The sequence below is a fragment of the Trichocoleus sp. FACHB-90 genome, assembly GCF_014695505.1.
In the GTDB taxonomy this organism is placed as follows: Bacteria; Cyanobacteriota; Cyanobacteriia; order Cyanobacteriales; family FACHB-T130; genus Funiculus; species Funiculus sociatus.
Genome location: NZ_JACJOK010000081.1, coordinates 57,672 through 114,506 on the forward strand (window position 1 = coordinate 57,672; position 56,835 = coordinate 114,506).

The 56,835-nt window shown below is 45.1% G+C and carries 60 protein-coding genes and 1 pseudogene (2 of these 61 running past the window's edge); 35 read left to right on the forward strand and 26 right to left on the reverse strand.

The genetic code is table 11. From position 1 onward, the window contains the following. The 14 genes and pseudogenes from H6F74_RS23910 to H6F74_RS23975 form a co-directional block, all read left to right on the forward strand. Positions 1–632 carry the 3' portion of a hypothetical protein gene (locus H6F74_RS23910; RefSeq protein WP_199301579.1) on the forward strand. Its footprint begins 7 nt before the window's first position, so the window shows 632 of its 639 coding nt (coding positions 8–639); its start codon lies off the left edge, out of view; its stop codon occupies positions 630–632. A 98-nt stretch (positions 633–730) separates the two neighbouring features. Beyond that, positions 731–886: pseudogene (locus H6F74_RS23915) on the forward strand (HD domain-containing protein); the annotation flags it as partial. Between the two features lie 406 nt (positions 887–1,292). Beyond that, positions 1,293–1,541 carry a hypothetical protein gene (locus H6F74_RS23920; RefSeq protein ID WP_190444638.1) on the forward strand — a complete coding sequence of 83 codons (249 nt, stop codon included), beginning with the start codon at positions 1,293–1,295 and terminating at the stop codon, positions 1,539–1,541. Between the two features lie 261 nt (positions 1,542–1,802). Further along, positions 1,803–2,174 carry a DUF2267 domain-containing protein gene (locus H6F74_RS23925; protein WP_190444639.1) on the forward strand — a complete coding sequence of 124 codons (372 nt, stop codon included), beginning with the start codon at positions 1,803–1,805 and terminating at the stop codon, positions 2,172–2,174. 116 nt (positions 2,175–2,290) lie between these two features. After that, the gene (locus tag H6F74_RS23930) at positions 2,291–3,391 is read left to right on the forward strand and encodes a DJ-1/PfpI/YhbO family deglycase/protease (protein WP_190444640.1); all 1,101 of its coding nucleotides are present in this window, start codon (positions 2,291–2,293) and stop codon (positions 3,389–3,391) included. Positions 3,392–3,620: 229 nt separating this feature from the next. Beyond that, positions 3,621–4,337, forward strand: a complete 717-nt coding sequence (locus tag H6F74_RS23935; RefSeq protein ID WP_190444641.1) for an SRPBCC family protein — start codon at positions 3,621–3,623, stop codon at positions 4,335–4,337. A gap of 81 nt (positions 4,338–4,418) precedes the next feature. Then, the gene (locus H6F74_RS23940; protein WP_190444642.1) at positions 4,419–4,823 is read left to right on the forward strand and encodes a hypothetical protein; all 405 of its coding nucleotides are present in this window, start codon (positions 4,419–4,421) and stop codon (positions 4,821–4,823) included. 389 nt (positions 4,824–5,212) lie between these two features. After that, positions 5,213–6,382: a zinc-dependent alcohol dehydrogenase gene (locus H6F74_RS23945; RefSeq protein ID WP_190444643.1), complete on the forward strand. Its 1,170-nt coding sequence runs from the start codon at positions 5,213–5,215 to the stop codon at positions 6,380–6,382. A gap of 72 nt (positions 6,383–6,454) precedes the next feature. Then, the gene (locus H6F74_RS23950) at positions 6,455–6,883 is read left to right on the forward strand and encodes a hypothetical protein (protein WP_190444644.1); all 429 of its coding nucleotides are present in this window, start codon (positions 6,455–6,457) and stop codon (positions 6,881–6,883) included. Between the two features lie 185 nt (positions 6,884–7,068). Continuing rightward, a complete protein-coding gene (locus H6F74_RS23955; RefSeq protein WP_190444645.1) occupies positions 7,069–8,238 on the forward strand; it encodes a zinc-dependent alcohol dehydrogenase in 1,170 nt (389 codons plus the stop codon). A 9-nt stretch (positions 8,239–8,247) separates the two neighbouring features. Next, the gene (locus tag H6F74_RS23960; protein WP_190444646.1) at positions 8,248–8,427 is read left to right on the forward strand and encodes a hypothetical protein; all 180 of its coding nucleotides are present in this window, start codon (positions 8,248–8,250) and stop codon (positions 8,425–8,427) included. 152 nt (positions 8,428–8,579) lie between these two features. After that, positions 8,580–8,921, forward strand: a complete 342-nt coding sequence (locus tag H6F74_RS23965; protein WP_190444647.1) for a cupin domain-containing protein — start codon at positions 8,580–8,582, stop codon at positions 8,919–8,921. 337 nt (positions 8,922–9,258) lie between these two features. Continuing rightward, positions 9,259–10,134, forward strand: coding sequence for a manganese catalase family protein (locus tag H6F74_RS23970; protein ID WP_190444648.1), 876 nt, complete (start codon positions 9,259–9,261; stop codon positions 10,132–10,134). A gap of 366 nt (positions 10,135–10,500) precedes the next feature. Continuing rightward, entirely contained in the window at positions 10,501–10,707 is a 207-nt protein-coding gene (locus tag H6F74_RS23975) for a hypothetical protein (RefSeq protein WP_190444649.1), read from the forward strand. Between the two features lie 6 nt (positions 10,708–10,713). On the opposite strand, the gene H6F74_RS23980 is transcribed toward H6F74_RS23975, so the two are convergent. From H6F74_RS23980 to H6F74_RS23995, 4 genes are all read right to left on the reverse strand, one after another. Continuing rightward, entirely contained in the window at positions 10,714–10,866 is a 153-nt protein-coding gene (locus H6F74_RS23980; RefSeq protein ID WP_190444650.1) for a hypothetical protein, read from the reverse strand. Then, positions 10,860–12,074 carry a DNA methyltransferase gene (locus tag H6F74_RS23985; protein WP_190444651.1) on the reverse strand — a complete coding sequence of 405 codons (1,215 nt, stop codon included), beginning with the start codon at positions 12,072–12,074 and terminating at the stop codon, positions 10,860–10,862. Before H6F74_RS23985 ends, H6F74_RS23980 begins: the two co-directional genes overlap by 7 nt. A 5-nt stretch (positions 12,075–12,079) precedes the next feature. After that, positions 12,080–12,883 carry a hypothetical protein gene (locus tag H6F74_RS23990; RefSeq protein WP_190444652.1) on the reverse strand — a complete coding sequence of 268 codons (804 nt, stop codon included), beginning with the start codon at positions 12,881–12,883 and terminating at the stop codon, positions 12,080–12,082. A 196-nt stretch (positions 12,884–13,079) separates the two neighbouring features. Beyond that, positions 13,080–13,340 (reverse strand): helix-turn-helix transcriptional regulator, encoded by a 261-nt coding sequence (locus tag H6F74_RS23995; RefSeq protein ID WP_190444653.1) that lies wholly within the window; start codon positions 13,338–13,340, stop codon positions 13,080–13,082. 195 nt (positions 13,341–13,535) lie between these two features. Between H6F74_RS23995 and H6F74_RS24000 the strand changes: the two genes are divergently transcribed. From H6F74_RS24000 to H6F74_RS24015, 4 genes are all read left to right on the forward strand, one after another. Then, on the forward strand, positions 13,536–13,766 hold the full coding sequence (locus H6F74_RS24000; RefSeq protein WP_190444654.1) for a hypothetical protein: 231 nt from the start codon (positions 13,536–13,538) through the stop codon (positions 13,764–13,766). A 7-nt stretch (positions 13,767–13,773) separates the two neighbouring features. Continuing rightward, positions 13,774–14,136, forward strand: coding sequence for a hypothetical protein (locus tag H6F74_RS24005; RefSeq protein WP_199301583.1), 363 nt, complete (start codon positions 13,774–13,776; stop codon positions 14,134–14,136). A 369-nt stretch (positions 14,137–14,505) separates the two neighbouring features. Beyond that, positions 14,506–14,910 carry a hypothetical protein gene (locus tag H6F74_RS24010; protein WP_190444655.1) on the forward strand — a complete coding sequence of 135 codons (405 nt, stop codon included), beginning with the start codon at positions 14,506–14,508 and terminating at the stop codon, positions 14,908–14,910. Between the two features lie 98 nt (positions 14,911–15,008). Next, on the forward strand, positions 15,009–15,677 hold the full coding sequence (locus H6F74_RS24015; protein ID WP_190444656.1) for an HAD family hydrolase: 669 nt from the start codon (positions 15,009–15,011) through the stop codon (positions 15,675–15,677). A gap of 118 nt (positions 15,678–15,795) precedes the next feature. Here the strand turns inward: H6F74_RS24015 and H6F74_RS24020 are convergent, their stop codons facing one another. From H6F74_RS24020 to pdxH, 3 genes are all read right to left on the reverse strand, one after another. After that, entirely contained in the window at positions 15,796–16,218 is a 423-nt protein-coding gene (locus tag H6F74_RS24020; protein WP_190444657.1) for a translation initiation factor, read from the reverse strand. A 147-nt stretch (positions 16,219–16,365) separates the two neighbouring features. Continuing rightward, a complete protein-coding gene (locus H6F74_RS24025) occupies positions 16,366–16,878 on the reverse strand; it encodes a hypothetical protein (RefSeq protein ID WP_190444658.1) in 513 nt (170 codons plus the stop codon). A 658-nt stretch (positions 16,879–17,536) separates the two neighbouring features. Beyond that, entirely contained in the window at positions 17,537–18,181 is a 645-nt protein-coding gene (pdxH, locus tag H6F74_RS24030; protein ID WP_190444659.1) for a pyridoxamine 5'-phosphate oxidase, read from the reverse strand. A gap of 202 nt (positions 18,182–18,383) precedes the next feature. Here pdxH and H6F74_RS24035 point away from each other — a divergent pair, with 202 nt between their 5' ends. Next, complete coding sequence (locus tag H6F74_RS24035; RefSeq protein ID WP_190444660.1) at positions 18,384–19,466, forward strand: AI-2E family transporter; 1,083 nt, start codon at positions 18,384–18,386, stop codon at positions 19,464–19,466. A 276-nt stretch (positions 19,467–19,742) separates the two neighbouring features. On the opposite strand, the gene H6F74_RS24040 is transcribed toward H6F74_RS24035, so the two are convergent. The 3 genes from H6F74_RS24040 to H6F74_RS24050 all read right to left on the reverse strand — a co-directional run bounded on the left by H6F74_RS24040 (position 19,743) and on the right by H6F74_RS24050 (position 23,917). Further along, positions 19,743–21,992 (reverse strand): fused MFS/spermidine synthase, encoded by a 2,250-nt coding sequence (locus H6F74_RS24040; RefSeq protein ID WP_199301585.1) that lies wholly within the window; start codon positions 21,990–21,992, stop codon positions 19,743–19,745. Positions 21,993–22,144: 152 nt separating this feature from the next. Next, positions 22,145–22,534 (reverse strand): hypothetical protein, encoded by a 390-nt coding sequence (locus H6F74_RS24045; RefSeq protein ID WP_190444662.1) that lies wholly within the window; start codon positions 22,532–22,534, stop codon positions 22,145–22,147. A gap of 633 nt (positions 22,535–23,167) precedes the next feature. Continuing rightward, a complete protein-coding gene (locus H6F74_RS24050; protein WP_190444663.1) occupies positions 23,168–23,917 on the reverse strand; it encodes a hypothetical protein in 750 nt (249 codons plus the stop codon). 364 nt (positions 23,918–24,281) lie between these two features. On the opposite strand from H6F74_RS24050, the gene H6F74_RS24055 reads away from it, so the two are divergent. Continuing rightward, entirely contained in the window at positions 24,282–25,520 is a 1,239-nt protein-coding gene (locus H6F74_RS24055; RefSeq protein WP_190444664.1) for an HhoA/HhoB/HtrA family serine endopeptidase, read from the forward strand. Between the two features lie 184 nt (positions 25,521–25,704). Then, positions 25,705–26,712: a hydroxyacid dehydrogenase gene (locus H6F74_RS24060; RefSeq protein WP_190444665.1), complete on the forward strand. Its 1,008-nt coding sequence runs from the start codon at positions 25,705–25,707 to the stop codon at positions 26,710–26,712. 132 nt (positions 26,713–26,844) lie between these two features. Here H6F74_RS24060 and H6F74_RS24065 read toward each other — a convergent pair whose 3' ends face one another. Beyond that, positions 26,845–27,102, reverse strand: a complete 258-nt coding sequence (locus tag H6F74_RS24065) for a hypothetical protein (protein WP_190444666.1) — start codon at positions 27,100–27,102, stop codon at positions 26,845–26,847. An 86-nt stretch (positions 27,103–27,188) separates the two neighbouring features. Further along, positions 27,189–27,368, reverse strand: coding sequence for a hypothetical protein (locus tag H6F74_RS24070; RefSeq protein WP_190444667.1), 180 nt, complete (start codon positions 27,366–27,368; stop codon positions 27,189–27,191). Positions 27,369–27,599: 231 nt separating this feature from the next. On the opposite strand from H6F74_RS24070, the gene H6F74_RS24075 reads away from it, so the two are divergent. Continuing rightward, positions 27,600–28,418, forward strand: a complete 819-nt coding sequence (locus tag H6F74_RS24075; protein WP_190444668.1) for a methyltransferase domain-containing protein — start codon at positions 27,600–27,602, stop codon at positions 28,416–28,418. Positions 28,419–28,496: 78 nt separating this feature from the next. Here the strand turns inward: H6F74_RS24075 and H6F74_RS24080 are convergent, their stop codons facing one another. Beyond that, positions 28,497–29,333 (reverse strand): prephenate/arogenate dehydrogenase, encoded by an 837-nt coding sequence (locus H6F74_RS24080; protein ID WP_190444669.1) that lies wholly within the window; start codon positions 29,331–29,333, stop codon positions 28,497–28,499. A gap of 290 nt (positions 29,334–29,623) precedes the next feature. Between H6F74_RS24080 and H6F74_RS24085 the strand changes: the two genes are divergently transcribed. Both H6F74_RS24085 and H6F74_RS24090 read left to right on the forward strand, forming a co-directional pair. Next, the gene (locus H6F74_RS24085) at positions 29,624–31,198 is read left to right on the forward strand and encodes a pentapeptide repeat-containing protein (protein ID WP_190444670.1); all 1,575 of its coding nucleotides are present in this window, start codon (positions 29,624–29,626) and stop codon (positions 31,196–31,198) included. Positions 31,199–31,285: 87 nt separating this feature from the next. Continuing rightward, complete coding sequence (locus H6F74_RS24090; RefSeq protein WP_190444671.1) at positions 31,286–32,905, forward strand: ATP-dependent DNA helicase; 1,620 nt, start codon at positions 31,286–31,288, stop codon at positions 32,903–32,905. On the opposite strand, the gene H6F74_RS24095 is transcribed toward H6F74_RS24090, so the two are convergent. Further along, positions 32,889–33,041 carry a hypothetical protein gene (locus H6F74_RS24095; RefSeq protein WP_190444672.1) on the reverse strand — a complete coding sequence of 51 codons (153 nt, stop codon included), beginning with the start codon at positions 33,039–33,041 and terminating at the stop codon, positions 32,889–32,891. The genes H6F74_RS24090 and H6F74_RS24095 overlap by 17 nt on opposite strands. A gap of 78 nt (positions 33,042–33,119) precedes the next feature. Here H6F74_RS24095 and H6F74_RS24100 point away from each other — a divergent pair, with 78 nt between their 5' ends. The 5 genes from H6F74_RS24100 (at position 33,120) to H6F74_RS24120 (ending at position 37,844) form a co-directional block, all read left to right on the forward strand. After that, positions 33,120–33,332, forward strand: a complete 213-nt coding sequence (locus tag H6F74_RS24100; RefSeq protein WP_190444673.1) for a DUF2839 domain-containing protein — start codon at positions 33,120–33,122, stop codon at positions 33,330–33,332. A 501-nt stretch (positions 33,333–33,833) separates the two neighbouring features. Next, positions 33,834–34,178, forward strand: coding sequence for a DUF1815 family protein (locus H6F74_RS24105; RefSeq protein ID WP_190444674.1), 345 nt, complete (start codon positions 33,834–33,836; stop codon positions 34,176–34,178). A 114-nt stretch (positions 34,179–34,292) separates the two neighbouring features. Further along, on the forward strand, positions 34,293–35,183 hold the full coding sequence (locus H6F74_RS24110) for an alpha/beta hydrolase (RefSeq protein ID WP_190444675.1): 891 nt from the start codon (positions 34,293–34,295) through the stop codon (positions 35,181–35,183). A gap of 321 nt (positions 35,184–35,504) precedes the next feature. After that, a complete protein-coding gene (locus H6F74_RS24115; protein ID WP_190422775.1) occupies positions 35,505–36,377 on the forward strand; it encodes an Npun_R2479 family HD domain-containing metalloprotein in 873 nt (290 codons plus the stop codon). A gap of 321 nt (positions 36,378–36,698) precedes the next feature. Next, on the forward strand, positions 36,699–37,844 hold the full coding sequence (locus H6F74_RS24120) for an ABC transporter permease (RefSeq protein ID WP_190444676.1): 1,146 nt from the start codon (positions 36,699–36,701) through the stop codon (positions 37,842–37,844). Positions 37,845–37,917: 73 nt separating this feature from the next. Here H6F74_RS24120 and tsaB read toward each other — a convergent pair whose 3' ends face one another. The 3 genes from tsaB to H6F74_RS24135 are packed head-to-tail and all read right to left on the reverse strand — an operon-like array spanning position 37,918 to position 39,934. Continuing rightward, positions 37,918–38,595: a tRNA (adenosine(37)-N6)-threonylcarbamoyltransferase complex dimerization subunit type 1 TsaB gene (tsaB, locus tag H6F74_RS24125; RefSeq protein WP_190444677.1), complete on the reverse strand. Its 678-nt coding sequence runs from the start codon at positions 38,593–38,595 to the stop codon at positions 37,918–37,920. 36 nt (positions 38,596–38,631) lie between these two features. After that, a complete protein-coding gene (locus tag H6F74_RS24130) occupies positions 38,632–39,381 on the reverse strand; it encodes a hypothetical protein (protein WP_190444678.1) in 750 nt (249 codons plus the stop codon). Next, positions 39,374–39,934 carry an Npun_F5560 family protein gene (locus tag H6F74_RS24135; RefSeq protein WP_190422768.1) on the reverse strand — a complete coding sequence of 187 codons (561 nt, stop codon included), beginning with the start codon at positions 39,932–39,934 and terminating at the stop codon, positions 39,374–39,376. Before H6F74_RS24135 ends, H6F74_RS24130 begins: the two co-directional genes overlap by 8 nt. Positions 39,935–39,982: 48 nt before the next feature. On the opposite strand from H6F74_RS24135, the gene H6F74_RS24140 reads away from it, so the two are divergent. The 3 genes from H6F74_RS24140 to H6F74_RS24150 all read left to right on the forward strand — a co-directional run bounded on the left by H6F74_RS24140 (position 39,983) and on the right by H6F74_RS24150 (position 42,083). Beyond that, positions 39,983–40,195, forward strand: a complete 213-nt coding sequence (locus H6F74_RS24140; RefSeq protein WP_190444679.1) for a hypothetical protein — start codon at positions 39,983–39,985, stop codon at positions 40,193–40,195. 32 nt (positions 40,196–40,227) lie between these two features. Then, positions 40,228–41,667, forward strand: coding sequence for a phosphoglucomutase/phosphomannomutase family protein (locus H6F74_RS24145; protein WP_190444680.1), 1,440 nt, complete (start codon positions 40,228–40,230; stop codon positions 41,665–41,667). Positions 41,668–41,828: 161 nt separating this feature from the next. Further along, complete coding sequence (locus tag H6F74_RS24150) at positions 41,829–42,083, forward strand: LapA family protein (RefSeq protein ID WP_190422764.1); 255 nt, start codon at positions 41,829–41,831, stop codon at positions 42,081–42,083. Positions 42,084–42,225: 142 nt separating this feature from the next. On the opposite strand, the gene H6F74_RS24155 is transcribed toward H6F74_RS24150, so the two are convergent. The 3 genes from H6F74_RS24155 to polA all read right to left on the reverse strand — a co-directional run bounded on the left by H6F74_RS24155 (position 42,226) and on the right by polA (position 46,936). After that, positions 42,226–42,798 carry a thermonuclease family protein gene (locus tag H6F74_RS24155; protein ID WP_190444751.1) on the reverse strand — a complete coding sequence of 191 codons (573 nt, stop codon included), beginning with the start codon at positions 42,796–42,798 and terminating at the stop codon, positions 42,226–42,228. 202 nt (positions 42,799–43,000) lie between these two features. Next, positions 43,001–43,945, reverse strand: a complete 945-nt coding sequence (locus tag H6F74_RS24160; RefSeq protein WP_190444752.1) for a DUF4351 domain-containing protein — start codon at positions 43,943–43,945, stop codon at positions 43,001–43,003. Between the two features lie 27 nt (positions 43,946–43,972). Continuing rightward, on the reverse strand, positions 43,973–46,936 hold the full coding sequence (gene polA / locus H6F74_RS24165) for a DNA polymerase I (protein WP_190444681.1): 2,964 nt from the start codon (positions 46,934–46,936) through the stop codon (positions 43,973–43,975). A 79-nt stretch (positions 46,937–47,015) separates the two neighbouring features. Here polA and H6F74_RS24170 point away from each other — a divergent pair, with 79 nt between their 5' ends. Then, entirely contained in the window at positions 47,016–47,195 is a 180-nt protein-coding gene (locus H6F74_RS24170; RefSeq protein WP_190444682.1) for a hypothetical protein, read from the forward strand. A gap of 190 nt (positions 47,196–47,385) precedes the next feature. On the opposite strand, the gene H6F74_RS24175 is transcribed toward H6F74_RS24170, so the two are convergent. Further along, positions 47,386–48,237: a DUF4114 domain-containing protein gene (locus H6F74_RS24175; RefSeq protein ID WP_190444683.1), complete on the reverse strand. Its 852-nt coding sequence runs from the start codon at positions 48,235–48,237 to the stop codon at positions 47,386–47,388. Between the two features lie 622 nt (positions 48,238–48,859). Then, positions 48,860–49,831, reverse strand: a complete 972-nt coding sequence (locus H6F74_RS24180) for a cation diffusion facilitator family transporter (RefSeq protein WP_190444684.1) — start codon at positions 49,829–49,831, stop codon at positions 48,860–48,862. 85 nt (positions 49,832–49,916) lie between these two features. Between H6F74_RS24180 and H6F74_RS24185 the strand changes: the two genes are divergently transcribed. Beyond that, positions 49,917–50,792: a Cof-type HAD-IIB family hydrolase gene (locus H6F74_RS24185; protein WP_190444685.1), complete on the forward strand. Its 876-nt coding sequence runs from the start codon at positions 49,917–49,919 to the stop codon at positions 50,790–50,792. Positions 50,793–51,134: 342 nt separating this feature from the next. On the opposite strand, the gene H6F74_RS31190 is transcribed toward H6F74_RS24185, so the two are convergent. Next, positions 51,135–52,043, reverse strand: coding sequence for a DALR anticodon-binding domain-containing protein (locus H6F74_RS31190; RefSeq protein ID WP_190444686.1), 909 nt, complete (start codon positions 52,041–52,043; stop codon positions 51,135–51,137). Between the two features lie 172 nt (positions 52,044–52,215). On the opposite strand from H6F74_RS31190, the gene H6F74_RS24195 reads away from it, so the two are divergent. Beyond that, positions 52,216–52,917 carry a Crp/Fnr family transcriptional regulator gene (locus tag H6F74_RS24195; protein ID WP_190444687.1) on the forward strand — a complete coding sequence of 234 codons (702 nt, stop codon included), beginning with the start codon at positions 52,216–52,218 and terminating at the stop codon, positions 52,915–52,917. Positions 52,918–53,185: 268 nt separating this feature from the next. Here the strand turns inward: H6F74_RS24195 and H6F74_RS24200 are convergent, their stop codons facing one another. From H6F74_RS24200 to H6F74_RS24210, 3 genes are all read right to left on the reverse strand, one after another. Continuing rightward, on the reverse strand, positions 53,186–54,277 hold the full coding sequence (locus H6F74_RS24200; protein ID WP_190444688.1) for a PstS family phosphate ABC transporter substrate-binding protein: 1,092 nt from the start codon (positions 54,275–54,277) through the stop codon (positions 53,186–53,188). Between the two features lie 66 nt (positions 54,278–54,343). Beyond that, positions 54,344–55,378, reverse strand: a complete 1,035-nt coding sequence (locus H6F74_RS24205; RefSeq protein WP_190444689.1) for a PstS family phosphate ABC transporter substrate-binding protein — start codon at positions 55,376–55,378, stop codon at positions 54,344–54,346. 54 nt (positions 55,379–55,432) lie between these two features. Then, positions 55,433–56,835: the 3' portion of an ABC transporter substrate-binding protein gene (locus tag H6F74_RS24210; protein WP_190444690.1), read on the reverse strand. It continues 28 nt past the right edge of the window; the window shows 1,403 of its 1,431 coding nt (coding positions 29–1,431); the start codon falls outside the window, past its right edge; it ends in the stop codon at positions 55,433–55,435.

Consider the following 56,835-nt stretch of genomic DNA (forward strand, 5'->3'; position numbering starts at 1 on the left):
AAAGGTTTCACCGCATAATTTTGATGAATGCGTGTATAGCTGCCAGTTTTCTTCTGGCTAAACCAACACACGCATCGCCGTTCTCGGCACCATTGCCAGAATTATTTCTCAGCATCGAGCCTTCTAATGTACCTGCTCGGATTTTAGAAACTGTACCACCTGGGTTAAGACTTGAGCCGAGCCTAGAGGAATTTGACTTCGATATATGTAAAGATATTCCCTTGGGTGTTGGCATACCAGGATTTCAACCAGGAGTACATAATAGCGTTGTCCAAAACATTCTAGGCGCTCCTAGCGGAAATCTCCGAGGCTACTGGCCCAATACTCGTGCCATATTCTATCAATTAGTACCAGACGAAGTTAGCCTGGGTTTTCTACTTGACAAAGTTTCAGGAATGGTACGTCAAACTGAGGCAGCTTTCGCCCAAGAGGTAGACCATCAGGTGATGTTGGTGACATTGAATAGTATGTTGGGTTGCCAAATCAACGATCAAATCAAGCAGGGGTTACAACAAGTAAAGCTGCGTAAGTCTCGCAAGTATTCTTTTTCTGTTAAATCCCTTAAAGGTGTGATTGAGAGAGATAGGAGCGATCGCGTTTACATTGGAATTTGGCAGGCAGGATTACACTGAAAATGGGGATTGGGGATTGGGGATTGGGGATTGGGAATTGGGGAAAAAGTCTTACCTAGTCCCTAGTCCCCAGTCCCCATCACCCTATTACACAAATTATGATTTCAGAACGCTTTACCGAAGCCCTAACCTTTACTACTCGTCTGCACGCGAACCAAACTCGCAAAGGTTCAGGTGTGCCATATATTGCTCATTTACTTGGAGTTGCCAGTATTGTGCTAGAGCATGGTGGTAATGAAGAGGAAGCGATCGCATACAAAAATGCGCCCGCTGATGTAGACTCCTCGTTTTTCCCGAATACCAATCCCATAGGATTCGGTAATTTCCTGCGGTAGAGCCATAATTTTTTATACAAAATATCTCGCCTGGAGATTCTTGTGAATCCTCAAATAGGAGAAAAAAGTGGCGCGTTTAGATAAATGCCTAAGTAATTACTACTAAAACTTTAATTTTTTGAAGATTTTAGGGAAATTTCAAGTTATTAAATGTAAGGATAGCTATTTCTAGTGAAAAATACGTATTACTTTGGAGCGAATTTGCAACCTTGCATATCTATCACTTAGGAGCGAAGCAGACTCTTAGAGTGAATACATAGGCTTAAAGGCAAGACGCAGCCCTATGGGCTGGATTGTCAGTGCTTATTGATTGGAGGGAAGAAATATGTCTGATCGCGATAATGAACAATACACTGGAACCGCAGACGAACACTATAACCTGATCAGCGTACTATACCACGCTCTAGAGGGTGCCAGCACCTACGAAATCTACGTCCAAGACGCTGAGGAAGCTGGAGATGATGAACTGATAGAGTTTTTCCAACAACTGCAAGACGAAGAGTACCAACGCGCTGAACGAGCCAAAGAATTGCTGGCGAAGCGGATTGCAGCACCGCAGCCTGTAGGTAGATAGTTATTGATTGAGATAGCTGCACCTGACGGTGTGGCTCAAACTTGCTGAGAGGGGATAATGCTTCTTTTAGGAAAAAATCCTTTCTTTGGGCGAGTGAGTGTGCAAAGCGTGAAAGCGGAAATTAGTTAAGAAATATCAAGCGATCGCACTCACAAATAAAGTATAAAAATTCGTTTTTGCCCTTTGTTTGAGACGCAATAAGTTGGTGTCTCTAGACAACTCCCCCTCAGCCCTCAGTCTGATTTTTGTAGGAGGTTGCAAGTGAATTACAACCAATTTATTAAACAGGTTCAGAGTGTTGCTCAGCTAAACTATAGCCAGGAAGAGGAACGTGCCACTCGTGCCACACTGGAATTGAGAGAACGTATCGTGGGAGACGAGGCAAAAAATTTGGCTTCACAGCTGCCAGTGGAGTTAAAAGATTGTTTGCACGGACGAGAAGGTCAAAACGGTCAATACTTTTCTTTAAAAGAGTTTTATCAGCGTGTCGGTGAAAGAGAAGGTGTAAGTTATACCAACGCTGCAATTCATGCGCGAGCAGTATTTACCGTGTTGCAAGCAGCTGTAACACCTGGTGAACTTGAAGATATCCGCCCTAATTTTTCGGACGATTACCAGGAGGTATTCGTATAATGCAAAGAATAAAAAGTTCTAATTGAAAGTTAGGTAAAATTGGAACTTTTCCTTGTTTTGTTTCTGGGAATTACCCAAAATTTCTCAAGATAAATAAAGATATTGGAGGAAAAAGCATGACAGTTAGCAATAATAACACTACCAAGAAAAAAGTAGCCATCCTCATCGAAAACGGTGTGGAAGATTCTGAGTTTCAAGTGCCTTACAAAGCGCTACAAATGGCGGGAATGGAAGTGGTTGTACTCGGTTCTCGGATGAACGAGAACTATATGGGTAAACAAGGCAAATTGTCAATGAAACCGGATGGAACGACAACAGAAGCGATCGCGCTTGATTTCGATGCTGTGATTATCCCCGGTGGCATGGCTCCCGACACAATGCGGACAAACCCGAATACAGTCCGCTTCGTACAAGACGCAATGGAAGCCGGAAAACTGGTGGCTGCCGTTTGTCACGGGCCGCAAGTTTTAATTGAAGGCGACTTGCTGAAAGGTAAACAAGCTACTGGTTTCTTTTCCATCCGCAAAGACATAATCAATGCGGGCGCAAATTATGTAGATGAACCAGTGGTAATTGATGGCAACTTAATTACTTCTCGTCAACCTGGAGATTTGCCAATTTTCACCACAGCAATTCTCAGCCGTCTTGGTTACGGTGGTAAAGAAGCGGCTTTACCAAATGAGAACGATATAACTGCGGAATGGTGGAAACTAGCCGATTCTTGGGGTGGCTCTACAAAAGGCGATATTGTTAAAGGTTTGAATACAGCTTTGACGGGTGAGCGTTATTCGCAAGAAACATTTGAGCAGTATGCGGAAAAAACTTCAGATCCGGAGTTGCGCTCGCTTCTGCAAGACATGATTCAAAATAAGCAGGGTCACATCCAGATGCTGGAATCTCGCATCAAAGAACTGGGCGAAAACCTCTCGATCCCGGCGCAAGCTGCTGATAAATATGCGAAATTGAAAACTTCCCTCCAAGGTAGTGACGATATCGATTTGTTGCGTCGGACAATGGGCGATCTCCAAACTGGTGTTGTGGATGTCAATAACCTGCGGGTGAAATTTACCGATCCAGTTACAACCGCAATTTTGACGCAGATTGAAGTGGAACTTTCAAAGTATGAGCAGTGTTTAGCATCCCTCTATAAAGCACGCATGGCAAGTGGAGAAGTGATGCCTGCCAAGCCGACAAGCGCTCCTGCTGTCAAGATGTAAGCTTGGAGTTTGTAGGGTGGATAATACCTACCCTACAACCCTAATTTTTAGTATTTTTTTCTCCTTTTCAAGGGGATGTTTGAGGGGATATTTTCTAGGTACTTAGCGTTTTACTCCCTCCAACCCCCTTTTCAAAGGGGGGTAAGAAAAAGAGAAACAAGGGGACTAGGTAAGATTCTTCCCAATCCCCAATCCCCACTTTTCTATTACCAATTGAGGAAATTAAGAAATGGCATCAAGTCAAGATATCGTACCCAGTAATCAGCCGGAAGATAGTGGCAGTAGCAATGTGTCAGATGTCGAACGTTGGGGTTCGCTAATTAGCGGCGGCGCAATGGTGCTAATGGGTTTAAGGAAACGTTCTCTGAGGGGAGCCTTGATGGCGATCGCAGGCGGAAGTTTAGTTTATCACGGCGCAAAAGCAGATAAAAGCATTCAAGACACCATACAGGAAAAAGCGGGCATGAGTGACAGCATTAAAGTTGAAAAAACTGTAACCATAAACAAACCAGCAGACGAACTTTATCGCTTTTGGCATAACTTTGAGAACCTGCCAAACTTTATGAAGCATCTCAAGTCTGTGACAGTTTACAATGAGACGCGATCGCACTGGATAGCTAATGCACCCCTCGGCGCAAGTGTGGAGTGGGATGCAGACATAATTAACGAGAAAGAAAACGAGTTTATTGCGTGGGCTTCTGCTGAAGACGCAGATATTGATAACTCTGGGTTTGTTCGTTTTACCCCTGCACCAAACAATCGCGGTACAGAAGTAAAAGTCGTCATTGAGTATAACCCGCCCGGTGGTGCAGTTGGGGCAGCGATCACTAAACTTTTCGGTGAAGCACCACAACAGCAAATCGGAGACGATCTCCACCGCTTCAAAATGCTCATGGAAGCTGGCGAAATTGCCACCACAGAAGGTCAACCTTCCGGAAGAAGTTAAGAATTTTATCCTATGGGATTCTTAAAAAAGGGCAACTGAATTATTGCCTTCAAACTTTAAAACTCGTAATGGAGAAACCAAATGAATCAAACAATTAAGCGACTACAGAATATTGGCTTACGCCTGGTTACAGTTTTTCTGGCAGCGATCGCATTTTTAGTCATTCCGGCTTTTAGCAACAGCGTGTCGGTGCAAGCGCAAGCAGCAGAAACCCGCTTTGATCCCGCCGATCCTTACGCAATCGACAGCGAAACGATTGAGAAAGTCAAAGACATGGCTGAAGACCATGTAGGCGACAGAGGAAGTATTGGCAATACTGGCTTGAAGAACATCAAAAAGCTAGGAGAAAATATTTCCGAAACAACTGACGTTATCCGCAGCCAAAGGTTTGATAACGATCGAGGCGCTGATATGGGCGATCCTCGTGTTGTTGAAGACAAAAATTACGAGGGAATATCCGTAACTAAAGATCGCGCACCCAGGTAATTTGACTTCTACAACACTGGTTGTGAAATTAACTGAGAACTGACCTAATACACTTCATTTAGGGCTAAAAAGCTAAAGCCCTCGTAGGTTGGGTCTTTGGAGTAAACCTCAATCGTGAGCAGCATTTGTTGAGGTTCCCATAGAATTCAACCCAACCTACAATTATCCCTTAAGTGAACTGTATTCAGAGCTGACAGAAGACGCTTCGGTTAGACAATCAGAAGAAAGAAACCGGATTTCAAGGTAATAAATGGGCAACTGAGTTATCAGGAAAACTAAGAAACCGGATTTCTTCCTTAAAAGTGCTGAGTGTTTCGGCTAAGGGTGCTGAGTAGTTAGAAGCAGATCGAAACGTTTGCACAATCCAAAATCTCAAATCCAAATAAGATATGAAAGCTGTTTGTTGGCACGGTGCAAATGATGTGCGGGTCGAAAACGTACCCGATCCGAAAATTCTCAACCCACGCGATGCCATCCTCAAAATTACATCAGCAACCATCTGCGGTTCTGACTTGCACATTTACGATGGCTACATCCCGACGATGAAACAGGGTGACATTCTAGGTCACGAATTTATGGGGGAAGTCGTCGAAATTGGCAGTCAAGTCAAAACCTTGAAAAAAGGCGATCGCGTAGTCGTCTCTTCCATCATCGGCTGCGGTCAATGCAACTATTGCAATCAGCAAAAGTGGTCATTGTGCGACAACTCTAACCCCAACGCTTGGATGCAAGAGAAAGTATTCGGCTTTGGCACATCCGGAATCTTCGGCTACTCCCACTTATTCGGCGGCTACGCAGGTGCCTTTGCTGAATACGTGCGCGTTCCCTTCGCCGATCATGGCGCAGTCAAAGTTCCTCAAGACATTCCCGATGAAAAAATCCTGCCCATCTCCGACGCTTTTCCCACAGGCTACATGGGTGCAGAATTCTGCAACATTCAGCCCGGAGATATTGTAGCAATCTGGGGTTGCGGCCCGGTTGGATTATTCGCCATGCGAAGCGCCTATATGCTTGGTGCCGAGAGAGTTATCGCCATCGACCGCGTTCCCGAACGCCTCCAAATGGCTAGAGACTTCGGCAAAGCCGAGACTATCAACTACGAGGAAGTTGATGCTGGCGAAGCACTTAAAGAAATGACTGGAGGACGCGGCCCGGACTCCTGTCTTGATGCTGTGGGACTAGAAGCACACGGCATGGGTCTTGAGGGATTCTTCGACGAAGCCAAACAGTCAGTACGCCTGGAAACCGACCGCCCCTCAGTGCTGCGGCAAATGATGGTGGCTTGTCGCAAAGGCGGCACCCTGTCAATTATGGGCGTTTATAGTGGCTTTGTGGACAAAATGCCGATGGGTGCAGCCTTTAACAAAGGCTTGACCTTCAGAATGGGGCAAATGTTCGGTCAGAAGTATATGCCGATGTTGTTGGATCGAGTTATGAATGGCGAAATCGATCCATCTGCCGTATTTACCCATCGCTTACCTCTTGAAGAAACGAAGCAAGGCTTTGAAATTTTCAAGCACAAAAAAGACAACTGTATCAAAGTGCTGCTAAAGCCTTGAAATAGCTAAGAGTAATCCACAATTAGCACTTAGTCATTAGCAGCATTCACATTATCAAATGGAGTTTTTTCGATGAACAAAGTAATTTCTTTTCTGCAAAATGTTCGCCTGCGCCAGATTGTAAGTGCTTTTCTGCTTGCAGTAGCACTTTTGGTTGGCAGCGCTTTCGGCTACGGCAACCAAATTCAAGCGCAAGCTAATTCCACTACATTGACACCAGAGGCTGATTCTTACAAAGTTAAAGGTGCTGATAGTTCGCTACGTACTGACATTGGAAATGCCACCAGCCAGGCTGAAGATACGGGCAACAGCATAGTTGATAAAATTGAAGATGTTGCTGAAAATATCAAAGAGAAACTGAATCTTGACGAACCGCTTCCCCCCAGCACCAAGAAGTTTATCAATCAAGTTGAAGACGCTACCGGAGTAGGTGAAGGCGTACAGGAAGGTATCAATGATGCTGCTAATAACGTTACCAGCAGCCAACCTTATTACAAGTAATTCGCAGTAATTAGCCAGAACTATAGCAATCCTAATCGATTTTTAAAATCTTCTTTTTCTCTTGGCTTGGTGTAATAACTGCTTAGGCGCAAAGGCACGAGAGACAAGAAAGCATTCTAAAAATCATTTAGGGCTGCTATATCTAGCTAATAACTAATAACTAATGATTTAAGGAGAAAAGTTTAATGAAAGCAGTTTGCTGGCATGGTGCAAATGATGTGCGGGTGGATACAGTACCCGATCCAAAAATTCTCAACCCACGTGATGCAATTATTAAAATTACATCTACAGCGATTTGCGGTTCCGATTTACACCTTTACGACGGCTACATCCCTACGATGCAGGCTGGAGATATTCTCGGTCACGAGTTCATGGGGGAAGTCGTTGAACTTGGGAGTGCGGTAAAAAATGTGAAAGTAGGCGATCGCGTAGTCGTCCCCTTCACTATCGCCTGCGGCAGCTGCTTCTTCTGCAACCGGGACTTGTGGTCTTTGTGTGACAACTCTAACCCCAACGCTTGGATGGCAGAACAAATGATGGGTCACTCCCCATCAGGACTCTTCGGCTACTCCCACTTATTCGGCGGCTACGCTGGAGGTCAGGCAGAATATGCGCGGGTGCCATTTGCCGATGTCGGCTTGTTCAAAATTCCCGACGGCTTGACCGACGATCAGGTGCTGTTCCTCACTGACATCTTCCCCACCGGATACATGGCGGCGGAAAATTGCAATATTCAACCCGGTGATACTGTAGCCGTCTGGGGTTGCGGCCCTGTAGGACAGTTTGCCATCAAAAGTGCCTTTATGCTAGGTGCAGAGCGCGTCATCGCTATTGACCGCATTCCCGAACGCCTACAAATGGCGAAAGAGCAATGCGGGGCGGAAGTTCTCAACTATGAAGAAATTGAGGTTGGCGACGCACTTAAAGAAATGACAGGCGGACGCGGGCCAGATTCTTGTCTGGATGCAGTTGGGATGGAGGCTCACGGTACAGGGCCTATGGCATTATACGACCAGGTAAAGCAAGCTGTGCGTCTGGAAACCGACCGACCCACCGCCCTGCGCCAAGTAATGCTTGCTTGCAGCAAAGGCGGCCATGTATCGCTGGCGGGTGTTTACGGTGGCTTCCTTGATAAAATCCCAATGGGTGCAGCTTTTAACAAAGGCTTGACGTTTAAAATGGGGCAAACCCATGTCCATAGATACTTAAAGCCGTTGCTGGAACGTGTGCAGAACGGCGACATTGATCCGTCTTTCGTAATCACACATCGTTTGCCCTTAGATGAAGCAAAGCACGGCTACGAGATTTTTAAGCATAAAAAAGACAATTGCATCAAGGTTGTACTAAAACCGTGAGGTGAGAGGGTGGATATCGACCAAGGCATAAAGCTTGAAAAAAAGGTGATGCTCGAAAAATCGCTCCTTGAAATTTATCGCTTTATCGAAGAACTAGAACAGCAAGCAAAAGCCAATCAGCAAAAGTTTAAAGAAGCGATACAAGCAGCCGAAATTCTCACTACTGGAAGTCAATCAGGGATTAAGTAAGCTGCTAATATCCTTTACTTTGCACGTTGGGGCGGGCATTTTGTCCTCTCCACAATATTTTTTTTATTTGGTTCAGGCTGTAAAGCTGATGGTGGCGATTTACACCGCCCAATTTGGCAAAAAATCAAACTTTAAATAAGGAGCAACGAAACATGAGCGATACAACTGTAATGAAAGTAGACTCTACTAATTCCCCTAAAGGTGAGATGGGACAAAAATATCTCGCATCAGGCAAAACTGTCTCAATGCGCCTTTGGGAAGATGAGCAACCAGATGAACCCAAAGAACCAGCCGCACGCGATTATGAAACTGTCGGCTACGTCATTAAAGGTCGGGCTGAGTTGCACCTTGAGAGTCAGATGGTGTTACTTGAATCGGGCGATTCTTGGGTAGTTCCCAAAGGTACATCCCACACCTACCGGATTCTCGAACCCTTTACAGCAGTTGAAGCAACCAGTCCACCCGCTCAAGTTCACGGACGCGACGAGAATTAAGCCGACGCTTGTATATAAGCTCACTTGAAAAATTAACCATAAAAAACCCGGTTTCTTCCAGAAGACGGGTTTTTTATGGTCATTGAGAATTTAGTCTTTAGTATAGTTAAATATTTAAATAATTCAACAATAAATATATAGATATTGATGAAAAAAATAAAAAAATATTAGTTTAAAGTAGTCTTCCTACAGGCTGATGTACAGCGATAAAATCGATAGTTAACTAAAAGCATAAAGGACACAATTTTTGAGTTTCGAGCGATGACATATCTTGGGAAATGACTAATTTGTAACCTTAGATATTGTCCTAACGCTCAGTTTAACTAGGGAGATTTGAATGTTTTATCACAAGAAGCAACTACAGTATTTCAAACCACCGGAAAAGCCGGATGCACTTTACGCAAAGAAGATCCAAGAACTCATCGGCGGCACCTTTGGCGAGATGACCGTGATGATGCAATATCTGTTTCAGGGTTGGAACTGCCGAGGGCCTGCTAAGTACCGCGATTTGCTGCTTGACACCGGTACCGAGGAAATCGGTCACGTAGAGATGCTAGCTACAATGATCGCCCACCTGTTAGATAAAGCGCCTCTATCAGTCCAAGAAGAAGGTGCCGCAGATCGGTTAGTGGGTGCGGTTATGGGCGGTAGTAACGTCCGCGATGAGATTATGGCGGCGGCGATGAATCCACAACACTCCATTGTTTCCGGTTTAGGTGCATTGCCCTCTGACAGCGTTGGTTTCCCTTGGAACGGTCGCTTTATCGTTTCCAGCGGCAACCTGTTGGCAGATTTCCGCTCAAATCTTCATGCGGAGTCACAGGGACGCTTGCAGGCGGTACGGATGTATGAAATGTCAGACGATCCGGGCGTAAAAGATACGCTCTCGTTTATGATCGCTCGCGATACGATGCACCAAAATCAGTGGATAGCGGCAATTAAGGATCTCGAAGAGTCTGGACTTGAAACTTCACCTGTTCCAAGTTCCTTCCCTCTGGAATTGGAGAAGCGGGAATATGCCTATCAGTTCTGGAGCCACTCTGACGGCACCGAAAGTGCTGAAGGACGCTGGGCGAAGGGTGAATCGATGGACGGCAAAGGGCAGTTTGAGTACATTGCGAATCCGCAACCGTTAGGGCCAGAACCTACACCTCCACCCGCTGAACCTAAGTTGCACGGGACACCAGGTTTTGAAAAGGCAAAACACACATAGATGAGACTTGAGAATTAGCGATTAGCTTGTCAGAGTGTCAGCTAATTCTCAACACAAATCTAACGAATGTTATCGATGCTAAGAGTTCCTAACACACCTGTATTTTTGCAGGTGTGTATTTTTTTTTGTCAGGTGATTTCCTTGCTGAGTTGCTAGGCGATCGCTCTAAACAGAAAAACGAGCAAAAAGCGCGATCGCATTGTGAATACTCTTAGCTGATGGCTTCCTCCCGTGTGGTATAGGATTAGGCGCAAAGACAGCATACTGTCACGGGTGCTACTTAGGATATAAGCAGAGAGGGGGACGTAAGTTTATCCTAAATTTTGCTTTCCTTAAAATGGATGGGTATTTAGGAGAAATTTTTAAATGAAAGAAAATTCGATTACTCGAAAGCATCTTGTTTATAGTCTGCTGACGGGACTGCTGATCGGCGCGATCGCTGGTACACCGATAGGCTGGGTTACTCATCGCGCCTATGCTGAGCAACGTTTCGCTAAGAATTTAATTTGCCGAGAGCAAAATAGAAATCAGCCTGAAGCTGTTGTTCAATCTATCTGCGGCTCAAGATTCTAAAGTTTTCTAATAATCATTGTCCTCGTATGCGATCGCGCCCTTTTTAATTGCAGCCGATAAGGATGCGATCGCCGTACAGGTTATTTTGGCAGAATTGGATTTTTCGAGAGGATGCGATCGCTCCCAGTATCGACGACTTGCACTCTTCAAACTTACCATTCCGCTGTCACTAAGAATTCATATAATTCTTTTTTTGAATTTCTTTTTCTTAAGACTTCACTTTCCACGTTTTTAAAACCGCATTGCCTCATTATGCTCATGTAAATCTCTTCTACTGGAACAAGAGTATCGTAAAACTTAGAATTGCCAACAATATAGAAAATTTTTGCCCCTTTAACAAGAACATAGCTTAGGCTCTCTATGTGGGTTACTATATCCACAAAATATTTATGAACGTAGTTAGCCAGGATAGGGCTTTGCTTATTAATATCTTGAATTACACCTTTGAAGTTTTCATGTTGAATTTGTGTATCTCCAGGTTCCCATTGGGCTAGACGGCTAGTTGCTATTCCCCAAGTTCCGCCAATTGCTTGCCAATCTAAATCACCTGCCTCACGCGCATTCTTAAGAAAACCTAGCCAATACATATAAGGCCTTACTTCACGTATATAACTCATCCGGTTTGGATAGGGAGGTGAGGTAATCACGCAATCATAATTTCTACAATTGTTTATGTGAATGTAACGAGAGTCACTATTTTGTACAGAAACACTTCCTAAAAGATGTTGCTTTGCAGAATTAATAGTCTGCTCACAGTAACTTACGAAACTATTAATAATTACGAACTTTTCATTTATTTTGTTAAAATTGACATTTTCTTTTTTGAAAGACATAGATTGATGATTAAAGGCAGCATTTGACCACTCTATCGTTGTTCTACAAAAAGCAATAAGCAGTAGATTTAAAGCTAAACTATCTCCTACATCCTTACGCTGACTTTGTAACGCCTCAAAAAGACTTGCTAGTATCTTTAGCCTTTCTGATGACCACCAACGTTCAATATAATTAATGGGTGGAATCCAGAGATTATCAGATTGCTCATTTTGGGATGCTTGTTCCGCTACAGCATCAGCTATTTCAATAGCTGCGTTTAATTCAGATGGGCTGTAATGATGTACTTTTGATTGTGATAGCCAAGCTAGAAATGGGTTAATTTCTATTAGATTGCAATTAATTCCCCTCTCAGCACAGACTAACCCTGTTGTTCCACTACCAGAAAAAGGATCGAGGACAAGTTGTGGTTTTCCAACATATTCGAGGACATTTTGAACTACCTTGACTGAATAGGCTGGAGTTAAACGTATCCAACCGTGTCGCCCTTGCTTAAGATTGTCCTTGAAAGTTAGATCAGCCCTTTGAGAAATCATTCAATTTATTGCAGTAAAGCCGTTAGAACTGATTCTACCTCTTGCTTCAACCTAACGGAATGGCGTTGGAAGAAATTTGCTAAGTCATAACCTAGCACTTGGTGACAAAACTCGTATGTAGAGCTGGTTGTTGAACCATTAGTTGTACCCCGAAGTACTAACCAGCGCGATTTTATATAACGATCGGCAACGCTACTATCTATCTGGTTTGAAAGAAGTAGTATTACTGGCAAATATCCTTCAGAGTAAGCTGCTGCTGCATTGGCAATATCAGCATTCTGTCGCTTTGAGTCTTTACTTTTATACCCTTGTCGGATTTCAAAAACAGCTCCTTTGAAGACTGGTATCATATCTTCTGATATGTTGACTGCTCTACAGGCATTGCGAACCCAATTAGTAACTATTGGACGGCGATCAAGCTGCGTTTCAGCTATTGGGATGCAGCAGTCGAGAGATAAAGTTTGTGTCTTTCCCTCTATTTTTTTGATTTCATAAGACCAGATTGATTGCTCTGCTGTCAGATTAAGACTATCCATGACAATGCGTTGAATCAGTCTTTGACAACCTATCCCAACTTGTCGGTACACTGATGTCATGCCGCCAGCAGCTTTATGAGCAGTGAACATTAGAGGAGAATCTAAGCCTAACCATGAATAAAAGGGATCAGCTTGGTATAAGCTTTGAAATTCAGATAATGTTAATCCTGCACTACCCCCAAATTTTGGTATGTAATTTTTACAAGCCGAAATTGGATCTATAACAATTCTGATGTATTCTTCGTCTTGCGCTTGCTCTGAAACAGAGGTCATATATCTGTGTCTCCAACTCTGTTTGTAGTAGCTATATAATTCAGCTTTTCAACTTCCAAATTCCTTGTTTCTCAACAACGTGTAGTGATTATGCCATGAAACTTTATATATACCATCAGTTGCGATCGCGCCCTTTTTTCTTACACTAAACAACAAAGCGATCGCATTCTCCCTTTCACCACTACAATTCGATCGCCTAATCCTCTTGTGAGTGCGATCGCTGCGTTATCAACGAGTTAGGCAAATCGTCCAAACTCTTGTTAACTGCGCTACAAAAAGCCTTCATTTGGTAAACCGTCATCGTCGGTTCTGCCAATCCCCGTTCCCAGCGGCGAATGGTTGAAACTGACACACCCATCAGTCTTACCAAGTCCTCTTGAGACAGTCCAGCGGCCAAACGCAGTTTTTTAAACGGAGAATCAGTCTCCTCTGGTTGACTTTTCTTTGGTCTTGCCATTACCATGATAAAACCGCCTAAATTAAGCGGTTTATTTAAGCGCCAGTTTAAACAGAACAACAGGCAGACAGCCTAAAAAGGCATCGTTTGGCTAGTTAGCTGCCCGGAATAGTTGTTTCTCAGAACAAAAAGTGTAACAGCCTATGCGACCAAATCGTTCGCCTTGGCAATCTTTGTTGTGTCCATAAAAGATTTATGACCTACTTTAACCAGCTGCATCCCTGGTGCATCATCCGCCCAATGTCTAACTTACAGTCAGTTGTCGTTGCCCGTTTTCGTCGTCGCAGCGACGCGCAAGCACATCTGCAAATCCTCCAGCGCATGGTTGCAGGCGCGACCTACGAAATCATCTTCGACGTGACACCAGAACCCGCCGACCAGACTAACGAGATGGAGTTAGCCCAACCCAATTCTCACCTCAACTGAAGCGATTATGACCATTTTGTTTCGCCGGATTAAACCTTTCAAGTTTCGGATTACTTTTGACCTAATTGCCAAATTTTTAGGCATTCCTCAATCCCAGATTGTACGTGCTGAATGCTGGCGTTATATTCTATTTGTTCATCGTAGCGATCGCGGCGGGCAATTCATCAGTTACCGCAAACTTGTTTTGTGGATACAAGCGATCGCGTCTTTAATTCAAACTTGCACAACCTTGGAAGACTTGTGGCAAATGGGCTTGTGGGTTCGGCAGGAGTGTCAGAAATTTGATTATGACCAGCGTATCATTGATTACCTGCGCCGAATCTGGATTAAACGCAGAGACGCGCTTACAAGCCCTGAACTAAAGCCCTGAACTAAAGTTCGAGGCTCAAAGCTCAAGTCCGTTTCAACGGACTGAAATGCTTGCTGTATATGAAATTCAACCTGTTTTAACAGGTTTTAGCTTCCTCACCGTGAAACTTATTTCACCGATGAAACGGGCTCAAATGCTTGCTGTATATGAAATTTAACCTGTTTTAACAGGTTTTAGCTTTGAGTCCGAACTTTAGTTCAGGACTCCTTGCGCCAGCGCCATTCCACCGTAGCCAACTTTCTCAAAATCAAGAAAATCCGGCGTTTTACCGTATATAACCCTACAATCAGAGCTTCAACCTCCAGGCAGACGAATGATGGCGTTTTTACCTTTAAAGTGCGTACTGGTGACTGCTATCTGTGAGGCATCATGCGATCGCGCCCAATTCTTCTACTTGGTTTAGTTCTTCTGGTCATAGGCTTCTTTACTTATCAACTTGAGATAGGCATTCCTGCCACACCCAGCGTCTACAACACTTTTACACCCCTCACGAAGCCTGCACCGCAACAGATTGGGTCGTATGATGTCTTGGGGTATGTAATTGACAAAGAAGAGGCAGATAAGCTGCTGGAGACGGAGGAAGGGCGCAAGCAACTTTCACCGGAAAATGGGGCTGTTGCTGTCACCGAAGACTTAATTAGCCTGGGACGCAAAGCTTTTTACGCAGAAACTTTTAAAGATCAAATCTTTCAGACGGATGTTGTCGGGGCGCTGAATGGGCCAATCAACCTCGTGACGATGACGAAAGCGATTCTCCGGCTGGGAATAACATGAGGCGATCGCGGCTCGCCTCATATTATTCCACACTTTGACCGAAGAGAGAGCCTCCGCGAATGCGTTCCCAAACAGAGTTTTAAATAGGAGTTTTTACCATGAAATTGCAAGGCGTAATTCTAGATGTTGATGGTACGTTGGTTCTGAGCAATGATGCCCACGCCCAAGCTTGGGTAGAGGGATTTGCCGCGTATGGTTATGAAGTACCATTTGAGAAAGTTCGACCCCTTATTGGTATGGGTGGCGATAAAGTCATACCGCAAATGGTGCCAGAACTTAATGACGAAGAAGGCGATGGGAAAGCCATTTCTCAGAAGCGAAAAGAACTGATTATCGAAAAATTTGCACCAACTTTATCTCCAACACAAGGCGCAAGAGAACTGCTGTTAAAGATGCAGCAGGAAGGGTTGCAGCTAATTATCGCTACCTCGGCTACAAGTCAAGAACTTTCCCATCTGTTAAAAGCTGCACAAGTTGATGACTTGCTTGATCAGGCGACAACATCCAGCGATGCACAAGCTTCTAAACCAGCGCCAGATATTGTGGAAGCAGCATTAAAGAAAATCCAGATGGAACCAACTCAGATGGTGATGATTGCGGATACGCCCTACGATATTGAATCCGCAAATAAAGCTGGTGTGGATGTAATTGCGTTGCGCTGTGGTGGCTTTGCTGATGAGCAATTCAAGAATGCGATCGCTATCTACGATCACCCAGCCGATTTGTTGGCAAATTATGACACTTCTCCCTTAAGCCAAACTGCTTAAAGCCTATTTTCTTCTCAAAGGTTCCCATGAAAAAAGGCAGTAACGCGATCGCGTTACTGCCTTTTTTTACCTACACTGCCTCATCAAAACCAACGTTTCAAATAGCGGCAAAGCTTTATCATCCGGTGTATTCTTGGTCAGCCGGATCGCCATAGGGATCTTCGCTGGCGGGGCGAATATTGCCAAACTGCCCGTAGGGATCTTGATCCGCCGGATCGCCATAAGGATCTTGGCTGGCTGGGATAACATTGCCAAACTGTCCGTAGGGATCTTGATCCGCCGGATCGCCATAAGGATCTTGGCTGGCTGGGATAACATTGCCAAACTGTCCGTAGGGATCTTGATCCGCTGGATCGCCATAAGGATCTTGGCTGGCTGGGATAACATTGCCAAACTGATCTTGATAACTATCCTGATATGCCGGATCGCCGTAGGGATCTTCGCTAGCTGGACGTACCCGTTGATCGTAGTTTTCTACGTTTTGCTCATCGTTAGAGTCAGTAAAGACCTCGGTCAGCTTTCGGAAAAATCCATCTACCATGATCTATCTCCTTTCTCAAGTTGTGGAACGGGTGTGTAGAGGATATAAACCTATTCCACAACGCCGTTATGTTTCTGAATGTTTCTCGTTACCTTTCGGACATTAGGCGCGATGCGATCGCACTTTCCAATCCCAAAGTATTAGGGTTTACTGTGCTGGGGCTGGAATTGGTGGGGCTGAAGCTGCACCCGCCAGATCCCTGAGATCCCGGCCTGTGGCGCTACCGTTATAGCCTTGGAAGTCACGGTACTGTCGCGCCTCCGCCTCCGGAACTTGAATCCCTTCAGGTGGCGGTGTTACCCAGTGAGCGCGCTTTTGGGCATCGCGGTAGTAAATGCGCCCGTTTTTGGAAAGGTAATATTGCCCCTCGGGCCCTTGCTCTTGCTTGTTCTTATGCTTGTTGTAGAGATAGTAGAGTGCAGCTGCTCCCGCCAAAATCGCCACTTTCTGACCCGTTGACAATCCCTTTTTCTTCGCTTGGGGTTGGTTTGCAGGAGGAGGATTGTTAACAGTGCCAACACGGGTATCGTCAATAGGTGGAGGTGGGGCAGAACTCTGCGATTGTCCGCAGGCACCTATAAACGGAACCATGAGCAGCACTGAAAGCACCAGCGCCATTGAGCGGGAAAATCTTTTACGCTGTCGGTCAATTTTATTCATTGAATTTCCTGTCCTCCCTCTGTTACAGCACGTTTTTTCCTAAAGTGATTTACGAACCTGCGCTGTTGTCAAAGCACTTTGTTATTTAATTAATTTCCACAAGCGCCTTGGAAACAATGGTTTTGTAAATGATGTAGAACACCACAATTACACCCTTATTGTTTTCATTTAATAATGAGCAAATTTCTAAATAATTTCCTACAGCTTCAGATAGAAGTTTTATAAGTTACTTCATTCCAGAGGAATACTCACAAAGATAACTCATAAATCATGGAAATATTTAATAGGTAGCAATACAAATAAAAGGCTTAGCTTATCTTCGAGGTGAAAGCTGAGTTCAAAAGATGCGATCGCTGTCTATAAGACAATACAGGTCAATTAAGAATAGTTACAAGCTTTAGATTTTTAACTTGTTCGTGAACCGTATTAATATATAGCGTTTCTCTGTGACCTTCAGACAACCGTGCTAGGGACATGGCAATGCCATGTCCCTACAGATGTATTCCCACCCAATAGAGAATTGCTATAACAACCCTAAATGATCCGTGAAGGCGAGATCCCCGACTTCTTAAAAAGGCTGGCATCTCGTCTGTTGTTAACTAACCGCCCAGACACAGAGCAAGAAGGAGAATCCCTCTGTGTCCTCTGTGGTTCATTTCTAGGGCGACAGGCGCTCAATTACCCAGCTACCATCATCGCAAAGCTGGTAAAACAAGCGATCGTGCAGGCGGCTCGGACGACCCTGCCAAAATTCGATCCCAGTTGGGATAACTCGATAGCCTCCCCAGTGCTGCGGTCTGGGAATCTCCTGGTTTTCAAATTTCCCTTTCAATTCCTCTAACCGTTGCTCAAGCACCTCGCGGCTGTCGATGACTTGACTTTGGTGCGAAGCCCAAGCACCCAGCTGACTTAAGAGCGGACGGCTGTGAAAATAGGTATCTGACTCTTCATCTGAAACCTTCTCCACCCGCCCTTCAATCCGCACCTGGCGTTCCAGTTCCGCCCACCAAAAAACTAACGATGCCCACGGATTTTCCTGAAGTTGCTGTGCTTTGTGACTCTCGTAATTACTGTAAAAGACGAAGCCTCGTTCGTCGAAGTCCTTGAGTAACACCATTCTGGCGCTTGGGTTGCCAAGGGACGTAGCAGTGGCAAGAGTCATCGCATTGGGTTCAGGAAGTTGGGCTTCTCGTGCCTGGTCAAACCACTTGCGAAATTGTTTGAAGGGATTGGGGTCAGCATCAGCTCGCTCAAGCCCGGATCTTTTGTAATCTTTACGCAGATCGGCTACACTTATATCCATTTTGGTTTCTCAATTAACTTCTTTTCCTAATAGGTATTTTCTCGCAGCCCTTGACTCCAATTTTTTACCTTTTAAAAAAAATACCAATTTGCCGATATGTCTATAGACTATAAGCTTTAGACTGTCATAGTTGAGAGTCTAATATTTAGGCAGCTCTGGTGATAAAAGTGCCTCAGTGTGCAAATGCTACAGGTTTTTCACGATGCGCCGTTCAGCCAATCTTCAACGCCTCCTAATTTTGGGTCTGAGCGGCCCAATCATCGCCCTAAATATCTGGGTTCTGTCCCAGCTATTTCGCTATTTTGAGCATTTATTCGCGGTGCTAACCATCGCGGCGATTTTAGCGTTTTTACTCAACTATGCAGTCCGGATTTTCGAGCGGTTTCGGCTCAGTCGCGCTCAATCCGTCATAGTCGTTTTGCTTTTGACTTTAACATTTTTGGCTGTTGTGGGCGTAACGCTGGTGCCAATTTTGGTTGATCAAAGCGTCCAACTGTTAAAAAATATACCAGATTGGTTACAGGAAAGTAATCAGAATCTAGATTATTTGGACATATGGGCAAAAAATCGGCGTTTGCCACTGGATCTCAAGGGATTTAGCCATCGCGTCAGCGTTCGCGTTGAAAATCAAGTGCAAGCATTAGCTGGTCAGGCGTTTGGAGTTGCCTTGGGAACGGTGTCGGGATTAATAGATGTGGTGTTCGTAGTGGTTCTGGCATTTTATATGCTGCTTTATGGCGATCGCTTATGGTTCGGTCTGATTAATCTATTACCATCTCAAATCGGGCTACCCTTAAGCGAATCTCTGCGGCTGAATTTTCAGAACTATTTTCTTACCCAACTCATTCTGGGGTTATTCATGGTGGCAACACTGACTCCAATTTTTTTGATTTTGAAGATACCATATGCCCTATTGTTTGGCTTGCTAATTGGCGTTACCGAATTGATTCCTTTTATCGGTGCTACTTTAGGAATTGGTTTAGTAACAATTTTGGTGATGCTGCAAGATTTTTGGTTAGCCATTCGCGTATTGAGCGCAGCTATCTTCATGCAGCAGATAAAAGATAATTTCTTGGCTCCTAAATTAATGGGCGATTTTACCGGACTTAATCCAATTTGGATTTTCATTGCTTTATTAATGGGAGGTCAAATAGCTGGACTATTAGGTGTAATTTTATCAATACCTCTTGCTGGAACTATTAAAGATACTATTGATACTATTCGCAGATTGCGTCAGCCCCCAGTTGTAACGACCGAGGTATACCGCGAACCCCAAGATACTTAAATTATGGGGAAGGAGATAAAAAATGATTCAAATATAGCAATCTTAATCCATTTATAAAACTGTCTTTCTTCTTGTTCTGTGTGTCTGGGCGGTTCCTTTCAAAAAAGGTAAATAGCAATTCTATTTGATTTGTGAGATGCCCGCCCTTCAGATACCCGACTTCTTAAAGAAGTCGGGTATCTCGCCTTCACGAATCATTTAGGAATTTCACAAAACGTTGTGTTTCGTTACCGCAAACTCCACGCCCCTCAACCTAAATTTGGAGACTTCATATTTTCAGGCTCCAAAAGCACGTAAAACTCGAAAAATATTTGAAAAATCATCTGTCCACACAGGTACTGGTTTTGTTTGTGGAATCGATTGCCAGCGCGAATCATTAATCAGGTTGCCAAAATCTCTTTCATTACGGGCAAATAGCACCCAATGAGAAGGTGATTTACCGATTTCTCGCTCATATTCAGAAATATTCACTTCCCTCTGCCTCAGAGTGGATAATCCTAAATCTTGCGCTAAAGCACCTAAAACAGGCTCTAAGTTCAAAAATCTGTTAGAAATATTAATGACAATTAAACCGTCTTTTGTTAATTTGCTCAAGTAAAGCTGAATAGCTTCCCGCGTTATTAAGTGAATTGGGACTGAATCAGAGCTAAAAGCATCCATGAAAATTAAATCATAGGTATTATCTGAAGCTTCCGAAAATCGCGAACGAGCATCGCCTAAGACAACAGATAATGGAGCTTTTGAATCTTGCAAGAATGTGAAATAACGAGTGTCGCGAGCCAGTTTTTCAACAGTCGGATCTATTTCGTAGAATGTCCATTGTTGTCCTGGTTCTGAGTAAGCAGCAAGCGTCCCAACGCCTAATCCTAAAACGGCAACGCGAGAGGGATGTTTATTAGTATTAAAAGACTTAAATAATTGTCCAATTGGCCCGGTGGGATGAAAATAAGTTAAGGGTTCGTGGCGGCGTTCTGGAGTTAAACTTTGTTTTCCGTGCAAAATCGTGCCATGCAGCAGACTATGATAGTCTCCGCGTCTATCATTTAAGACGCGGTAAACACCAAAAAAACTGCGTTCTGTGTCGAGTATACCGCCCAGACTTCCTATGGAAAATTGACTGATAAGGAAAATTAAAAATAAACCGATTATAAGACGAATGGGGTGTAAATTGAAGGAGTAAAATATAATAATAAGTAGGCTAAACGCCAGAAAATTTCCTAGCAAATTGCTAGTTACATGATTTCCCGAAAAACCCACAAGTAAAGTGCCGATTAAAAGACCAAGGCTAATCGGGAAGGTGAAGCGCCGCTGTAAGCTGGATAAAGAATCGTCTGCGTCTTTTTGAGTTTGCCATAGTAGCAAACTGAGGATCATAATTAGAGGGTACTCTAGGACAGATTGAAACAGCAACGGGGCTGCGATCGCGTTGAACAATCCGCCAAGCACGCCCCCAACAGAAATCCATAAATAAAAATTAGTTAAATACTTCGTAGTAGGGCGACTTCTAGCCAATTCTCCATGAAGAACACAAGCAGCCACAAAAAATCCCAGCAAATGCAAGGGAAATAAAACCCAAATCGGCTGCATCACTTGAATTAAAAATAAAATAGTTAGTATAGCTAAAAATACAGGCAGAATTGCCCCAAAAAGATTGTGCGGTAGTGTTGGGTTTCGGGCGAAAGTCAAAATAAAGGTTAACAGATAAATTGCTAAGGGAATAGCCCACAAAAGCGGAATTGCGGCAATGTCTGTCGTTAGATAGGTGGTGACTCCTAAAAGTAAGCTGGAAGGCAGAAAAGAAAGTAATACCCACTGAGTTTGCTGTTGAATAGTGGGAGGTAGGAAAGAGTTAGGAGTTATGAATTTTGAGTTTTGAGCTAAATTATTTAACTCTTCCTCTTCACTTTTACCTTTGTCTGCTCCCCACCCCCTCCAGCCTGGGAAAGATAAGGGTATTTTATTGCTGATGGGTTGGGGGAATGACTTGTCACCTTCTTCAGGCGATCGCCATAAAAATACTGCACAAACCAGCGTCGATAAAGCCAGTAATCCGTAAGCGATCGCCCATAACCAACTCTGCTGTGTTAAAGAAAAATTTGGCTCAATTAAGATAGGGTAACTTAGAACTCCTAACATACTGCCAAGGTTACTGGCAGTATATAGAAAATAAGGATCGGAACTGGCTGGATGTCCTGTATCAGCAAACCATTTTTGCACTAGAGGTGCAGAAGTAGCAACAACAAAAAATGGTAATCCGACCGAGAAAAGCAGCAAAGCTAATAACCAAGGAATAGGATTAGCCTCTTGAGGAGGAACCCAACTCTTAGCCACAGAAATCGGTAAAAATCCGAGCGGAACTAAGAGTAAAATACTATGAATGATGGCTTGGCGACGAACGCTAAACCAACTTGTCGTTAAATGGGAGTATCCATAACCAAGCAATAAAGCGGCTTGGAAAAAAAATAAACAAGTGTTCCATACTGAGGGTGCGCCGCCTAATAAAGGTAGAATCATTTTTGCTACCATCAACTGCACCCAGAAAAGTAGAAAAGCACTGATAAAAAGTGTAAAAGAAAAAAGAAATATCATATCTCCAAACGAAATATTTAAAAGTGTTTCAGACGCGATCAAGTACGTTTATATAAGAAAAGTCCGCGGCCCAAGGAAATAGCTCGGTCTTATCGCTTGTCTTCAATATAAATAATTCTCAGATACTTTGCATCCGCATCTTGTTTCTTTTTTCCAAGGAGTCCAATGATAAAATCACTAGGTTCGTCCTCTTCAAATTCGTCGGGACTCACATAGCTAAGCATATCAGGATGATCGCCTGTAACAACCCAGCCTGGACAATTTAGGAGGTTGATAACTATAAAATTTCCACTACAACTGCCATAATAAACTGGCCCCCACTCTGACATAATGGCTTTTGCCTGAGTTGCTAGATTCTGTTGGGGTTCCGTGAGAATCAGACAAGTTCCATTTTCAAACAGAACCCAGGTTTTTTGTTCGCATTGAATAATAGTTTGCCACGTATTGATCAGAGACGCTATGTTTTTTGGCTCACTCATGGTATGCACTCTCTTGCAGTGAAATTGTCAGCATCTCTTCATTTGAGTGCGATCGCGTCCTCGCTACTCCTTATTCCCGACATCCCACATAACCCAAGAACGCAGTTCTCGCGTGTCTAGTTGAGGTGTTACGCGAGTACCACCGCTTCTTTCATCAATGTAACGCAGCTTATGCTAGCAACCGATAAAAGCCACCAATCCGTTCATTACATCAGTTTCCTCAATCTGGCCTGATGCCAAATGTGCCTTTAGCAAAGCATCGTTTTTCTAATCTTCAACAAAGGTAAAATCGGTCACATCGTTACGATTTTGTAATTCGTAATTGATGCAACCATTTTCTTTTCGCTTCGGTTCAATTTACTCCAGAAGCGCCAATTTCACTTCTTCATTGTGTTGAGAAGTGCGACAACACGAGGCACTAGGCGAACGGTTGTTTTAGATGCTAACTTTTTTATTCTCCTGTTTAAAGAAAACTTTTTCAAGTTTTCCCCAGACTCAGAATTCGCGGCTTAGACAAGGCAATGATTTTGGATTACTTAAGCGTACAATTCTGGCGGTTATCGCGTCTCTAGTTGATAACTAAGTATTGCACCTTAAAGTGCATTTTTAGCCAAAAGTCTACAAATCTATTAATTATTTTATAAATTGTAAAACGGGTTCTGGTTTCATATCAAAACCTTCCAGAAATCCTCGTCGGGCGTGCGATCGCATATTATTATCGCACAATTCCATCAAACAAACCAATTCATCCCCTTTATAATATTCTGGATTGCGCTGTAAAAAGTAATTTATATCCGGTTTATTGGCAAATCCATCCTTAATCTCAGCCCAGGTTCCTCGCAAATGTCCCTGCGACGTGGGAAATCGAATTAATCCAGTTTGGGGATTGTAGTAGTTGCCGAATTTTCTCTTAGCTAGGTAATCCATCAACGCCTGATATTTTTCTGGCGTGGGATATCGCCAAGTCGGATAAAAAGTTTTGGCAAATACTGGCAGGTAGCGATAAGTACGATAGCCTTTGACTATCAGAAACCAGTATAAAGGTTGTTCTGGGGCTTCGGCCTTAATCTGCCCAGCCAGACGACACCATGCCAAAGATAGGGTTTGCTCTCCCCAATACTCATGATTAATAATTGTATCCCCGGAAAAAATAGCTTGTTGTGGTTCCTCAAATTCAAATTTAAGAACAGCTACTGTAGAAAAACCCTGGATTTTTTCAGTGTCATCTTTCAGGAGAATTACATAATCTTTTTGAGTTAAATCTTCGTAAAACATATCCTGATTTGTACTATCATAATACTGATAATACAAATCATACATAGAATTAATTAACTTTTCTGGGAGTCGGTTGAGGCGGACAACTTCAGATTTTAGCCGATTCATAAATCTATTTTTGAGTTAATAACAACTACTTAATAAGTAGACCGCTTTCAATAGCCCAAGTTCCTAGCGGAATCTCGAAAGGCGCAATTTAGGCGATCGCGTATATGCAATAATCTGCCTGTAGCTACATGAAAATGCTGCCACATACGAGGTAAGCACGACAGCAGCATTGCTTTAACAACAGAAAGATTTCATCTGAGTGCAACACCAATGTCACAAGTACGTCATATCAGGTGTCTACAGTGAGAAGAGTAGAGAGGTGAAGGTTCTCTTCTCTATAGGTGAATCTAGATAGCGTCTTTACGCGGACGCAGTTGGGTAACAAGCGTACTAAGTTTTAACTTCCTTGTGACAGGTGTTTCAAATGCAAAGCAGACAGCAAGATAGAGATAAAAATTCCGGGCGATTTGACGCTTCAGCTTCCAAACCCTGGCAAAAGACAGCAACCTATCTGTCGCTGGTGCTGTTGGGAGCAGGTGTCACTTTTTCAGGCAACTATCTAGTAACTAAGGGCGTGGGAACCGAACCCCTACAAGCATCTCCCCTTCCAGAGACTCTCACAGCTCAGGCATTACCAGGAAATACAGATACAAACTTTGTTACAGATGTTGTTGAAAGGGTGGGGCCAGCCGTAGTGCGGATTAATTCTTCCCGTACAGTAAGCAGACAGATTCCCGATGCCTTCAACGATCCTACCTTCCGGCGATTCTTTGGTGGGCAATTACCCACTGGCCCCCAAGAGAGAGTAGAACGGGGTACTGGCTCTGGATTTATTATCAACACTGATGGTCAAATTCTCACTAATGCCCATGTAGTCGATGGTGCTGACACTGTAAACGTTATCCTCAAGGATGGGCGCACCTTTAAAGGTAAGGTGATGGGAACTGACCCAGTAACAGATGTGGCTGTGGTTAAGATTCAGGCTGATAATTTGCCGACAGTGCGTTTAGGTAATTCCGAGCAGTTGCGACCTGGGGAATGGGCGATCGCTATCGGTAATCCCCTTGGTCTTGATAATACCGTTACTACGGGCATCATTAGCGCCACCGGACGTTCTAGCTCTCAAGTTGGCGTTCCCGATAAGCGGGTAAACTTCATTCAAACTGATGCGGCGATTAATCCTGGTAACTCTGGCGGGCCATTGCTGAACGCTAGAGGGGAGGTAATTGGGATGAATACAGCCATTATCCAGGGCGCTCAAGGACTTGGTTTCTCAATTCCCATCAACACCGCTCAACGCATTGCTAACCAGCTGGTGACTACAGGTAAGGTGGAACATCCTTATTTAGGCGTTCAGATGACGACGCTTACCCCTGACGTGAGACAGCAAATTAATGAAGATGCCAATAGTGGCTTGAGCGTAGATGCAGATCGAGGTGTCCTCGTTCTTAGAGTTATGCGAAATTCCCCAGCTGCTAAGGCGGGATTACGCCCTGGAGATGTGATTCAAAAAATCAATGGGCAAGCGATCGCAAACTCGGAAAGCGTACAACAGCAAGTAGAAAAGACTCAAGTAGGTAGCAATTTACAGCTAGAGTTACGTCGGAATGGGCAGAATATCAACGTACCTATCCAAACCGCTGCGCTTCCGGTTGAGCGTTAGTAGGCTGTAGCGTTCCATAAGGTGAGTAAGACAGATTACAAGGGATGGGTTAAGAAACCCATCCTTTTTTTTTGCTTGGTGGCTAAACCCAACTTACAATTATTCTTGAGCGAACGGCATGGCACTCTGAATGACTTTCAAGAATCAAACGAAACTGAATTAATTACACGTCAGAGGTAAAGTGATGAAAGTAGTTATTTTTGAAGTCGAAGATTGGGAAAAAGAGGCGTTCAATGATTTGAGTAAGGAACATGAACTTAAGTTCGTGGACGAGCAACTAAAAAGCACAAATGCTGGACAATATGCCGATGCCGATGTTGTCTCCACCTTCATCGATTCCCAGCTTAATGCGGAAGTTCTCCAACACTTATCGCAGCTCAAATTAATTGCCACCCGTTCAACTGGTTTTGACCACATCGACTCAGAATATTGTCGAACTCAGAATGTGACAATCTGCAACGTTCCCAATTACGGGGAAAATACTATTGCTGAACACGTTTTTGGATTATTGCTGGCAATCAGCCACAATATTATTGAGGCAGTCCATAACACTCGTCAAGGTTATTTCTCCTTCAAAGGGCTACAAGGTTTTGACCTACGCGGTAAAACGTTGGGTGTAGTTGGTACGGGGATCATCGGGCAATATGTAATTCAGATTGCCACGGGATTTCAGATGGAAGTTGTTGCCTTTGATGTGCATCCAAAGCAGGAATTAGCCGATAGATTGAAATTTGAATATGCTGATTTAGAAAAGTTATTGGCAACTTCTGATATTATCACACTGCACGTTCCAGCTAACAAGAATACCCATCACCTAATTGCCGCTGAGCAATTTGCAATAATGAAAGATGGGGCAATTTTAATTAATACAGCCCGTGGAAGTGTAGTAGATATTCAAGCTTTGCTGCACGCACTTATAGAAGGTAAGTTGGCTGCTGCGGGTTTGGATGTATTACCACAAGAATTGGTTTTGCGGAAAGATTCTGAATTGCTACAGGCTGTTGACCGCAAGCAAGAGGACTTGCAAACGCTATTAGCAGACTTAATTTTGATGCGTCTGCCTAATGTAATTGTCACGCCTCATAGTGCTTTCAATACCCGCGAAGCGAGAGAAAGAATTATCAAGACAACTGTGGAAAACATTTTGGCGTTTACTCAAAATAAACCTCAAAATGTTGTTAACAATAAGTAAGACGGCAGAAATTTCACCTTACCCTTAACCCCTTTCCGCAGGCGGAGAGGGGAGCCGGAGAAAATTTCGGTTGTTTTTATTTTTGGAAGTTGGCATGAAGTGATGAAAAATGCGATCGCATCCCGGCACAATCTACCGCCCTTGCCGTAAAACCTTGATTTTTTGGTAGCTAATATTACTTGAACTTTTGAAAGATTTGTTCTGAATTGGCTGATTCAAATATTCTGGTTGAGGTATATCAGTGGCCATTCTCTTAGCTTTATCTTTAATAGACTTGAGTACCAGACGAACCACCCATGAAGAAAGGTGCGGGTTTTCATCAATTTCTGTGATCAGAGCATCTAAATCGTTAACAATAGCCACCATTGGGAAGTTCATATCTTTTTGCATTAGTTTGATGCCCTATTATTCAAAACTTGTTGACACGAAAGACTGTTTATGCGGGTTTGATACCGATTTATCGTTCTGGATTTACATTAAAAAACTCTAGAGAATCTTTGGGATGCTTCTGTGTCACTTTTAGAGGTTGAGACAAAGGCGATCGCGTCTTTACAAGGCTGACTTTTTACGGCTGAACGCGCTAAAGCCTTACAGGTCAAAGCTTGTAGCCTCCAAAGCTCAAAAGCGATCGCTTTAGCAAATCTAGATAGCGTCACTTCTAAAGGCAGACAGTTATCTAACTGTCACAACTGCTGGCGAAGTTAAAAAAACCAATTTCCCGACACTATAGCGTTTCTCAGATGGGTGGAAGGGACATGGCATTGCCATGTCCCTTCAGATGTATCGCACCCAACCCTTGAATTGCTATATTTGCTTACCGAAAGTCCTACACTGCATTCATCAGCTTCCTGCGGAGGGAGTAATATTTGCTTTTAGACAGATAGATCGTGAAAGATTCAGAACAAGAAAAAATCTGGTATGACAAAGACTTGCAGCAAAGAAAAACTTGGTATAGGGAGGTGGCAAATGCCTACAACAAAGCAAGACCGCGCTATCCTAAAGAACTAATTCGTCGTGCTGTAGAGTTAGCTCAACTTGATAAAGACGCGATCGCTCTTGAGATAGGATGCGGCCCTGGGACTGCAACTGTAGAATTTGCCAAATTGGGCTTCTCAATGGTATGCCTGGAACCAAGCCAGGAGGCTTGCCAACTAGCGCGACAGAACTGTGCAACCTATCCGGCTGTAGAGATTAGAAATACCACCTTTGAAGAGTGGGAGCTAGAGCCTCAGAGATTTAATGCCGTTCTTGCAGCCAATTCGTTTCACTGGGTTTCATCAGAAATTAGGTGTCCAAAAGCTGCTGCTGCGCTACAAGACAACGGTTCTCTGATTTTGCTGTGGAACAAAGAACCTCAACCCCCGTATGAAGTTTACCAAGCGTTGAATGAAGTCTATCAGGCTCAGGCTCCGGAGCTTGCACGTTATGAAGACAGGGAAACTCAGGGAGAAATTCTCAGAGGGCTGGGGCAGAATTTCATTGACTCAGGTCTGTTTAAGAACGTAGTGTACGAACAGATGGCGTGTGAAGTCACCTATAGTATTGATGATTATTTGATGCTTTTAAGTACGTTATCGCCGTACATTGCGCTCTTACCGCACAAGAGAGATTCTTTGTTTAAAGGTTTGAGGGAAACGCTAGAAAGGCGCACAGGGAGTATTCAGGCATTCTATATTTCAGCTTTTCACGTTGCCCAAAAAATATAAGAGTTTATTTCTCTAGGCGCTATTGAAAGACAATGCCTGGAGGTGGCAAACTAACGGGGTTGTTACCCCGTCAGCTTTTTAACAAAATTGCGATCGCTTACTTTGAGTAGTTGTCAGTTTTGAGTGCAAACTGTCCCAATCTTCTTGCTCAATTTGGGAAATAATTTCGTCGAGACAGTGACGATATTGTTGGAGACTTTGCAACAACTCAAGACGATTGTACTGCGCCATCATCAAGCCTAACTCTGGATTTCCGCCGCCAACGCGACTGGTATCCCGAAAACCAGAACTAGCCAACTGTTGCGCTAATTCCAGCACAACCCGATCGGTTTCGCTGATACACGCATCAATTAAAGTAGCACTCACCATCACTGGCAAATGAGAAATCCAAGCCACAGCTTTATCGTGGTTCTCTGGAGAACAATGATAAATTTTAGCTTCCAGACTTCGCACAATTTCCTCAACCGTTTTTACAGCAGCTGGTGGTGTCGTCGCCACTGGTGTAAGCACATAAGCCTTACCAACAAACAAATTTTGCACCGCTGCTTCTAAACCACTTTCCGCAGTACCAGCCATCGGGTGTCCCCCGACAAAATTAGCCCAAAGTGGTGTAATTGCCTCAACCACCGACTTTTTCACCGAACCAACATCAGTGATGATGGCATCAGCAGACAAATGGGGAATTAGCTGCTGTACCGTGGATGCGATCGCGCTAATGGGCGTACAAACAAAAACTACATCTGCTGCTGCCAATAGCGCCATATCCACAGCCGCATCATCCACAACGCCACGCGCGATCGCATCCCGACAAACCTTGTCTCGACGACTCACCCCCAAAACCTGATAGCCAGCCGCTCGTAAATCTAAGCCCAGCGATCCGCCAATCAGTCCCAGCCCTACAATACCAATATTCATCGCCCTTCCCGCCGCTATTGTGACGCGGCATAATGGATTTCTTTATTCATCCTTCATCATGCGGAGGATACTCACACCAAACTTCTAACTAAGATTTACAGATAGACACGCTAGATTAAGGCTTGTACAACTTTGGATAAATGCTAGAACAAGCCAGAATAATAGAAGCAAAGCGAGGGTTCATCTGCTGCACACCAATCCAGCTACTCAAAATGGAAAATGACCCGCAAGGCTTGGCTTTAGCACACTACTCCTAACCATAAAATGAGAATGCTGGCGAGGTGGCTCCAATGAATGTCGATGAATTGATAGTAAAATATGCAGCCGGGGTCAGAAACTTTGTGGCGGCTAACTTGACCGAGGCTAACTTGAGTGGCATCAACCTCAGTGGTGTTAACTTGAGTAACGCTAACTTAAGTGTTGCCAACCTCAGTGGTGCCAATTTGAGTGGTGCCAACCTGAGTCACGCGAAACTCAATGTCGCCAGACTCAGTGGTGCCAATCTCAGCAAAGCCATCTTAAACCAGGCAAACTTTAACGTAGCTAACCTGATTCGGGCAGATATGGGGGGAGCCGAACTGGTTCAGGCGGCACTAATTCGCGCCGAACTAATTCGCGCCGAACTCAGTGGATGCAATCTCAGATCGGCTAACCTCAGCGGTGCCGATTTGAGAGAAGCAACCCTCAGACAAGCCAACCTCTCGCGTGCCAGTTTGAATGAAGCCAATCTCCGGGGAGCCTTCCTGACTGGTGCTAACTTGGAACAGGCTAACTTGAATGGAACCGACTTAAGCCGAACCGATTTGAGTGGGGCAAATCTCCGAGAAGCTGAACTCAGACAAGCTAATCTTTCTCGCGCCAACTTGAGCGGCGCAGATATGAGCGGAGCGAATTTGCGCTGGGCGGACTTAAGCGGGGCGAATTTGCGCTGGGCAGACTTAAGCGGCGCTAAATTAAGTGGAGCCAACTTAATTGGGGCAGACTTAAGCAACGCTAATTTACTTAATGCCAGCTTAGTTCATGCGGATCTCACTCAAGCTAGATTGATTAAAGCTGATTGGATTGGAGCCGACTTGACAGGTGCTATCTTGACAGGAGCTAAACTTTATGCTGTGTCGCGCTTCGGGCTAAAAACAGAAGGAATGACTTGCGAGTGGGTTGATTTGAGTCCAGATGGCGATCGCACTGAAATTTTCCGCCTCACCACCGAAGAATCAAAAAAGTTCTTTAATGAAACCCTCCCCACCGTCCGGATTATCGTTGACGCACCATTAGATATGGAGGCAAATTTAGCTTTAGCCACCACTTATCATCACATCGCTAAGCACTATCCCGGTATCGGCAATCCCCCCAGTTTGGAGGTAAGCTCAAGAAAAACCATTCTCACCTTCCGAATGGACAGCAACGATCAATTATTTCCCCTCGCTTACGTTGCGATTCTTCCCTTTTACGATGCAGCAGCTACTCACAAAAATATCATCGCCCTATTGCACATCCTCCAATCCCAAAATATAGACACCCTTGGCCTTAAAGATAATTATCGAATCAAGCAATTAACCGCAGCACTGAGTAAAACCATTAACCAGGTTAGCGCTATAGATATTTTCCAAGCTCTACCAGGACTCAAAGACAAAGTACACTTCTTTCAAGCTCCTACCCAAACTGTTTTAAACAACTCTACCGATCAAACCTTAAATGTTTATCATCACCCGGTTTTTGGCAAACGGTTTATGAATTTGTCTAACTTAGGCAGCCCTCCGAAAAATCCCTCCGTAGAACCACAAAACTCCACTTTGCCTCCTGTAGGTACGGTAATTGAATTTATCAAAGAATTTAATTATTTGGAAAAATCTCAGCAGAGCTAATATAAGTAGATTGGCTAGTTGCTAAGGGCGGCAATTAGTAATCCTTCAATTAGCAATTAGTAATCCTTCAATTAGCATCTAACTAAAGTGATAGAGGTAGAAGTTCATTCCTCACTACGTGCATTCCTACGCGAGCAGGGAAACCGAGCTTGGCCCCATCATCTAACAATGGCGAGGCTGGTGGCGCGGGCTTTGCGATTGGGGCGTTCTGCCCTGATACAAACTGGATCGCCCCAGAGTATGGGAAGTTACCGTCTGAGTTACCTCAGCCCTGCTTTGCTGTGGCAGGGCCCAGTAATTGTGGTAGCTCCAGAATCGGTACAACAGCGCTTGATAGAAGTGCAAATTCCCCAGTTACAACAATGGATGAAAACGGATAAGGCGATAATTACAGATTACGCTTTGCCTGAGAACTTCCAAGGGTTGCTGCTGACATCGCCCGAAATTTGGTTAAGCGATCGCTTAAAAAATTTGGGAAGCATACCAACTGGCATCCCTACTATCTTTGATGGTGCTGATGAGTTGGAAGAATTGGCGCGGGAGCAGTTAACAGTTTGCTTACAACCCAAAGACTGGGACGATTTGATGCGGGCTTTTCCTCACCAGACAGGGCCGATTCTGGATGCGCGAGTACAACTGACAAAGGAACTCTTCCAGCATCCAGTAAATCCCTATGAATGCTATCTGATTTCTCGATCAGAGCAAGGAATTTTGCAGCATCTCTACGAGTCATTAACAATGCCTCCTAGTAACGGTTTAGTAGACCGAAATGCGGATTTTATCACTTCAGTGCTAGGCGCGATCGCTACTGACAACGGACAGCAGACAGCGGAAGACAAACTACCCCCCGCATGGCAGAATTTCTGGGAGCGATCGCGATCCTCAAACCAACTGATGTGGGCCCAAATGAAGAGATCCAAAGGGCAGTTTTCTCTGTCTTGTGGCCCGGTTGAAGTAGCAACCGCCTTAGAAAAAATTTGGCATCAAGATCCGGTAGTGTTAATTGGTGCAGCACTTGATTTGGAGACGGAAGCTAAAGTCTATCGTCAGCGCGTAGGGATAAAAGATTTAACTTGTATAAAATTTTCTCCAGACAGGCAAAATGAATTAATTCATCTGTACCTCCCCGATCGCCTCCCTTTCCCCAATACGCCCCAATTTCAGGGGTTTTTGATTCAAGAAGTCCGGAGGTTAATCGAAGAAATTGATAAATTGCCCGTAAATAATCCGGACATCCACAAACTAGCTGTGATTTTAGTCGAGGATACACCACTCCGGGCGCAGGTAGCAGCTGCTCTGGCTGGTGAGTTTGGCTCCCGCGTACAAGTAGAAAAAGCCCGCGTGTCAAACAATGGCATTTTAGTAACAGGCTGGGAATTCTGGCGACATCATCAGGAGACGTTACCTGCTCCCCAGTTGCTAGTAATTGCGACTTTGCCCATACCTTCTCTAGAAAATCCTTTGGTAGCTGGTCGGGTAATTTATTATAAACAGCAGCGTCAAGACTGGTTTCGTCTGTATCTGTTGCCCGTGGCGTTGAGTGAATTACAGCGAGCGATCGCGCCCGTGCGAGAATCTCAAGGTGTTGTTGCTCTACTCGATAGCCGCGTAAATCACCGCAGCTATGGTTCTCAGGTACTGGAAGCGCTTAGTCCTCTAGCACGAATCAACTATTTGGACACCAACTGGTTTACAGGCGATCGCTAGGGGCTGGGGACTGGGGGCTGGGGACTGGGGACTGGGAATTGGGAATTGGGAATTGGGAATTGGGAAGAATCTTACCCAGTCCCCAGCCCCTAATCCCTAGTCCCCAGTCCCTAATCCCCAGTCCCCAGCCCCCCATTTCGTAATTTCTATAAACAATTCCGGCAACGGGCCTAACCCCAGGGTTATTATTAACAAGTATCTAAAACTATCAATTATGGGTGATTCCAAGCGTCGTAAAGAAGCACTCGGAGAGAAATACGGTCAACAGGCTTACATTCTTCCCTGGCTACCGATTACTAAAACTCAAGCACAACAGTTCGTCAAATGGAGCAACCGGGGGGCCTGGATTGGGATCAGCTTCCTGATAGGTACCTGGGTGACTATTCGCTTCATCGGCCCTTCCTTTGGTTGGTGGCAAGTCAACTAGGGTCTGGCAACAGTTTACTTGGGTGAAGTTTCTAGCGGTGAAGCATTTGCCAGACTTGCCTTAATGCTTCCACCTACATAAACTCAGCTTATATAAGCTGAGTTTATAAATGTGATTTTTAATTCTTATTCGGCGCGAACCTCGCTAAAAGGTTCGTCGTTTTGAAACATCGCACCACTTCAGCCCCAAGTCATCCTTTAGGTAGAACTAAGCTTTCTCTATGTTGTTTAGGATGCTCTTGAGTGAAGCTCATTGTTACCGAGCCAGAGGCAGATACTTTAATCGTCACTCAGGGTGTTTACAATGCTCTTGAGTGAAGCTCATTGTTACTGTTGATACTTTGCATTCCTAGATACTTAAGCTAACTTGGTGCAAAGCTGGTATTATTCAGTTTCTTGATAGACTCAATTCTCTTAACCTAACATAGCGCATAGGTTGAGGGTAAAAATCTTAAGAAAGTATAAAACGTTTACACTTAGGTGTGGTGGTTGGAGGACAACCGTGTTTCTACGACTTGCAGAGCAACACCGTCAATTTGTACATGATCTAGTGATGAACCTCCAAGCTATGGCAACTGTGCTAGAGCAACGGGGATATTTGGCTTCTTGCTATACCTGCGGAGGTCAAATGAATAGCGCATCATTTATGGTCAGTCTGGGGGAGAATCATCTGATTCGCTTTTTGGTGTCAGATTATGGCATCACCTGGACAGAAATGCGGGATGACCGCGAACTTATGAAGCTAGAGGGCGCTGAAGCCATTTCTCAGCTGCAAGACCTAGCCAATCTAGTCAAATATAAAATCAACCCCTCGGAGTATCGTCCCGTTGTACCGCAGCGGAGATAAACTCGTTGCCAAGGTTTCGCTACTATCTTTAGACAGATTGGCTCTTGGGACTGCTAATCTGAAAAAGGGGAAACCTATGTCCTATCCGCAGGCGAGGGACGGCTGCTACTGTTTATGACTGCTGTCAATTTTGAATGGCAACACCAGTTTATTGAGACGAACGACATTCACTTACACTACGTGACCCAAGGACAGGGGGAGCTGGTGATACTGCTGCACGGATTTCCCGAGTTTTGGTACTCCTGGCGGCATCAAATACCAGCACTAGCCCGTCATTTTAAAGTAGTGGTTCCCGATTTGCGGGGATACAACGATTCGGATAAGCCCCTAAGCGGTTATGACCTGGATACCCTGAGTGCTGATATTCGGGGATTGATTAAAAATCTAGGCTATGTCCGGGCGCATATTGTAGGTCACGACTGGGGTGGATTAATCGCGTGGAATCTTGCCCAGAAGTTTCCCCAAGTTCTGAATAGACTGGCAATTTTGAATGCGCCGCACCCGTATAGGTTTTGGCAGGAACTTGCTGGAAACTTGGATCAACTGCGTCGCAGCTGGTATGTGCTGGCGTTTCAGATTCCTGGTTTACCAGAGTGGCTGATTCGACAAAATTTAAAAGATTTTGTAAACAACGTATTTCGGGAACAAGCGGTTCGCAAAGGAGCGTTTACCGCAGAAGATACCCAGCGGTATCAAGAAGCATTGGCAAAACCTGGGGTGCTGGCGGCGGCGATGAACTATTATCGCTCCTCCCTGTCGCCGCAGAGTTGGTTGCACCATTGGGGGCGATCGCCCGAACCGATCACCGTACCCACCTTAATGCTGTGGAGCGAAGAAGATGCCTTTTTTGGACACAAACTCACCGAAGGCATGGAACGCTTGATAAATGCGCCTTTCAAGCTCAAATTCGTTAGTCACTGCGGTCACTGGATGCAGCAGGAAGTTCCCCAAACTGTCAACCGAGAACTATTAAACTTTTTGCGCCCCCCTATTCTAAAAGGATGAGGTAGGAATCGAAGAATCTAGATTCCCACCTCATCTGTGAGCCTTTCAAAACCAAAGCTTGCGGTTGTGATGAGAAACACAAAGCACCATGACAGTTGACAACACCAACCGCCCAAATTTAGTGCATCCTGAAGGTGTAGGGGGTGTATCTATTCCGTAAGACAGAGACAAATGCTTTATTCTCAGATGCGCTGTATTCTTAGCCTAGTGCCAAGTTAAAAGCGATCGCGTCTTTTGTAAAGTTAGAGTCTCGCAGCTCAATTATTCCTAGATTTCAGTATCTCCCCTCTCACGGCACTGAGAAAAGCGCGAGTACCCAGAATGTTTAACGCAACAGAAATTTTAATTGACAGTTTTGTTCAAAGCATTCGTGAAGGCTATCGTCGCACCTACGGCGGCTATAAGCCCGACTACGAAGACATCATCGCCTGGGCGGGGTCTATGGCTCTGGAAAACATTGCTAACAGCGATGCCCTCTATCACAACGTAGAACACTCGATCTTAGTAGCTCTGGTGGGACAGGAAATCTTACGCGGGAGACACATTCGTGAGGGTGGAGTGTCCTGTGAAGACTGGTTACACTTCATCATCTCCGTAGTTTGCCATGACATCGGCTACGTTAAGGGAGTGTGTCGCCAAGATAGAGACGAAGAACGACTTTACTCCACCGGGAAAGATGGAGAAATGGTTTCTGTGCCTCGCGGATCGAGCGATGCTTCTTTGACACCTTACCATGTAGATCGAGCAAAACAATTTATTGAGGAACGCTTTGGCGGTCATAAACTGATTGACGCTGAGGTGATAAAGCACAATATCGAATTAACCCGTTTCCCGGTGCCAACAGCAGAGGATCATCAAGATACCGTCAATTATCCAGGCTTGGTTCGTGCCTCTGACTTGATTGGTCAGCTCAGCGATCCCCGCTATCTGAAGAAAATTGGGGCGCTGTATTATGAGTTTGAAGAAACGGGCGTGAATAAAGCCCTGAATTATAAGCATCCGGGAGATTTGCGGCGGAACTATCCCAAGTTTTACTGGCATGGAGTATTCCCGTATATTCAGGATGCGCTCCGTTACTTACAGCTAACACAGCAAGGTAAACAAATCATTGCTAACCTCTACTCGAATGTGTTTGTTGTTGAACACGAAAGTGCTGAAGATGAGCGGAGACAACTGGAGGGGCAGCTTAGGTAAGAGTTTTAAGTTTTGAATTTTGAGTTAGAAGCAAATATAACGGTTCTCATTGGTATGCGGTATAGTTTAGAACTCTCTAAACCTCTTTCCAATTCCGGAGAGAGGCTTTCAAATTAGCCCCCTTCCAAGAACAAAATTTTCCTTTCTCCTCCCCTTGAAGGGGAGGGCTAGGGAAAGGTGGGAAGGGCGTTGGGCGTTAGGTTCCGACTGTATTTGACTCAACCGAGAACGGCTATAAGTTAGGAATCAGAATAAACTATGAAATTCTAGATACTGGCTTATCATTTAATTCAGAACTCATAATTTATAACTCATAACTTTATGAACTGGTGGCAAAAATTAAAAAATAATCCCTTGGCACGATCAGGGGCTGTATTGCTGATAGTTTTCTATTTGGCAGTAATTTTCGCTGATTTTGTGGCTCCTTACCGTCCCTGTGACACTTATGACCTGTCTAATGGCCTGTGTGACGTGCAGCCAAATACCTCCTTGTTGGAACCTACCAAGATATACTGGCGCAACCAAGCAGGAGAGTTTATTGGGCCTCACGTTTATCCTACGACTCAGGGGCCAACAGATATCGAGACAGGCGATCGCAAATTAACTGTAAACTTCCAAAAACCGTCACCAGTACGCTTTTTTGTCCGGGGAGCAAAATACCCACTGTTTCAGTTGCGCCTGCCATTGCCACCCAAATTTGATGAGGTAGAAATATTTCCTGGTATCCCCTTGGATTGGCACCTCTTCGGCGCTGTTGGAGAAGGGAAACTGAATTTATTAGGCACCGATGAACAGGGGCGCGATCAGTTCAGCCGCCTGCTGCATGGTGGCAGAATAAGCCTCAGCATCGGCTTAGTGGGAATTATCATTTCCTTTCCACTGGGTATGTTAGCGGGGGGGATTTCTGGCTACGTCGGTGGCTGGGTTGACGGCATTTTAATGCGTGCCGTGGAAGTGCTGATGACCATTCCCAGCCTGTATCTGCTAGTTTCCCTTGCCGCAGTGCTGCCACTTGGCCTTAGCAGCGCCCAGCGGTTTTTGTTGATTGTGCTGATTACCTCGTTCATCGGCTGGGCTGGGTTAGCGCGGGTGATTCGGGGACAGGTGCTGTCAATTAAAGAGCGAGAATTTGTGCAAGCGGCGCGAGCAATGGGCGCGAAACCGCTTTACATTATTGTGCGTCACGTTTTGCCGCAGACAGCCACTTACATAATTATCTCAGCAACGCTGGCGGTGCCTGGGTTTATCGTGGCAGAATCGGTGCTGAGTTTGATTGGGCTTGGCATTCAGCAGCCCGATCCTTCTTGGGGAAATATGCTGTCGTTGGCGACTAATGCTTCAATTTTAGTGTTGCAGCCTTGGTTGATCTGGCCTCCGGCGCTGTTGATTATCCTCACGGTGTTGGCGTTTAATTTGCTGGGAGATGGCTTGCGGGATGCCCTCGATCCCCGGAGTTTGCGCCGGTAGTTTAAGTATTCAAGCAAGTTGCTTGAGACATCTTTATCAGAGTTGGTGATTATTTTGGTTGGGGTTGTTAGACCTACCCAGCTGGTTTATCTTCAACTGGATGTTGACCATAAAACGGTAGCGCTTCCGACCAGTGGGGGCGCTTTTCTTTTTGCCAATCTAGATAGGCAAGTTCTAATACACTGGAAACTGAGGCACCCAGTCCAGCGCCCGCGGGGATGTCAATTAGCTGATAGGAGGTATCAGGCTGCGTTTCTAGGGTTTGGTGCCATGCTGTCGGTGTTAGCACCGTATCTGGCAACAATCGGGTAAGTCCTGAACCGGATGGGGAAACTTGATAAATGGCGGCAAATAATTGACCGCGTTGGGCTGGCATTTGGATAGCGATCGCATTTTTTCCGTTGTCCTTTGCCAATCCCAAATGCGACCAAGCAACAGCTGCCAAGGTGGAGATGGCAAACACGGGAATATTCAACTGTTGCCCTAGTGTACGGGCGGTGACGACACCGATGCGAGTGCTGGTGAAACTACCGGGGCCAATTGCTACGGCAATAAACGCCAAATCTGCCCAGGTTTGCGGCTGGATGAACTCAGCTAGATGTTGATGTAAATGACTTGATAAATCGCGCCCTAAATCCCAGGTAGAAGAACGCGAATTCAGAGCAAAATTGCTTAAGGCTAAACCTAGTTCGGGGCTGCTGGTGTGGAGTGCTAAGCCGTATTTATTAGAATTAAACTGCACGGAATCCATACTTAGTAGCCTACAAGGAGCGATCGCTCGACATTTTTATAATTTTGAAGCGATAATTTCTAGGTCATAAATTGGCTGCCTAGCCAAGCAGCGCCAGTGACAAGCGAATAAATTTGGCTTTTGGATGCCGATGCTGGCGATCGCGCTTTCGGCTGGAAACGGCAAAAGTCGGTCAAAAACCAGATTTTTATCGCTAAACCCGAACTGTAATAAATAAACGCTTGGTGGAGCTGATAAATATTGCAGCAGCTTGTACCCTAGCTGGTAAAGTGGCTGACGTTGTGAGTCGGATAGATGCACAGGCATCCGGTATTTTAAGCCTTCACTCGCCTCATCTTTACCAATTACCTCGCCGTAGAGCGGCCCTTTAGCGGTGAGAACCACTGCTAACCAGAAATTTCCGACACCTGTGGCGTATCCTAATTGCTCAACCAGCTGGCGCAAACCTGTTACATCGCGGCAAGCATTGTAGACGCTCTGAGCTGGAAAATCCAAATTTTCCGGCAAATTCAACGTCAAAGGACACCAAATTAGTTTGTTGTCACTGGTCAGTTGTTTGTTGATAATTAACCACTGAGTGCTAACTACTTGGACATTTACTGCTGCTGGTAGCGCTTCTCCTTGGTTTTGTAAGCCCGCAAAGGCGGGCTTAGTTTGTGCGACTGCGCCTATCTTCGGGCTATTCGCCTTAAGCGCGGACACCATCTGGGCTGTTGTGGGCGATGCTGCGATTATTTCCCCAGTTTCATCAACCTCCGCATCGACCACAATCAGAACTTTACGCATGACCAAAGGTAGGAATAGGGCCAGGAGCATTACCCATGCGCGGGAAACTAGGCAAATCAATGCCCGTTGTTGTCGTGCGGCGGGTTCTTATCGCTAGACGATAGCTGACACTTTGTAACTCTGCGTGGAGTTGACGGTTTTCCCGTTGTAGCATCGCCACTTTCTCGCGGACTGGTGCCATGCGTTCGGCAAATTTCTGTTTATAAATTTGCGGTAACTCCTGTACCACCTGCTCTAACATCCGGCTGCGGTCAGTTAATTCCTGTACCGACTGCCGCAATTGATAAATTTCCGTGTCACGGGAAGTAATCTGCTCTTGATAGAAAGTCACCTGCTGTTCAACTTCTTGCAGTTGTTCTCGCAGCGCTCTCATCTGAGCCATGTGACGCTCAGAAACTTCCGGCTTGGGCATAAAGTTGGCATTGCCCTTAACCAGCCGGAATAGTTCTTGAGACAGCTGCTGAACCAATTGGTCTCGCATTTGCAACTCTTCGCGCAGGCGAGTTACGTCAGATTGAAGTGTTTGTAGGGTGGGGGTGTCAGTCTGGCTCACAATGGCTTAGAACTCCTCTTGAGATGATTTTCCCCATACGAGGAAGCGATGCGATCGCATATTACTCATATTGCTGTTGCAGCTAATTTACCATTTGCTAGGGCAATTGACACCTTATTGCTACTCTTGTTTGAAATTAAGGGTAGATTCTATCGTATTCTCAGATCCATCTGGATTTTCTACCGTCAAATTCAAATAACTTGTGTAAACACGGCTATTTGTGATTGGCGGCGACATCTCAAAGCGGTGGGTGTCTTGTAGTATTTAGGTGGAATAAAGAGGAAGTGGTCAAGATGAGTGTAGCCAGCAGTTCCAATAAAATAAAGTTTGGCACGGATGGATGGCGGGGAATTATTGCTTCGGACTTTACCTTCTCCAATGTGTGTAAGGTAACGCGGGCGATCGCTAGTTATCTCGAAACCGCCTATTCTCAAGACCGACCAGTTTTAATTGCTTACGATACCCGTTTTCTAGCTGACCAGTTTGCCCGTACTGCTGCTGAAGTTCTTGTAGACTTAGGCTGGACAGTAAAAATTGTCGATCGGGATTGCCCGACTCCGGTAATTGCTTACAACGCCAAAATTCTCAACTCAGCAGGGGCGCTGATGTTCACTGCTTCTCACAACCCTGCACCCTATTGCGGCATTAAGTATATCCCCGACTATGCTGGGCCAGCTACTCCGGAAATTACAGACACGATTGTAGCCAATATTGAAGAGGCATCAGATGAGCCGGCTTCGGGCAAAAATACCGATAAGATTTCTACCTTTGACCCGAAGCCAGATTATCTCCAGTTTATTTACACGCTGCTGGATGTAGAGCGAATCAAGAGCGCCGGACTGAAGGTGAAGTACGATGCTCTGTACTCCACCTCTCGCGGATATTTGGATACCGTGTTAGAACACTGCGGTTGCGAAACTGAGTCATTCCACACACACCGCGATGTACTATTTGGCGGCGGAATGCCAGAACCGAAGGGAGAACAGCTGGAGGAACTGGTCGAAGCGGTACGCCGCGATCAAGCGGATTTGGGTTTGGCGACGGATGGAGATAGCGATCGCTTCGGTATTGTAGACGAACAAGGCAACGTACTGACACCCAACACGGTGCTGCTATTGCTGGCGCGTCACCTGATCAAAAATAAAGGCAAAACTGGGGCAATTGTCCGTACAGTTGCTACTACCCACCTGCTAGATAACTTTGCTGCAAAATACGGTTTGGAAATCTACGAAACTGCTGTAGGTTTCAAATACATCGGCGAGAAAATGCGCGAGACGCAGGTGCTGATTGGCGGTGAAGAATCAGGCGGACTGAGCATTGTCGGACATATTCCCGAAAAAGATGGAATTTTAGCAGATATGCTAGTGGCAGAAGCGATCGCCTACGAAGGCAAACCACTGTCGCAACTGGTAGAAGAAGCGATCGCTGAAGCTGATGGCCCTCTGTACAACCAACGCCTAGACTTGCACTTAGAGGATGCCCACAAAGCCGCTGTCATCGATTCTTTCACCAAAAATCCCCCAACAGAAGTTGCGGGAATTAAAGTCAAAGAAGTAGGACGTAAAGACGGCATCAAACTTTACCTGGAAGATGGCAGTTGGGTACTCCTGCGTCCGTCTGGTACAGAACCACTGATGCGCGTTTATCTGGAAACAAACTCTCCCGAAAAACAAAGCCAAATCGCTCAACAAATGGAACAAACGATTAACAAGTTGGAACCAGCAAAAGTTTAGGCGCTAGGAAGAGTTAGGAGTGTCCGCGATGTGGGACTTTTCTTAATATCCGTAGAACAGGTGTCTTGCCTTTATTAATATTGATAAAACAGGTTTCTCGCCTGTTTTATAATGGCAGGCGAGACGCCCTACCTACGGTGAATCAAGGTTTAACAAAATAAATGAAAACCTTTACCAATTTACTCACATCCATAATTTTAGCGATTTGGGCAGGCGCGATCGCCATCCTTGCCGTACAGAACGCCACATCAGTGTCGCTGAAATTTTTCACATTTGAGTCAATTCAGATGCCAGTGGGCGTTGTGCTGGCTTTTAGCGCTGGTGTGGGAGCAATTGGCGGTGCGATCGCGCCTCTTTTCTGGTCGCGTGGCAACAGGCAGCTGCAATCTGAGTACGCCGAAGAAGATTTTGAATAGCTATTGCCCCGACGACTGTAGGCGCGGCTATTCAAACAAAATCTGCCGGGTGTAGGTTTCAAAATGCTTCATTTTTCTCTTAGTACGCGCAGGCGAACGCAAGTTTGTGTAGCCTCACCCTTCAGGGTGTAGGCATATTGCGCTACTTACTTGCACTCCGCCAGTCCCAAGGTTCCACAAATTTTGTATCTCGCCAGACACCGCGTCTCGCCTTTTTTGCCTCAGCTTCTGCTTGCTCAACAATAGCCGCGCTGGGACAATCTTTTATGTATTCGCGATAAACCAGCACCAGCCCTTCTTTGACCAAAACTTCTTGAACAAAAGTCCCATCAGGCAGGCGCACCTCACTTACTTTGCGCCCATACTGGTCAGTATCGGTGATAGTCAAGCGGACGCGATCGCCACCTTGTTTCACCAGTTCTTGCAAACGCTGCTGCGCTTTAAATCCCCACTGAAATTGGTTTTTGTCCGCTGTTTTTTTGCTTTGCTTTTCCTTGTTGGTGTGAGGAATTTCTGGAGCATCCACGCAAGCAAAGCGCACGCTGATGTTTTTCCCCCCGTCATCCTTCACATTAATAGTATCCCCATCGCTAACGTTGTTAACTGGGTACGTGGGAGGGCCAAAAATAGCTTCACAGCCCACCAAGCTAAGGATAAGGACAGCAGCACCAGTCAATTTGAGGGAGTTCTGAAATAATGTTCGCGTGCGAGTCATCGTCAAGTATTTATAAATAATGAAGCTTTCAGCAGCACAGATGTTTTCCATCTTGGCATAGTTACATCAGCGCGATCGCGTGCAGCTACTCTCGTGTTAAAAAGGGTTATTGAGGAAGCGATCGCGCTTCTAACCAACTCTTTGACCGCGCTGATTTACTCATCAGAACATCTTTAACCCATACCCAGCAACCTCCCACGCTTCATTGCCCCTCATTAGACTCAGTTGAAACACGCTGCAACCAATCCTCTAAATCTGCCGTTGAGGAGAAATCTAAAAGCGCCTCTGCTAAATCTTCTAACTGATCCTGAGATAGCTGCTGAATGGGCTGTTGTAACTCAAGAGCAACTGCACCGATTCGCCGAGGCAGTAGGCGCATAACCAGCGATAGTGCCTCTTCCTGTTTTCCTTGTTGCTTTCCCTGTTCAATGCCTTCTTCCATCCAGCTAGTGACGATTTGCATAACTACCTCCTGTTCGGCTGGCTCCATCGTAGCAATATCACCTTGAAAAAGCCTTTCTTCTTCCGCATTTAAACGTAGGTAAGTGTCAATAAAACCGGAAATTAATTGCATTTTAGCGGGGTCTAGCCTCAAAGTAGCCAAAAGACGCAAGCATTCAAATTTTACCAGACGGCGGTCTTTAGGAGCGATGTTCATTTTCGCCATTAACGCACTAGCAACTGGATTGGGTTGCTGCACAAAATCTCGCCAATTAAGCTGATTTAGCTGAATGACATCATAGTTAAACTGCAAAACAACTTTATTAGGAAAAGTAACCAAATAAACGTTAGGCTCTGGAGTTTTGGGACTGTTATAAGAAAACACCACCACAGGATACACAGGCAGGTCGAATTTTTCAGACAAGCGAGAGAAATAGCGAAACATCCGCTTGCCAAAGTCAGTTTGATGTTGTGCTTGGTTCTCTACATGAATTAGGAAAAAAGATTCCTCACCTCGAAATTCAGCCTTGACGATTAAATCAGCTTCATAACGTTCGCCAGCAGTAACATCTGTAAAGACTTCCTTATCTAAAAACTCTATGGAGTTGCTTTCCAGATAAGCCGCTACCTCTGGCAAAAATAACTCTATGAACTCCACAAAGAAAGTTGTGAGTAGTTCTTTAAATAAGCGATCGTGGTCAATCATCCTTTCTTTAGGAGTTGGAGCGTTCACTTATTTTGTTTCCATCCAGTTTTGTCCAGCACGAACATCAACTAATAGAGGAACGCTCAAAGAAACAGCATTTTCCATTGTGGAACGAATCTTCATCTGTAATTCTTCCCACTCCGAGGGAGGAACTTCAAATACTAATTCATCGTGAACTTGCAACAGCAAACGCGCCTGATAATTCTGCAAAACTTCGTGCAATTGCGCCATCGCAATTTTGATGATATCGGCGCTAGAACCCTGAATCGGTGCGTTAGCAGCTGCTCGCAAAAGTTGGGCATCAGATTGTCCTAACCGCCGGAATTCATCAAGTTTGATATCATCCGGGTTGCTACCTTTGAGCTTGCGGAGGCTGCCGCCCTCGAAATTAAAGTAGCGACGACGACCTAAAATAGTTTCAACGTAGCCGTGCGCGATCGCTTCCCTCTTGACTTGCTCCAAATAATCAAAAACTTTGCGATAACGCTCGTTGAAGCGATCGATAAACAGTCTACCCTCTGTCGCCTTTACTCCAGCTTCCCGCGCAAACCGCGCCGCACCCATCCCGTAAATCACTCCGAAGTTGATAATCTTCCCTAAGCGGCGTTCCTCGGATGTTATTGTGTCCTTCTCAAATAACAGCCGAGCAGTAACGCTGTGGATATCCTCATTTTGCCGATATGCTTCAACTAACACTGGCTCTTTGCTCAGGTGAGCCAAAATTCGCAACTCGATTTGCGAATAGTCCGCAGCAACCAGTAACCAACCAGTTTCTGGCACAAATCCCTTGCGAATCAACCGACTAAACGCCGTGCGGATAGGAATATTCTGCAAATTCGGGTTAGAAGAAGACAATCGTCCCGTTGTCGTACCCGTCTGATTGAAATTCGTATGCACCCGCTCAGTTTCTTTCCCCATCAGTAGCGGTAGCGCGTCCACGTAAGTAGACTTTAACTTCGAGAGGGTGCGGTACTCTAAGATGGCATCAACAACTGGATGGTCGCCTTGCAACTTTTCCAATGTCGCTGCATCAGTAGAATAACCCGTGGCGATTTTACGAGATTTCTTGGTGTCTAATTTGAGCTTGTCAAATAGCAGCTGACTCAGTTGCTTCGGCGAACCTAAATTGAATTTTTCCCCAGCTGCTTCATAAGCTTGTTGCTCAATCGCTGCTAAATCTGTTTCCAGCTGTTGCGATAATGTCTGGAGATAAACTGGATCAATGCGGATACCCGTGTATTCCATCTGGGCTAAGACTGGTTCTAGAGGTTGTTCTACTTCCAGCAGCAGCTTGTGGAGAGCTTCAACTTGCTTCAGTTTTTCTCTTAGTTTTGGCACCAACTGGAATGTTGCATAAACCTGCATCCCGCAGTAGTAGGCTACAGTCTGAATATCGAGATCGGCAATATTCTTGCCTTTTGGCACTACATCCGTATAATTACTTATTTGTAGCCCCAAGTAGCGCAGAACTAAATCGCCGAGGTTGTGGCTATCTTCTGGATTTAGTACGTAACTAGCAAGCATCGTGTCAAAGATGACTCCGGAAAGCTTAATTCCCTGAAAGCGTAATACCAAGCGGTCAAACTTGGCATTTTGCAACGTTTTGGGATAATCATTACTTTCCAAAATTGGACGCAAAGCTTCTAAAACAGTTGTTTTATCCAGGTTTGAGCCTGATTTATGTGCAGTAGGGATGTAGGCAATTTCCGATTGTTCGGTTCCCCAACAGCAGCCAATCCCCACTAAAGAAGCATCTCGCGGCTCTAGGGAATCAGTTTCCGTATCCCAAGCCACAGGCGAAGCTGAGTCAGTACAAGTTTTCAGCTGGTTTACCAGTTGAGTTAGTTTTTCTGGAGTATCAATAATTTGGGGTGTAATCGTGCTAGCAGCATTTTTGTCTGTCTTTGCAGCCGCTTCGGTGTCAGCTGCACTGAAAAACCACAGGTCGCCGTCTTCATCTTCCAGTTGAGCATCCTCTGGTTTCTGCCCACCCTTTTCCTCTAGCAAGCTAGAAACCTGCTCTACATTAGGTTCCTCATCTGTACCACCAAACGCTAGCTGGATTTCGCTGATTTTGCTTAAAAATTTGTTTAACTCTAGCTTTTCCAGCTGCTGCTTCAAGACAGGGGCATCAAATCCCTTCAAATGGGAGTCTTCTAAACTAAAATCCAGAGGAACATCAAGAACTATTTTCGCCAAGTGCTGGGAGCGATATGCCTCTTGTTTTCCAGTTTCCAGTTTCTGCTTGACTGCTCCTTTAATCTCATCTAAGGAAGCATAAATCCCGTCTAGAGAGCCATAATCTGTAAGCAACTTCACCGCCGTCTTGTCGCCAATTCCCTTAACGCCGGGGATGTTATCGGAGCTATCTCCGCAGAGAGCTTTGTAATCGACAACCTGCTCTGGTAGTATTCCTAGCTTCTGTTTTACTTCCTCTGGGCCAAATTCTACTGGCCCTGCGGTGCTGGTGCGTTGCCAGAAGGTTTGACCGAGATATAAAACGTTAATTTCCTTTGCGGTGTCAACCAGTTGAAATAAATCTCTATCACCTGTAACGATTTTGACACTGTAACCCGCAGCACTTGCCCGATCTGCCAAAGTCCCCAAGACATCATCTGCCTCATAACCAGGAGAGGTGAGAATTGGTAGATTCAAGGCATCCAAAAGTTCGTGGAGATTTTTTAGGTCGGTGATAAAATCTTCTGGTGTCTCCGCTCGGTCGGCTTTGTATGTGTCGTCGGCTTCGTGGCGGAAAGTGGGTAAGCCGAGGTCAAATGCGATCGCGATCGCTTGCGGATGCTGAGATGCTATCACCTCCAGCAAGGACTTGAGGAAGCCAAAGCAGACACTCGTAGGAACACCTGTTTTTGTTTTTAAACCCCCATCTCGACTTTTGGCAAACGCAAAGTAGGAGCGGAAGGCTAACGAGTGACCATCTACTAGGATGAGTAGAGGTCGGTTTTGGGATGAGGCAGAGGTGGATTGAGACATAGCCTTATTTTATCTAGCCGCTTGCAAACTGATTTGGGTTTTTCTATGGTTCAGATTGATAATTCACAGCAAAAAGCCGTTGAGCGGTATATTCAACGGCTTTTTGACTATAGATCCTTCAGGAACGCTCCAACAACCAATTAATCAATTTGCTTGCGGTGACTGCGATTGCTGGCAACCCTACCTACTGCGGCTGCAAATATTACCTCTAATGGAAAAAGCCCGCAACAGCAGGCTAGAAAAAATGGGTGTTGACTAATCAAACTTAGATAAACAGGACTTACGCAGTTGTCGTGAACTAAAGTTCCGGCTCAAAGCTCAAACCCATTGAAATGGGTTGGTTTGAGGTTTTTTAGTCAGTTTCAACTGACTTGGGCTTTAAGCCAGGAAATTGATTTCCTGGTTCTCAGTGCGTAAGTCCTAATAAACATCAGCGATGTGTCAGCAGATTAGCCGTTGATTTGGCTGTTGCGGCGGCGACGCACCCCAAACATACCAACAAGGCTCATTCCCGCTAGCGCTAAGGTTGCAGAAGGCTCAGGTACGCTTGCAAAACCGCCTTCACCCAAATCGACGATGAACACAGTGTCGTTGAAGTCGCGGTCAGATGCTGGAGTTACGCCAGTCCAGCTGCCATCTCCATACAAATCCTCGAAACCAACTACTAGGTAACGAGAGTCAAACATATAGCCTTTGGCGTGCTGTAGTCCATCTGGGTTAGCAGCACTAGAAACAGAATTGTAGATACCGTATGAGTTTTGTGTGCCGTATAAGCTATTGGCATTCAACTGGAAATTCAGAGTCGTACCTTTGCTGAAGCTGCCTAAGCTTACCCAGTCTCCTTGCTTGAGATTGGTATAACTAATGTCGTTTTCTCTAATGCTATCGGTGCTGTTGAGTTCCCAAAAAGCCAGCCCTTCTTTGGCAACGTTGCCGTTAGTGTCAAGCGCTTGATAACCCAACTGATTGTTATAATCCGCGCCTTCATTGACAAAGTAAGCGCGAATATCAGTGTTATTTTTCACTGTTAGCTTGCTCAGATCAAACGATTTACCTCCTAGAAGGCTTAAGTCAGGGAATGCGTTTTTCTCTTGAGTCTTGTTGAGCTGAGTGTTTAAGCCCTTCAAAAGATTTTGAATGTTCAAAGCATCAGAAGATTGACTCAATGTCTTCTTTGTAGGCGCGCTATCTAAAGAATTAGGACCCCAGTTAATTTGAGCGGATGCAGGAGCAGTTGCAGAGATGACGCCGGTCAGGGCAGCAGCAGCGGCAAACAGTGTAGTAAATAGTTTGGTTTTCATTTAAGTACCTCTACCAAGGCGATGAACGACTTCACCTCATTTAATCGGCATATAACCTAAAAAAAAATTGAGTTATTTTTTTTTAGAGAACCGATGTTGAAGTGATTTGCTTTTCTTCTCTATTAATATCTGACTTTGCAGTTGAATGTCTACAAGTCTTGCAAGTCTTGTTTAACTCTTCATACTCTTTCGACATTTACGCAAAGCCCGAATCTACTTACTAATTTACTGATTATTATTGATTTTTCCAGCAGTAATTTCCTCAGTTTAAAGAAAGGCGCTATTTTAAAAATTTCGGTAATTTCGCTGACTACAGTAAAAGTAATTCATATTTATTTTTTAGCAGGATGCGGTTTTCTTAAAAAAGAGTTTTTATCTAATAAATATCAGTAAATTTGCTGAGGACTTGTAAGAGCTTTTGCGGATAATACTTTTTGTTCAACAAGTGTCAAAGACCAGAAATCGGTGTTATCGAGACTGCAATAATTGCTTCTGCTGAGCTGAAAACGCAAGCAGAAATTGGCGATACGCACGAGGCAGAGCTTGCTGCGCTTATCGCGTAGCAATGCAGTCCTGACTCGAATCAGTAATAATTCGGTTTTTTAGTTGAACTGATGCTCAATTAATTTTGGCTGTGTGTCTCATCGTGGCGATCGCTTCTACCATTGACCTCTGAGGGCTGATTTGGCAGACTGGTGCCGGGAGGCTCTCGCAGATAGTCATCGATGTAGAAGATGGCTTGAATGGGGCCGTAGCGTTCTCTAATCGCCAATTCGATGCGTTCGGCAATCTGGGACGCAACTTCCACAAAATCTGGATGCAGAATCAGGTGCATCTGTACAAATACTAAGCGCCCCACAATTCCCCGCGACTCAATGTGGTAACAGTGGGTGACACCGCCAACCTGACGGGCAATTTGAGCCAGAACTTCAGGAGCGATCGCGCTTTGTTGCACCATCAGTGGTAACTGCCAGTTCACCATGTACCAACAACTTCTCACTGTCTGGATTACCAATAAAACTGCCAGCAGCAGATCCAGCCAGAACACACCCCACAAAACTCCTACTAAACACAGCACCACGGCGAGTGTCAGCAACACATCCTTGAGCAGCTGGTTAGCATTGAAACGTAGGGTAGGGCTATTCAACACTTTGGCTTGGTGGATGTTTAAGAAAGCCAAGAGGATAGTAACGCCTGCTAGCGCGGATAGGATTTGAATCAGGGGTAGACTTACCTGGGTGGGAAATGGTAGATCGGCTGCATTAGTGACAGCTATCAGTTGCTGGGCGGACATTCCCAATAAATTTGTACAGGCAAAGCCCAAAAATGCCACCAGTATTAGTGTTGCTGAACTTTCCAGTTTGCTATGACCATAGATTTCGCGTCCTGCCAGACGGTTAGGTGCAGCAACGGCGAGCAAACTCAGTAGGGTACTGAAACTGGTAATCAGGGTATGCAGCGCCTCTGCTAAGAGACTGAGACTTTGCGTCACCCATGCGGCTGAAACTTTTACTGACAAAATGAACAATGTAAGCCAAAGGGTGACATATAAAACCCGACGACTGGCACGAAAGCGATTTTTTGCCTCGGTCATGGCCTTTAAGGAGTTATTAGTTTTTAGTTGTTAGTTTTCAGAGGTTTGGTTACTCTAACAACGAACAAGGAATAATTAACAACTTATGCCAAAACCTTCTTCTGCTAACCAGGTAAGTGCGGGAAGCTTGCCCCGTGTAACCTCTGATGCTATTCGATTACTGGTGCTAGACATCGATGGCACCATTGCTGGTGTATCCAACGATATCCGGGAACCTGTACTCCAGGCGATTCGTGCCGCCCAGGCGAAGGGCATTCAGATAGCGATCGCGACTGGGAGGATGTATCGTTCTACTTTGCGCTTCCATCAGCAAGTCGGCTCGACGCTGCCTGTGATGGCGTATCAAGGGGCATGGATTCAAGATCCTGCACAAAACCAAGTTCTCAGGCATTGTCCTGTCTCTAAACCATTAGTGTTGCAGTTGTTGGATTACTTTGAGGAACCAGAGTTGCGATCGCTACTTTCTATCCACTTCTATATCAACGACCAGCTTTATGTCCGGGAAATTACGCCAGCTACACAAGCTTACTCAGAGCGTTCTGGTATCCAGCCTATCGCTGTAGGCGACCTGCGTAACGTTTTAAATACTGAACCGACGAAAGTTTTGGCTCTGTGTGAGGATACTGCCGTAATTGACAACCTGATGGGTACGTTGCGATCGCGTTATACCCCGGCTGAACTGTACTTAACTACATCGGTGGCGACTTTCTTTGAAGCAACTCACCCCAGCGTTAATAAAGGAACAGCGGTGCGCTACTTAGCTGAAGAGATACTGGGACTGGAAGCCAGTAATGTGATGGCTATTGGGGATAATTTTAATGATTTCGAGATGCTGGAATACGCTGGAATTGGTGTAGCGATGGGTAATGCACCCGCAGACGTTCAAGCGATCGCTACTTGGGTAGCTCCCAGTGTTGAGCAAGACGGTGCCGCTGCCGCAATTGAAAAATTCCTACTTTAAAAATATCCTTGGATTTTGGTCGGGTGGGCATCTTGCCCGCCCATCCTTTAAATTCTCTTCAATTTTTATAGCGTTTCTCAGCTGGGTGGAATATATTGCGGTTCTTACCTTCGGTAGGGGCATGGCATTTCCATGCCTCTACTATGTATGTCACCCAGCCCTTGAATTGCTTTATTTTTAATTCTTACCTTACAAATCAGAAAGGGAACCGACGACTGGCCGTGTTTCGTCTCGGTTCCCCTATCTGGTTCGCTCCTCACACAAGAGCAATAGTATTCGACTTAATTTAATTTGTCACTCCCTTTGAGCAAATTTTCTACCTTTAGGTATACTTCTTTCCGATCAAAGTTCTACCGGTGCTAGGATGAATAACCGATTTTGCAGAAGCGATCGCAAAATGGAGCGAGTAGCCGCCACTAAACCCAATCTGGCTTGAGCCAGATGCGGAGTCTGGGTCTTCACCTCCCCAAAAATGCGACACTCGCTGTAGAAGCTTTCCCAAGTTTGACTCAAAGCGATCGCCAGTTTCACCCAGTCGGGTTGACCCCATCCGTCCAATTCATCTAACAACCCCAGCACCTGAGCAATCAAAGCGCGTTCTGCTGGATAAACTAAGCGGATGGAATCTTCATTCAGCCAAGGAATCACGTCTGGCTCGACAACCGTCAGAGCCGGAACACCCAGCCGGATTAAACCTTCCCGTTCTCCTAAGCGCAGTAGAGAGCAGCAACGAGCATGGGCGTACTGTATGGGGAAACTTGATAAGGATTGGGGATTGGGGATTGGGGATTGGGGATTGGGGATTGGGGATTGCCCACTCTGTCTGTTCACCAAGAACTGCAACCAAAGTGCCATCCCCCAATCGGTTAGTTGGAATTCAATTAAACCGGGAGGAGTAACTTGAATTGTAAAACTTTGTAAAGTTATATTTTCCTGATTTGTATCGGCAGTAGCACAGAGATATCTAGCCAAGCCAGCGGCAATTTCCATAGCAGGCAGGTTCCACAGAGGCGCAAGTTTTAGCGCTACGCTCGACCTGTATAGAATGCCCGTACTTTGCCAAAATCGCTTTAAAGGAATTGCCTCCTCAGCCATCAACCCAACACTCAAAGGCAAATTTTCCTCGGCTGTAGACAATTGTTGTGCTTGTGTATACAAAGTTTCTCTTTCTCTGTACAAACCGATAGCTGCCTGTAGCTGAATAATCAGCAGATGCTTAAGACTAGCGCAATCAATGTTTGATAAATTCACCTTGATACTTGAAGGTTTGTAATAGCGTAATTTAATTATCAGTATCGTTTTTACGTCTATCTAATGGAAGAGTTATTCGAGAAAAATTTCTAATTTTAGCTGAAGCCGCAGCAAGTATTTTTTGCTACATTGAAATCTTGGTAGAATCTATAAAAGATTATCGCTGCGTTATATGCATTCACCATCCTCCACATCAGAGGTATCTCGCCCCTTTTTAACCTGGCAAAGAATTCTTGACTGGGCGCAGGAACATTATCGTTATCGAACTTTCACCAAAGACGAACGGATTCCAGCCAGACCAGGACTGTTGTATCTAGTGCAGAGGGGTGCTATCCGCTTGGTAGGTACAGCTCAAATTACTGCTACCACCAGTAATGCTGCTGCTAAAGCCATGCGTTTGACTCCAGAAGAAGCTTTTTTAGGTTTTGTTGGTGCCGGACAGCCATTTGAAATTGTGGCGCAGTCACCATTTACACTCCAGGCTTACGCCCACGTCGATCAAACTTCTGTGGTGTGGATGTACTGGCATGACCTGGACAACTGGCCGCATTTTCGCCGAGAGGTATTTGATGCCTTTCGCTATCAGCACCAGCGCAAGCTGCTGTGGCTGAGTACGCTAGGACAAAGGCGGACAATTGACCGACTTTTGGGATTTTTGACGCTGTTAATTGAAGAATTCGGCGAACCATATGAAAACGGTTACTGTCTGCCATTTCCTCTGACTCATGCCCAAATTGGCAGTGCTATTGGTTCCACTCGCGTAACCGTGACTCGGTTAATGGGCAAGTTACGCCAAAAGGGATTAATCCGAACACAAGGAGATAATTTGCTGTGTTTACCGATATCTACTTTGGGTTCCAATAATAACAACTAGCTAATAGCTAAGTTGGAGAACCAAACTAACCCATGTCATCGTGTATGTTGGGGAGCCACGCCCGTACTGCTTTGTTTCCCGGTCTTTTGAGGCGTGGCATTTGAGGCAGGAAATCAAACCTTTACTAATGTTTGATAGGTTTCGCGATCGCTCTACCCATCCTACAACTAATTAAGTGACGCTACTTAACAGCTATTAGCTACTTTTAGCTCCTAGCCTTTAGTTGTTGTGCTATGACGAATCATAAATAATAGCTAATAGCTATTATTTAGCGGATGCGAACAAACCCAATCTCACTAATCAGTTCCTGACCCTTCTGTGTCTGTAAAAAGTTAGAATAAGCTTCCCCTGCTTGTTGCTCTCGTTGACCATTCTGTTTAACTACGACAAACAGCTTTCGAGTAATCGGGTATTGCCCGTTTTGGAAAGCCGCAATATTGAGCTGATTGCGTTTGGGGGGACACTCTTGAGGAGACACCAAAGGCTCTTGATAGGGTGCCACAAATTCACCAGTTTTACTACCCAGTGGTAAAGGTTTAATGCTACACTGCGGCACTACCTCTGGCGCAGAAGCAAAATAAATTCCGCCAGTGTTAGCAGCGAGTTTTCGCAGTGCGGTAGTAGTATCAGGCACAAACTCAACATTTGTACCAAACTTTTCATTGCCCAAAACTTCTTCGATAAATAGTTCCACTGTGCCGCCGTCGTTTGGGCGGGTATAGGGTTTTATTGCCACATTCGGGCCGCCCACTTGTTGCCAGTTGGTAATCTTGCCAGTGTAGATAGATTTCAACTGGTCTAAAGTCAAACCTGGAATATTCAGATTTGGGTTAACAGCTACTGCTAATCCATCAATGGCAATGGCAACTTCTTTCAGACCAAAACCGCGTTGCTGTGCTTGTTGATATTCCTGTGAAAGAATTGGTCGGGAGGATTGGGCAAAATCAAGTTTCCCATCTAGTAACATCTTGATGCCCGTACCAGATCCAGCGGAACCGCTGGTTGGATTAATATAGCGCAATTTAAACTCAGGTCGCGCCGCTTGTATAGCTGAGTCTACTGAAAGGCGAATCGGTGCAAACGAGGTGCTACCACCATAGCTAAATAGTCCGGTGGGGACATTCTGCACTTGGGCAAAGCCTTCACCCGCCGATTGTGCTGTTTGATTGGTTTGATTGACTGGGGGACTGGAAGCAGAGTCATCTGGTGGCGCGGGTTGACTTGCCGATGGGGTGGGTTTGGACAAATTACCCACGTCAACGCCAGAACGTTTGCTAAACCACCAGAAGCCGCCGCCTAATAATGCACCTGTAATCAAAAGAGCCAATATCAGAACAGGTGTTTCGTTTTTCTGAGACATGAGCTGATTTTTAAATTAACTATTGGCGTATGGGGCTTTGTATTGATATTCTCTTCAAAATCTGCCTTAGCGGATTCTGACAAATCCAGCTTCTTCCAGCAGTTGTTGACCTTGCTGTGTAAGCAATAAATTGGCGTATGCTTCTCCTGCCTGCTGGTCTACTTGACCATTTAGTTTAACAATGACAAATAAATTGCGAGTAATTGGGTATTTACCACTTTGAAAGGCACTGGAGTTTAAGTCGTTGCGCTGAGTTGGGCATTGTTCAAGGGGTACGAAAGGCTCTTGATAAGGAGGAACCAGTTGATCGGGTGTCCGACCAAGCGGCAGGGGTTTAACGGTACACTGACCGACTACTTCCGGGGCCGAGGCGTAGTAGATGCTGCCTGGATTAGTTGCTACTTCTCTCAAGGCTTCGGTTGTCGTGCCGATAAACTGAACATTGGCACCAAAGTTCTGTCCTTGTAAGACGTTTTCTGCAAAGAATTCGATTGTGCCTCCTTCTTCAATGCGACGAGAGTAAGGTTTAATGGGAAGATTGGGGCCACCGACTTCTTGCCAGTTGGTTATTTTGCCTGTGTAAATGTCTTTGAGTTGGGCGATAGTAAGACCGGGGATGTTGAGATTTGGATTCACCGCGATCGCAATTCCATCAATCGCTACTGGTATTTCTTTGAGAGTAAAACCCCGTTGTTGCGCCTGCTGATATTCCTCATCTTTAATTGATCGCGAAGATTGTGCAAAGGCGAGTTGATTATTTAATAGCATTTTGATGCCAGCACCAGATCCAGGCGCACCGCTGGTAGGATCGGTGTAGCGCAGGACAAACTTAGGCCAAACAGTTTGGATTCCCCGGTCTACTTCTTTACGAATTGGGGCCCAAGTCGTGCTACCACCGTAACTAAATAGCCCCGATGGAACGCCTTGAACCTGAGCAAAAGTTTCAACTGTAGATTGTGCAGATTGGTTGGTTGCATTAATGCGCTTACCACCCAAATTTACACCCGACCGATTGGTAAACCACCAGAACCCGCCGCCTAATAACCCAGCCGTTATCAGGAGGGCTAAGACTAGAACTGTCGTTTCGTTTTTCTGCGACATGGGCAGATTTTAGTTTAGGGCTGTTGCAACCTTAGTTTAATCTTTGTTGCTCTATCATCGCGGTACTGGTACAAAGTCATAGGTAGTTGGTGAGCGCTTATCGGCAACGATTTTCACCAGTTGAATTGTCCCATTGCGATCGCCCGACGGCAAAAAACCAATTGTGCCAGAGGCTCCCTTTGTCGCAAAGTCTGGTGATGCGAGTGCTTGTTGCACCCCGGTTCGGGTGGGGTTGCGCTGAATCGCAGCAATCAAAGCCCTCGTAGCATCATAGGCGAGGGCGGTACGCCAGTTCACATCAGATCCAAAAACCTCTCTGGCTTGGCGGGGAAAGGTTGAAGTTGGGTCGCCGTCAATGTCCCAAGGAACAGCCACCACCATTCCTAGTGCCGCATCTGCACCAATTTCCAAAGTTTTGATCGCGTAAACATCATCTCCCGCCAGCATACTTAACCGTTTCCGGTTTACCTGAACTACCTGAAGTGCCTTGTCTAGTTCACCCGTGTTTGAGGCTAACATCAGTACCTCTGCCCCTTGCTCAATTGCCTGTTCTACGCTCCCAGCAGCACTAAAAGCAGAATCAGATAGGTCATACTCATTTGTCACCTGTCCGCCTGCCAGGCCAACAGCCGTGACAAACTCAGACTTGAGGGACTGACTATAGGTACTTTTGGAATTAAAGAAAACAGCTACCTTTCTCCGTTGCAATTTGGTGAGCATATAATCAGCTAACGCCCTAGCCGCCATATAATCGCTGGGGACGGTGCGAAAAATATAGGGACTTTTGCCGGAAAGACTAACGGCGGTACTGATAGGGGAAATCGCTACAAGTTTAGAGTCGTAGATGGGAGCCACTGCTAAAGTAACTTGACTTGCCCAATGACCGACAACTCCTAAAACGTCTTTATTGTCAACTAAGGCGCTGGCAATTTTTTTTGCTTGTTCTTCTTGATTATTGTCGTTGGCGATCGCTACTTTCAGCAGTACCCCATTAATTCCCCCAGCCTGATTAATTTCATTTTGGGCAAGAGCCACCCCGCGCAATACCTCTAAAGAACCATTGGGGTCATTGCCAATCGGTGCAGCTACGGCAATCGTGTAAGACTTTTGCTGATTAAGATTAATTTGGGCATTGTTTAAATAAATTAACGTTTCGGGAGCGTTACGGTTTTCCCTTAGTGCTGCTGATAGTTGGGAAACTGCTTCATTATATTTTCCGGCTGCAATGTCATTTACTCCCGCTCTTTTTAAAGTTTTGAAGGCCGGACTCCCACCTCTAACCTCCTCTGGCACTAAAATTTTTTCCCCAAAACTGATAGACTTGAGCGGATTTTCTGCCGTTGTATCTAGTAAAGAGTCATTTGGTTTTGGTACAACCGCAGTTTTGTCTTGCGGTTTTGTAACCCACCAAGCAACAGCCGCTATGAAGATAGCAGTGAGAAATAAAGATGTTACCA

Coding starts and splice junctions, on each gene's coding strand:
- H6F74_RS24085 (WP_190444670.1), top strand. CDS start 29,624: ATGAATGTCGATGAATTGATAGTAAAATATGCAGCCGGGGTCAGAAAC.
- H6F74_RS23980 (WP_190444650.1), bottom strand. CDS start 10,866: ATGGTAAGTTTGAAGAGTGCAAGTCGTCGATACTGGGAGCGATCGCAT.
- polA (WP_190444681.1), bottom strand. CDS start 46,936: ATGTCTCAATCCACCTCTGCCTCATCCCAAAACCGACCTCTACTCATC.
- H6F74_RS24140 (WP_190444679.1), top strand. CDS start 39,983: ATGCGATCGCATATTACTCATATTGCTGTTGCAGCTAATTTACCATTT.
- H6F74_RS23935 (WP_190444641.1), top strand. CDS start 3,621: ATGGCATCAAGTCAAGATATCGTACCCAGTAATCAGCCGGAAGATAGT.
- H6F74_RS23965 (WP_190444647.1), top strand. CDS start 8,580: ATGAGCGATACAACTGTAATGAAAGTAGACTCTACTAATTCCCCTAAA.
- H6F74_RS24000 (WP_190444654.1), top strand. CDS start 13,536: ATGACCTACTTTAACCAGCTGCATCCCTGGTGCATCATCCGCCCAATG.
- H6F74_RS23970 (WP_190444648.1), top strand. CDS start 9,259: ATGTTTTATCACAAGAAGCAACTACAGTATTTCAAACCACCGGAAAAG.
- H6F74_RS24080 (WP_190444669.1), bottom strand. CDS start 29,333: ATGAATATTGGTATTGTAGGGCTGGGACTGATTGGCGGATCGCTGGGC.
- H6F74_RS23985 (WP_190444651.1), bottom strand. CDS start 12,074: ATGATTTCTCAAAGGGCTGATCTAACTTTCAAGGACAATCTTAAGCAA.
- H6F74_RS24095 (WP_190444672.1), bottom strand. CDS start 33,041: ATGGGGGGCTGGGGACTGGGGATTAGGGACTGGGGACTAGGGATTAGG.
- H6F74_RS24055 (WP_190444664.1), top strand. CDS start 24,282: ATGCAAAGCAGACAGCAAGATAGAGATAAAAATTCCGGGCGATTTGAC.
- H6F74_RS24200 (WP_190444688.1), bottom strand. CDS start 54,277: ATGTCTCAGAAAAACGAAACACCTGTTCTGATATTGGCTCTTTTGATT.
- H6F74_RS24130 (WP_190444678.1), bottom strand. CDS start 39,381: ATGCGTAAAGTTCTGATTGTGGTCGATGCGGAGGTTGATGAAACTGGG.
- H6F74_RS24100 (WP_190444673.1), top strand. CDS start 33,120: ATGGGTGATTCCAAGCGTCGTAAAGAAGCACTCGGAGAGAAATACGGT.
- H6F74_RS24050 (WP_190444663.1), bottom strand. CDS start 23,917: ATGAATCGGCTAAAATCTGAAGTTGTCCGCCTCAACCGACTCCCAGAA.
- H6F74_RS24205 (WP_190444689.1), bottom strand. CDS start 55,378: ATGTCGCAGAAAAACGAAACGACAGTTCTAGTCTTAGCCCTCCTGATA.
- H6F74_RS23955 (WP_190444645.1), top strand. CDS start 7,069: ATGAAAGCAGTTTGCTGGCATGGTGCAAATGATGTGCGGGTGGATACA.
- H6F74_RS23940 (WP_190444642.1), top strand. CDS start 4,419: ATGAATCAAACAATTAAGCGACTACAGAATATTGGCTTACGCCTGGTT.
- H6F74_RS23945 (WP_190444643.1), top strand. CDS start 5,213: ATGAAAGCTGTTTGTTGGCACGGTGCAAATGATGTGCGGGTCGAAAAC.
- H6F74_RS24110 (WP_190444675.1), top strand. CDS start 34,293: ATGACTGCTGTCAATTTTGAATGGCAACACCAGTTTATTGAGACGAAC.
- H6F74_RS24155 (WP_190444751.1), bottom strand. CDS start 42,798: ATGACTCGCACGCGAACATTATTTCAGAACTCCCTCAAATTGACTGGT.
- H6F74_RS24005 (WP_199301583.1), top strand. CDS start 13,774: ATGACCATTTTGTTTCGCCGGATTAAACCTTTCAAGTTTCGGATTACT.
- H6F74_RS24160 (WP_190444752.1), bottom strand. CDS start 43,945: ATGATTGACCACGATCGCTTATTTAAAGAACTACTCACAACTTTCTTT.
- tsaB (WP_190444677.1), bottom strand. CDS start 38,595: ATGGATTCCGTGCAGTTTAATTCTAATAAATACGGCTTAGCACTCCAC.
- H6F74_RS24025 (WP_190444658.1), bottom strand. CDS start 16,878: ATGAATAAAATTGACCGACAGCGTAAAAGATTTTCCCGCTCAATGGCG.
- H6F74_RS23920 (WP_190444638.1), top strand. CDS start 1,293: ATGTCTGATCGCGATAATGAACAATACACTGGAACCGCAGACGAACAC.
- H6F74_RS24035 (WP_190444660.1), top strand. CDS start 18,384: ATGCGCCGTTCAGCCAATCTTCAACGCCTCCTAATTTTGGGTCTGAGC.
- H6F74_RS23990 (WP_190444652.1), bottom strand. CDS start 12,883: ATGACCTCTGTTTCAGAGCAAGCGCAAGACGAAGAATACATCAGAATT.
- H6F74_RS24115 (WP_190422775.1), top strand. CDS start 35,505: ATGTTTAACGCAACAGAAATTTTAATTGACAGTTTTGTTCAAAGCATT.
- H6F74_RS24020 (WP_190444657.1), bottom strand. CDS start 16,218: ATGGTAGATGGATTTTTCCGAAAGCTGACCGAGGTCTTTACTGACTCT.
- H6F74_RS24150 (WP_190422764.1), top strand. CDS start 41,829: ATGAAAACCTTTACCAATTTACTCACATCCATAATTTTAGCGATTTGG.
- H6F74_RS24195 (WP_190444687.1), top strand. CDS start 52,216: ATGCATTCACCATCCTCCACATCAGAGGTATCTCGCCCCTTTTTAACC.
- H6F74_RS23995 (WP_190444653.1), bottom strand. CDS start 13,340: ATGGCAAGACCAAAGAAAAGTCAACCAGAGGAGACTGATTCTCCGTTT.
- H6F74_RS24060 (WP_190444665.1), top strand. CDS start 25,705: ATGAAAGTAGTTATTTTTGAAGTCGAAGATTGGGAAAAAGAGGCGTTC.
- H6F74_RS23950 (WP_190444644.1), top strand. CDS start 6,455: ATGAACAAAGTAATTTCTTTTCTGCAAAATGTTCGCCTGCGCCAGATT.
- H6F74_RS24175 (WP_190444683.1), bottom strand. CDS start 48,237: ATGAAAACCAAACTATTTACTACACTGTTTGCCGCTGCTGCTGCCCTG.
- H6F74_RS24040 (WP_199301585.1), bottom strand. CDS start 21,992: ATGGTAGCAAAAATGATTCTACCTTTATTAGGCGGCGCACCCTCAGTA.
- H6F74_RS24120 (WP_190444676.1), top strand. CDS start 36,699: ATGAACTGGTGGCAAAAATTAAAAAATAATCCCTTGGCACGATCAGGG.
- H6F74_RS24010 (WP_190444655.1), top strand. CDS start 14,506: ATGCGATCGCGCCCAATTCTTCTACTTGGTTTAGTTCTTCTGGTCATA.
- pdxH (WP_190444659.1), bottom strand. CDS start 18,181: ATGGATATAAGTGTAGCCGATCTGCGTAAAGATTACAAAAGATCCGGG.
- H6F74_RS24185 (WP_190444685.1), top strand. CDS start 49,917: ATGCCAAAACCTTCTTCTGCTAACCAGGTAAGTGCGGGAAGCTTGCCC.
- H6F74_RS23930 (WP_190444640.1), top strand. CDS start 2,291: ATGACAGTTAGCAATAATAACACTACCAAGAAAAAAGTAGCCATCCTC.
- H6F74_RS24015 (WP_190444656.1), top strand. CDS start 15,009: ATGAAATTGCAAGGCGTAATTCTAGATGTTGATGGTACGTTGGTTCTG.
- H6F74_RS24145 (WP_190444680.1), top strand. CDS start 40,228: ATGAGTGTAGCCAGCAGTTCCAATAAAATAAAGTTTGGCACGGATGGA.
- H6F74_RS24180 (WP_190444684.1), bottom strand. CDS start 49,831: ATGACCGAGGCAAAAAATCGCTTTCGTGCCAGTCGTCGGGTTTTATAT.
- H6F74_RS24045 (WP_190444662.1), bottom strand. CDS start 22,534: ATGAGTGAGCCAAAAAACATAGCGTCTCTGATCAATACGTGGCAAACT.
- H6F74_RS23975 (WP_190444649.1), top strand. CDS start 10,501: ATGAAAGAAAATTCGATTACTCGAAAGCATCTTGTTTATAGTCTGCTG.
- H6F74_RS24065 (WP_190444666.1), bottom strand. CDS start 27,102: ATGCAAAAAGATATGAACTTCCCAATGGTGGCTATTGTTAACGATTTA.